Genomic DNA, 57,113 nt, shown 5'->3' on the forward strand with positions numbered 1-57,113 from the left:
TCCTGGAGAACCTCGCCGCCGCCCATGAGGAGATGGCCATCGTCATCGACGAGTACGGCGGTTTCGCCGGCGTCGTGACCGCCGAGGACATTGCCGAGGAACTGGTCGGCGAGATCGACGACGAACACGACCCGGAGACCTCCGCGGCGATCGAGAAGACCGCCGACGGCTGGTGCGTCCGAGGTGACGCCCACGTCGACGAGGTGTCCCGTGCCATCGGATGGGAACTGCCCGAAGGGGATTACGAGACGATCGCCGGGCTGGTGATCGCCGAGTTCGTGGGACTGCCCGAGGTCGGGGAGACCGTCGAGATCACGATCGACCCCGATCCGGCCTCGCTCCTCGACGACGACGAAGCGCCACCCCGCGTGGTGTACGTCGAGGTGCTCGAGGTGGACAAGCATGTGCCGGCTCTGGTGTCGATGTCACTCGGGACCGAAGTGAGCACCGACGCAACGGCTTCGGACGCCGGACGGGAGGCCGACAATGGATAACCCGTGGGTCGTCGGGGTGATCACCGTCTTGTTGATCGCGGCGAGTGCCTTCTTCGTCGCCGTCGAGTTCGCGCTGATCGCGGCCCGACGCCACCGGCTGGAGGACGAGGCCGCGACGAGTAGCAGTGCCCGCGCCGCCCTGCGCAGCGCATCGGAGTTGTCCGTGCTGCTCGCGGGTTCGCAGCTCGGCATCACCGTCTGCACGCTCGCGCTCGGTTCGATCACGAAACCTGCTGTCCACCACTGGCTCACGCCGCTGTTCGAGACCTGGGGCCTGCCGTACTGGTCCGCCGACATCGTCGGCTTCGTGCTGGCGCTCATCATCGTGACGTTCCTGCACCTGGTGGTCGGCGAGATGGCCCCGAAGTCGTGGGCGATCGCGCACCCGGAGCGGTCGGCGATCGTGTTGGCCCTGCCGATGCGAGCCTTCATGTGGCTCACACGGCCGATCATCGTGCAGCTCAACCACCTGGCGAACTGGTGCCTCCGGCGGGTCGGCGTCGAACCGGTGGACCAGGTGGCCACCGGACAGGACAGCGACGCGCTGCGACACCTGGTCGAGCACTCGGCGACGGTCGGGACACTCGACGAGCGCTATCACGCGCATCTGACCAGCGCACTCGAACTCGAATCGCTGACGCTCGGCGACGTCGTCACGCCCAGTGACACGTTGGGCGCGGTGCTGCCGACCGCGAGTGCCGACGAGATCCAGACGGCCGGACGGATTTCGGGACACCTCCGGCTGCTGGTGCGCGACGCCGACCGTGGACCGGTGCACGGCGTCGTGCACGTGCGCGACAGCCTGCGCGCGGAGCCGGGTGCCACAGCCGCCGATCTCATGCGCCCGGTGCTGCGGATCGAATCCGGGCAACCGGTCTACGAGGCGCTCGCCGCCATGCGTGAACGCCGCGCCCACCTCGCGCTGGTCACCGACTCCGGTCGGGCCATCGGGCTGATCACGCTCAACGACCTGCTGCAGAGATTGCTGGCGACGACCGCCTAACCGTCAGGACGACCACTCCGTGGGCCCCAGCAGCCAGGGTTCGCGGGGGAGGGCATCGGGGTCGAAACGGCTTGCGAGCGTGTGGAGATCGACGGTTTCGCCGGGGCCTGCGAAGCCCAGCGAGCGCGCGATGTGCGAGAGGACGGTGCCGGCCGGAACACCGCCTGCTGCGAGGTCGGCGAGGGTCACCGCACCGTCGCGCTTGGAGAGCCGGACGCCGTCGGTGTTGAGCACCATCGGCACATGGGCGTAGGTCGGCGGGGTCTCGCCGAGCAACGTGGCGAGGTAGGCCTGGCGGGGAGCCGACGACAGCAGGTCGTCGCCGCGCACGACCTGATCGACGCCCTGCGCGGCGTCGTCGACGACGACGGCCAGGTTGTAGGCGGGGGTGCCGTCGTTGCGCTGGATGACGAAGTCGTCGACCATCCCGGTGAAGGTCCCGTGGAGCAGGTCGGTCACGGTGAACTCGGTGGTATCGGCCCGGATGCGGATCGCGGGCGGTCGGCCGGCGGCGATCTTCTCGGCGCGCTCGGCGTCGGTGAGGTTCCGGCAGGTGCCGGGGTAGGCGCCCTGCGGTGCGTGGGGAGCCGACGGGGCCTCGAGGATCTCGCGTCGCGTACAGAAGCATTCGAAGGTCCGACCGCCCTCGCGGAGACGATCGATGATCTCGCGGTAGATGTCCCGTCGCCCGGTCTGGTAGACGACGGGGGTCTCCCAGTCCATCCCGAGTGAGGCGAGGTCGGCGAGTTGCCGGGCGTCGGCGCCGGCGACCGCGCGGTCGAGATCCTCCATGCGGATGAGGAACCGGCGCCCCGTCGTGCGGGCGAAGAGCCAGGCCAATATGGCGGTCCGCAGGTTGCCGACGTGGAGGTCGCCCGACGGGGACGGCGCATACCGGCCCGCTGCGTGCTGTGTCGACATCGCGTCGAGGTTACCGCGTCGTGTCGACGACCGACGATGAGAACCGGGCTCGACGGCGGTCTGTCCCAGCGCCAGACCCGACGGTCATCCCGGAGTTCCGGGCGGATCGTTGCCAGCGCCCGGAGAAGTGAGGAACAGTGAAGCCATGGATCTTCCCGTCATGCCGCCCGTAGCCCCGATGCTGGCCAAGGCGGTCACCGCTGTGCCACAGCAGCCCGACGGTGAGACGGCGTGGTCGTACGAACCGAAGTGGGATGGTTTCCGCGCGCTGATCTTCCGTGACGGGGACGAGGTGGTGATCGGTTCCCGAGGCGGGAAAGACCTGGCCAGGTACTTCCCGGAGATCGTGGCCGCGGCGAAGGCCGAGCTGCCGGACAAGGTCGTCCTCGACGGCGAGATCGGGGTGCCCGCACTCATCGGCAACACGCATCGGCTCGACTGGGATTCGCTGGCCCAGCGCATCCACCCCGCCGAGTCGAGGGTCAACATGCTCGCCGAGAAGACACCCGCGATCTTCATCGGCTTCGACGCACTCGCGCTGGAATCGACGTCGGTCAAGGACGAACCGTTCGAGGTCCGTCGAGAGGCGTTGCTGCGTGCGGTCGGACCCGGCGGCCGCGATCGGCGAATGCACGTCAGCCGGGTCACCGGCGACCCCTCGGTCGCCGAGGATTGGTTCTCCGCCTTCGAGGGCGCCGGCCTCGATGGCGTCGTCGCCAAGCGACTCGACGGCCTCTACGTGGAGAACAAGCGCGAGATGCTGAAGATCAAACACAAGCGGACCGCGGACTGCGTGATCTTCGGTTACCGAATCCACAAGTCCGGCAGGGGGATCGGCTCTATGCTGCTCGGGCTCTACGGCGACGACGGCGAGCTGCACATGGTCGGGGGAGCGGGTGCGTTCTCCGACGCCAAACGTGTTGAACTGCAAGAGATGTTCGAGCCGATGCGTCTCGACCCGGACAAGCCGTCGCCGGGTGAACCCACCCGCTGGCGGTCGGAGAAGTCGGGGGAGTGGATTCCTATTCGTCCCGAACTGGTCGCGGAGTTCGCCTACGACCAGATGGAGAACCAGCGTTTCCGCCACACCGTGAAGTTCCTCCGCTGGCGCCCCGACCGGGACCCGGAGAGCTGCGGTTACGACCAGCTAGAGGTTCCGCTCACCTACGACCTGCACGACGTCCTCGAAGGGGAATGACCATGGCATCACGTTCTCCCGCAGAAGAGCTCGACGTCGACGGGGTCGCCGTCCGTCTCAGCAACCCGGACAAGATCTACTTCCCCGAGCTCGGCGAGAACGGCGGCCGTAAGCGGGATCTCGTCGGTTACTACCGGACGCTCGCGCTCGGCGTCGACGACAGCGGTGACGGGCCGCTCATGCGCGCGACGCGCGACCGGCCGACGTTTCTGCAACGCTTCCCCGACGGTGTCGAGGGGGAGGAGATCTACCAGAAGCACATCGCGAAGAAGCGGCCCGAGCACGTGCAGTCCACGCCGATCGTGTTCCCGTCCAAACGAACCGGGGACGCCATCCGCCCGACGATGCCGGCCGATCTGGTGTGGGCGGCGAACCTGGGGACGGTCACGTTCCACACCTGGCCGACCCTGCACCCGGACAACGACCATCCCGACCAGCTCCGCATCGACCTCGACCCGCAACCCGGCACGACCTTCGACGACGTCCGGAACGTGGCGATCGACGGGCTGAAACCACTGCTCGACGAGCTCGGCTTCACCGGCTTCGTGAAGACCTCGGGTGGGCGCGGGATTCACGTCTACGTCCCCATCGAGCCGCTGTGGGATTTCATCGCCACGCGGCGCTGTGTCATCGCGATCGCCCGTGAACTGGAACGCCGCGACCCGGACCGGGTCACCACCTCGTGGTGGAAAGAGGAACGCGGGGAACGGATCTTCATCGACTACAACCAGAATGCCCGCGACCGCACGATGGCCTCGCCCTACTCCGTCCGCCGCAGCGCGATCGGCCGGGTCTCGACCCCGGTGACGTGGGACGAACTGGCCGATGTCGATCCCGACGACTGCACTATGGCCACCGTCCCGAAGTTGCTGGAGGATCGCGGTGATCCGTGGGCCGACATCGCCGATCACCGCCGCGGCATCGAGAACCTGCTCGAGATGGTCCAGGAGGACGACGCGAACGGGCTGGCGGACATGCCCTATCCGCCCAGCTACCCGAAGATGCCCGGCGAGCCGCCACGTGTGCAGCCGAGCAAGAAGGTCGCCGAGCACTGGGACGAGAAGGGTAGCCGGATCGGGGACTGACGCTCCCTGGGATCCGATCCGTATGACGTTGTGCCCGCTTTCCGAGTTCGACGTCATACGGAAGATTCGCGGGTCAGCCGCGCAGCGCCTCGGCGGCCCACTCGGCAAAGGTCTGCCAACCGACACCGGGGAACCGGCGGTGCAGTGCGGGGATGTCGACCTCGTAACCGCGATCGCCCAGGAAGCAGAACATGGCACTCATGTCGGGTGACGGGATACGTTCGGGATCATAGGATTCCGCGCTCACCCTGATCCCGAGGACGTCGCCGGCGATCTGTGCCATCTCCACCGGCGTCGGCTGGTCGGAGGCGAGGTCGATGCGTTCACCGGTATACGCGCCCGGATCCCGGAACAGCGTCGCGACGAACCTGCCGAGATCGCGGCGCGAGAGTTGTTGCAGCGGTTTGTCCGCGGGCATCGCGATCGGCATCACGCCGGCGGCGAGGGCGTCGGACCCGGCGAGCAGGTTGTCGTAGAAGTAGGCCGGTCCGACGATCGTGTGCGGGATGTCGGTGGCGGCGAGCATCCGTTCGACCTCGAACTTGGAGTCGAAGTGCGGGACGCCGGTGTCGCGGTCGGCGGAGGCGACCGACGAGAAGACAAGGTAGGGGAGTGCGGCCGCGGTTGCCGCCTCGATCAGCGCGGTGCCCTGGGCGACCTCGGCGCCGACGCCAGACTCGAACGGCGTCGTCAGCGCGAAGGCGCCCGCCGCCCCGGTGAACGCATCGGTGAGGCCTACGCCACTCACGAGGTCGCCGACGGTGAGTTCGACACCACGGTCGGCGAGCGCCGCAGCCTTCGACGACACGGCGTCGCGGACGACCGCGCGCACCGCGAAACCGGCGTCGAGCAGCGCGTCGAGGACGGCGCCGCCCTGTCCACCGGTTGCTCCGATCACGACGATGGGAGAGGAATCGGACATGACCCCGACCCTAGTGCCGACCGAGCGCCTGGCAAGCGGGTTTGGGTGTGGGAGCGCCCGGCGGCTATCATCTCGACGTTGGAGGATTCGCCTAGTGGCCTATGGCGCTCGCCTGGAACGCGGGTTGGGTTAACAGCCCTCAGGGGTTCGAATCCCCTATCCTCCGCCATCGAAGGTCCGTGGTGCACAACCCCGCAAGGGAGTCGCACCGCGGACCTTCGTCGTATCCCCGGGTGCCGAACACCCGCATCGCCTGCGCAGACCGGGGCCGCCGAGGGGTGGTGACCACCCGGTGTCACCCCTCTGTGAACCCTCGCTACACTGGACGACGGATCCCGCGCGGCGTGCATCCTGTGAACTCCCCCAGGGCCGGAAGGCAGCAAGGGTCAACGGGCTCTCTCGGGTGCGCGGGGTCCCCTATATCCCAGATTCATATTTCAGGTCTGCGGCGTCGGACACCCGCACCGGCGTCGTGCCGCGGAAGGTCCAGACGTTGAATTACCACTCGATGAGTGCCGACCAACTACGTGACACCCAGGCGGATCTGAAGAAGCGTTATGACGAGCTGGCCGCTCTGGGTCTGAAACTCGATCTCACCCGCGGCAAGCCCGCTCCCGAACAGCTCGATCTCTCCAACGCACTGCTGTCGCTCCCCGGCGACGAGTACCGCGACGGCAAGGGCACCGACACCCGCAACTACGGCGGGCTCAACGGCCTGCCCGAGCTGCGTGAGATCTTCGGCGAGCTGCTCGCCGTCGATCCGGCGAACCTGATCGCGTTCGGGAACTCGAGCCTCGAGCTCATGCACGACCTCACCGTCTTCGGCCTGCTGCACGGCACCGCCGACTCCGACGAGCCGTGGGGCCGTCAGAAGATCAAGTTCCTGTGCCCGGCCCCCGGATACGACCGTCACTTCGCGATCACCGAGAGCTTCGGCATCGAGATGATCCCGGTCCCGATGCTTCCCGACGGCCCCGACGTGCGCCTCTGCGCCGAGCTCGTCGCCAACGACCCGAGCATCAAGGGTCTGTGGGCGGTACCCACCTACTCCAACCCGACCGGCGTCACCTTCTCCGAAGAGGTCACCCGCGGTCTGCTCGAGATGCCCGCGGCACCCGACTTCCGCATCTACTGGGACAACGCCTACGCGGTGCACACCCTCGTGGAGGCCCCGCCGACGCCGTTGCGCGTCCTCGAGATGGCCGCCGAAGCCGGTCATCCCAACCGCGTGTACGTCCTCGGCTCGACGTCGAAGATCACCTTCGCCGGCGGCGGCGTGTCGTTCTTCGGGTCGTCGGACGAGAACCTCGCGTGGTTCAGCAAGTACCTCGGCTTCAAGACCATCGGCCCGGACAAGGTCAACCAGCTGCGTCACCTCAAGTTCTTCGGCGACGCCGACGGCGTGCGCGCCCACATGGCCCGCCACCGCGAGATCCTGGCGCCGAAGTTCAAGCTGGTCCTCGACATCCTCGAAGATCGCCTGGCCGAGTCGAAGGTCGCCTCGTGGTCGGAACCCGAGGGCGGCTATTTCATCAGCCTCGACGTCGTCGACGGCGCCGCCCGACGCACCATCGAACTGGCCAAGCAAGCAGGCATCGCGCTGACCGGCGCCGGTTCGGCGTTCCCGTACAAGACCGATCCGCACGACCGGAACATCCGCCTCGCGCCGACCTTCCCGAACACCGACGACCTGCGGGCCGCGATGGACGGGGTCGCGACGTGTGTGCTCCTCGCCTCGGCCGAGACCCTGCTGGCGGAGCGCAGCTGAGCCACTCGTCTCGCCGACACGCCGCTATCAAACGCCGAATAGGCGTTAGATAGCTCTCATTCGGCGGCGAGTGAGCCGGTATGCACCGACTCTTATGCCACTCTTGTAAATCGTGAATCTGCCCAGGCCGGTTCTTCTCGCATCCGGTTTCGCCATCGTGGGGGTCATCGCACTCGCCCTCCAGGACGTTGTCGTGCCCTGGGGAGCCCAGTTCTGGGGTCTGCTGAACAACCAGATCGATCTCGCCGTGTATCGGCAGGGTGCTCAGGCGGTCACCGAGGGCGCCAGCCTGTACGACGTCAAGATGATCGGCGACCTCGACTACACGTATTCGCCGTTCTCGGCGCTGCTGTTCACCCCGCTCGCGTGGATCTCGTTCGACGTGGCGCGATGGTTGTGGACCGCGGGCATCGTGGTCGCCCTCTATCTCGTGGTCATGCTGAGCTTCCGCAGCCTGGGCCGGTCGGTGAGCTGGCCGCTGCGGGTGATCGCGATGTCGCTCGTCGCGGTGGCGATGCTGCTCGAGCCCGTGCGCACCACCATCTGGTACGGCCAGATCAACGTCTTCCTGATGCTGCTCATCCTGGCCGACCTCACCCGTCCCGACACCAGCAGGACCAAGGGTGTGGGTGCCGGCATCGCCGCCGGGATCAAGCTGACGCCGCTGATCTTCGCCGGTTACTACGCGGTGCAACGCAACTGGCGTGCGTTCTTCGGTGTCATCGGCGGCTTCGTCATGACGGTGGCGATCGGGTTCGTCGTCCTCCCGCGTGACTCGTGGGCCTACTGGACCGGCAAGCTGTTCCAGTCCGAACGCGTCGGCTCGGCGCAGCTGCGCGGTAATCAGTCGATCCGCGGGATGCTCGCCAACCATCTCGACACCGACCACCCGTCGACCCTCCTCTGGGGAGCCCTGGCGCTCACCGCCCTCGTCGCGGGATTCGCGATCGCCACCTACGCCCACCGCAGGGGCCAGGAGTTGCTCGCGATCAGCATCGTCGGCATGACCGCATGCGTGGTGTCGCCGATGTCGTGGGGCCACCACTGGGTCTGGTTCACCCCGATCGTGGTGATCGGGGTTCACCTGGCCCTAGACCTGAGACGAAGCCAGGTCGAGCGTGGCCTGGCGGCGGTGGGGGCCGTGGCGCTCGTCCTGCTCGCGTTCGCGTGGCCGACGCACGTCCCGGCGCTCGTGCCCGACGGTTATTACACCGGGCTCTACGTGAAGACGCGGGTCACCTGGCTCAACTGGTTCACCGTCAGTCCCTATCTGTTCGCGTATGTCGGAATCCTGATCGCGACGGTCGTCGCACTTCGGGTCTTCGGCTCCCGTTCGGCCACCACGGCCGACCCGGCTGCCGCCATCGCCCCGGGGGTCGCGGCGGCGGTCATCGCCGACGGCGGATTGCCCACCGAACCGTCGGAGGGTGGGAGTCCGCGGGTCGTCGAACCGTCGGTCCGGGCCGACGACGAGCTGTTGAACCTGTCCGACGACATGGCCGATGACCTGGTCGGAACCGCCGGCGAGTCGATGGGTGAAGCACCCGAGACCGGGGCGTCGCCCGCAGTGTGAGGCAGGCGCATCCGATGTCACGGGTCGCCGGTACTCTCGACGCGTGGCTCTGTATCGCACCTATCGCCCGGCTACCTTCGCCGACGTCGTGGGGCAGGAGCACGTCACCGATCCGTTGAGCCGTGCCCTCGACTCGGGGCGCATCAATCACGCGTACCTCTTCTCCGGTCCGCGCGGGTGTGGCAAGACGTCGTCGGCGCGAATCCTGGCGCGGTCGCTGAACTGTGTCGAGGGCCCCACCTCGCGTCCCTGTGGCACCTGCACGTCGTGCGTGGCTCTCGCCCCCGGCGGTCCCGGCAACCTCGACGTCATCGAACTCGACGCGGCCAGCCACGGCGGCGTCGACGACACCCGCGAGCTGCGCGACCGCGCGTTCTATGCGCCGGCCGAGTCGCGCTACCGCGTGTTCATCGTCGACGAGGCGCACATGGTGACCAACGCCGGCTTCAACGCGCTGCTCAAGATCGTCGAGGAGCCGCCGGAGCACCTCATCTTCGTGTTCGCGACGACCGAACCCGAGAAGGTGCTGCCGACGATCCGTTCGCGTACGCACCACTACCCGTTCCGTCTTCTCGCCCCGCCGGTCATGCGCGGGCTGTTGGAGAAGATCTGCGAGCGGGAGGGCGTCACCGTCGCGCCCGAGGTCTATCCGCTGGTCATCCGTGCCGGCGGTGGTTCGCCGCGTGACTCGCTGTCGATCCTCGATCAGCTCCTCGCCGGCGCCGACGACCAGGGCGTCGCCTACGAGCGCGCCCTCGCACTGCTCGGCGTCACCGACGTCGCACTCATCGACACCGCCGTCGAGGCGCTGGCGTCGGCCGACGGCGCAGCGCTGTTCGGCGCCGTGGAGAAGGTCGTCGACGCGGGTCACGACCCTCGACGCTTCGCGGTCGACCTCCTCGAACGGCTCCGCGACCTGATCCTGCTGCAGGCCGTCCCCGATGCCGCCGACCGCGGCCTGGTCGAGGCGCCGGGTGACCAGCTCGCACGCATGCGGGGCCAGATCGAGACGCTCGGTCCCGCGTCGCTGACACGCTTCGCCGAGATCGTGCATGACGCCCTCGGCGAGATGCGCGGAACCACGTCGCCGCGACTCCTCCTCGAGGTGATGTGCGCGCGCATGCTGCTGCCCGGAGTGTCGAACGACGACGCGGCCCTGTTGCAGCGGCTCGAGCGTCTGGAGTCGGGGATCGGCACCACATCGATCCCGGTGCCCGCGAAACCTGCTGAGCCCGAACCGGAACCGAAGTTCGTGCGTCCGTCGCAGCGCAAGGCGATGGAGGAGGCGAAGGCCGCCGAGGAGGCACGGCGCGCTGCGGCCGAGGCCGCCGAGGCCGACACCCCGGTCGCACCGACTGTATCCGCCCCGGCCGCTGCTCTGCCCCCGATGCCGACCGCACCTGAACCCACCGCACCCGAACCGCCTGCGCCGGTGGCGAAGCCCGTGCCGGCCGAACCCGCCGCCACACCTGCGGTTCCTGAGCCCGAACCGGCCTCGCCCGCCGCTGAGCCGGTTGCTGCCGCACCGCAGGCCGACGCAGCCGCAGCCGTCGAGACCGACGACGCGGACATGCTCGAGGAGCTGATCGTCGAGCAGCCCGCACCCGACGCCATCGCCGATCCGGACGCCCTGCCCGATGCTGACGCGCTTCCGGAACCCGAGGGGCTCGATCTCGGGGATCTCGACACCGGGACGACCGACACCGAGACTCCCGAAGTCGACGCTGCTGCACCGACTCTCGACGTCCCTTGGGACGAACCCGAAGCGGAGCCCGCCACGCCGGCGCAGCCGGTTGCCGAACCCGTGCGCCCGGCGGTGCGGAACGCCGGAACCCCCACGGCGCCGGAACCGCCTTCGCGTGCGCCGGTGGCCGAACCGGCTCCGAAGCCGACCCGGGAACCTGTGGCCGAGCCGGCTCCGTCGGCCTACTCCGACGACATCCCGTTGCCGGATGAGCCGGTCGACGAGTACTCGGTTCCGCCGCCCGATGCGATGCCGGCCCGGGCGAAGCGCCCCGCACCGGAGCCCGAGCCGGAACCGGAACCAGAACCGGCTGCCTCGGGCGGGCTCGACGCCGACGCGATCCGCAAGCGCTACCCGGAGATCCGGGCCGCGGTGCGGGAGCGCTCCAAGAGTCTCGAGCCGATGCTGTCGGCGGCGGTCATCGCCGGCCTCGAGGGCACCACGGTGGTGCTCGGACACCCGGTCGAGGTGCTCGTCGGACGACTCTCGGCGCCGCACGCGGTCACGATCATCCGCGAGGCTCTCGCGGAGGTCTTCGGCACACCGCTGGACGTGCGGACGGTGCACCAGGCCCCGGGCACGGCGGTCGCGCCGTCGGCGGCCGCCGGCGCACAGTCAGCGAAACAGCAGGCCAAGCCCCGGCAGTCGTATGCACGCCCCAGTCGGTCCCGTGACCAGTCGGCGGCCGCGCCGCCGCCGCCCGAGCCGGTGGCCGAGCCGGAGGAGCCCGAACCGCCTCGTGCGGACGAGGACATCCCCGACGAGGAGCGAGCCGAGATGGTCGCCGACGCGCGTACCGGGGCGCCCGAGCAGCGCCTCGACCCAGATCAGGTCGCGCTCGAACTCCTCAAGTCCGAGCTCGGGGCACGGCCGATCGAGTGACCGTCGGGACGAAGGGCTGGTAGAACGCAGAGATGCAGATCCGATCGGTCCTACGCCTGGCCGCGGCGCCGGCAGCGGTGGTGGCGGCGCTGACGCTGTCGATGGCGGGTGCCGAGGCGGCTCCCGCCGACCAGCAGGCCCGCGCGGTCGGACTCGTCGACGTGAAGACCGTCGTCGCGGACGCGGTGCTGGATCTGCGCTATGCGACGACCCACAACTTCGTCGGTGAGCGGTTGTACCCGCCGAATGCGCGCTGTCTCGTGCACGAGTCGATGGCTTCGGGTCTGAGGATCGCGGCCCAGAAACTCCGGGCCCGCGGTGAGACGCTGGTGTTCTGGGATTGTTACCGACCGCATTCGGTGCAGCAGAGGATGTTCCAGAAGGTTCCCGACCCGGCGTGGGTCGCCGCCCCCGGACCGTACTCGACCAGCCACGAAACCGGACGTTCGGTCGACGTGACCCTGGCCGTCCGTGCCCCGGCCTGTCCTGCCCCGCGCAAGGTCGGCAATCTCTGTCGCGTCGACATGGGCACGGACTTCGACTCGTTCACCCCACGCGCGACCGCGTATGCGACGCAGGGGGTCTCGACGTCGGCGCAGGCGGCGCGGGCCCGATTGCGCCAGGCGATGGCCGCCGGGGGATTGACCGTCTACGCCGGTGAGTGGTGGCATTTCGACGGCCCGGGCGCGGACGTGCGCCGGCCGATCGTGGACGTCCCTCTGGTCTGAGACGTCCCGGCGTGAACGATCCGGGGGCCTGAACGACGAGACCCCGCCGGGCATCCGACGGGGTCTCGTTGGTCGAGCGGCAGGCTCAGGCGTTCCACCAGGGCCGCAGCGGGACCTGATGGCCGCCATGGTCGTCGAGCTTGGTGGCCAGCACGTGATGGAGCTGGATGATGTTGCGGTCGAAGCCGATCCGGCAGCCCGCCATGTAGAGGCCCCACAGGCGAGCGGTGCCCTCGCCGACCTCGGCGACGGCCTCGTCCCAGTGATCGACGAGGTTGATGTTCCAGTCGCGCAGCGTCATCGCGTAGTGCTCGCGGAAGTTCTCCTCGTGGATCACCTCCATGCCGCCGATGTCCTGGAGTTTGGAGATGATCTTGCCCGAACCGGTGAGCTCGCCGTCGGGGAACACGTAGCGGTCGATGAACGTGCCGGCCTTGCTGCGGCTCGCGTTGTCGGGTCGGGTGATGCAGTGGTTCAGCAGCATCCCGCCCGGACGCAGTTTGTCGCGCATGAAGCCGAAGTAGGCGGGGTAGTTGCCGACACCGATGTGTTCGGTCAGGCCGATCGACGACACCGCATCGAAACCGGATTCAGTGATGTCGCGGTAGTCGCTGTGACGCACCTCGGCGAACTCGGAGAGCCCTTCGTCGACGATGGCCTTCTGCGCCCACTCGGCCTGCTCGGCCGACAGCGTCGCACCGATGGCGTGCACACCGCGCTTGGCGGCGTAGCGGACCATTCCACCCCAACCGCAACCGATGTCGAGGAGTCGGTCGCCGGGCTTGAGGCGCAGCTTCTCGAAGATGAGGCGGTACTTGTTGTCCTGGGCGGTCTCGAGCGACGCGTCGCGGTCGGGGTAGACCGCACACGTGTAGGTCATCGACGGACCGAGGACCCACTCGTAGAAGGTGTTCGAGACGTCGTAGTGGTAGTGGATGACCTCGGCGTCACGAGACTTGCTGTGGCGCAACCCTTCCGCGAAACGACGCCAGCGCGGCACGGCCTCCTGCGGCGGCGGGGCGATCGGCTTGAAGTGTTCGATGCCGAGCGAGCGCGCGATCTGGGCCAGGGCCAGCGGCGACGGACGATGGAAGTCCAGATCGCTGGCGAGCGCCTTCAGTGCGGGGTACGGGTCGCCGGGGTGCGCGCCGACGAGTTCGAGGTCGCCGGCGATGTAGGCGCGGGCCAGGCCGAGATCGCCGGGCGCCGTGACGAGGTAGGTGGTGCCGCGCGGGGTCTTCAGGTTGAGGCCGTACTGGGCGTCGGCCGGGCCTGCGCTGCTGCCGTCGTACGCCGAGATCCGGATGGACAGGTTGCCGCCCAGGAGGGTCTCGAAGATCTCCGACAGGGACATCTTCCCGGTCTGGGATTCCGCACCGGTCGGTGCGTCTTTGAATGTCGTCATTGGCGTTTCACCGCTTTCGCATAGAGGTCCAGAAGGCGGCCGCGGGGGTCGTACCGCTTCTTCAGGAGCCGATAACTCTCTCCGCCGTAGAGTTCGTCGAACTCTTCCGGCTCGTAGAAACTTTCCGAGTACAGCGACTTGTGGCCGTCGAGTTCGGCGACCTTGCGTTCGATGATCTTGTTGGTGTGCCCGGGATCGCCCGGGGTGACCGGCACGGCCGACCAGAAGCCGACGTTGACGTAGGTGCGCTGCGGTTCGAGCGGATAGAGCGGCCACGGGCGCGCCGGATCCGAAGCCGGCAGGGCCGGTTCGCGAAGGCGTAGCGGGCACAACCAGATCGGTTCGATCGGGATGTTGTCCAGAAACCATTCGACGTAGTCAGTGGTGCGCTCGATCGGCACCTCGATGTCCTGGACGACCCGCTCACCCGGAGGGAGGCCCTTGCGCGCGTTGAGGCGATCGCCGATGTCCCAGCGCTGGTCGAGTCCGATCAGCTTCCAGTAGAAGCTGCTGCGCAGGTAGCGCTTCGGCCACCAGCGGCGGATCTTCGGGTTCTGGGCCCCGAAAGCACGTGAGCACCAGAACCAGTCGGTGTCCCAGCGCCAGAGGTAGTCGTGGATCGTCAGACGGTCGGTGGTCTTGTTCTGGATCGACCGGTAGAAGATGTCCATCCCGGTGTAATCGCTGACCGGGCCCTCCTCGTCGGTCTGGCGTCCGAGCGTGAGGTAGGACTCTTTGGCGGAGAACACGACTCCGTCGAGATAATCGACCTGTTCGCCGTCGTAGGTCTTCTCGGTGACGATGGTCTCCATCGTCGCCTGCAGCTCGGCGATCGAGGTGAACCGCACGTGACGCAGCGCCACGTAGGGCTTCACCGGCTCCAGCTCGATGCGCAGGCGGACCGAATAACCCAGCGTCCCATAAGAGTTGGGGAATCCGAAGAACAGGTCGGCGTGTTCGTTGGTGGGCGTCGCGGTGATGATCTCCCCGTCGCCGGTGAGGATGTCGATCTCCGACACCGACTCGTGCGGCAGCCCGGAACGGAACGACGTGCTCTCGATGCCGAGGCCGGTCACCGCGCCGCCGAGGGTGATCGTCTTGAGTTGCGGGACCACCAGGGGCGCCAGACCATAGGGCAGGGTCGCCGCGACCAGGTTCTCGTAGGTGCACATCCCGGCGACGTCGGCGGTGCGGGCGTCGGGATCGACCGAGATCACCCGGTCGAGTCCGGAGACGTCGAGTCCGGGATGTGGATTGGCTGCGCGCTTGCGGAAGAGGTTCGACGTCTTCTTCGCAAGGCGCACGGTCGCGTTCGGAGGGATGGCACGATAGCTGGCCAGTAGGGTGGACACCCCCTGGTCAAATGCCTGTCCCCCCATCTCCAAGCCAGAGCTCACCCGGTTAGCCTAGGACTTGATCAGTTCGCCCGCCAATCGTTTCGTCCCGAGGAGTGTTCCATCGTGGGTCAGGTTTCCGCATCGCAGTCGATCGACATCACCGCCGCCCCGGACACCGTCATCGGAGCCCTCGCCGACTACAACGACGTGCGCCCGGCGATCCTCCCGGCCCACTACCGCGACTACAAGGTCATCAGTGGCGGTAACGGCGATGGCACGGTCGTGCACTGGATCCTGCAGGCCTCCGAGAAGCGGCAGCGCGACGTCCAGGCGACCGTCAGCGTGACCCCGGACACCGTGACCGAGCGCGACGCCAACTCCACCATGGTGACCACCTACACGGTCGCCCCGTCGGCCGGCGGTTCGCGCGTCACGACCACCACCAGCTGGAAGGGCGCCGGCGGCATCGGCGGCTTCTTCGAGAAGACCTTCGCGCCCAAGGCGATCAACCGCATCCAGGCCGAGGTGCTCGGCAATCTCAAGAAGCGCCTCGAGAACTGACGTCACGGAGGAGGGGCCGGGCCCGGCCCTCGCCGCTCCCGATCCGGGACGGCGTCGACTCGACGCGGGTGGTCTTGCGGGCGGGGCCGGAATCCACCGTCGCCGAGGCACTGCTGGCGTCGCCGAGCCTTGCGGGTCTCGGGATCGAGGAATTGCACGCCCGTGCCGTGGCCGGCGAGATCGTCGATGCCGACGGTCGGCCCGTCGACCTCGACGCGCCGTCGCGATTGAACGTCTCGCTCTACCTGTACCGCGACCTGCCCGACGAGGTCCCGATCCCGTTCGACGTGCCGGTGCTCTACCGCGACGAGAACATCGTCGTCGTGGACAAACCGCACTTCCTGTCCACCATGCCGCGGGGTCGGCACGTGACGCAGACCGCGCTGGTCCGGCTACGCCGCGAACTGGGCAGCGACACGATCTCGCCGGCCCACCGCCTCGACCGGCTCACCGCCGGTGTACTGCTCTTCACGCTGCGTCCCGAGGTCCGGGCGGCGTACCAGGACCTCTTCGCCTTCCGGTCGGCACGCAAGGAGTACCGCGCGCTGGCGCCGGTCGACGAGCGACTCGCCGAGACCGTCACCGTGCGCGACCGGATCGAGAAAACCGCCGGTGACCTGCGGGCTCGCGTCGTCGATGGCCCGGTCAATGCCATCAGCGACATCACCCTCGTCGAACAGACCGAACGCGGCGGCGTCTACCGGCTGGTGCCGCACACCGGACGCACCCATCAGCTGCGGTTGCACATGTCGTCGCTCGGTGTGCCGATCGCGGACGACCCGCTGTATCCCGAGGTCCGGCCCGAACTCGCGGAGCGCCCGGACCACGGAGACTTCTCGGCGCCGCTACGGCTCGTCGCTCATGCCCTGGAGTTCACGGACCCGCTCGACGGGACGGAGCGTCGGTTCGAGAGCCGTCGCTCGGTGGCGTTCTGAAAACCGCCCCCGAAATCCACCCCTGACTTCGACCCTCCAGCGAACCGGCGCCGACATATCGTCCGCGGTGGACTCCTGGAGGGTCGATGTCAGGGGCGTTTCTCAGCGGCGGACCTCGATACGGCCCTCGGCTCGCGCCTCGGACCTACTCGGCCGGCGGGGTGATGGTCCCTCGGCTTGCGGCCTCGGACCTACTCGGCCGGCGGGGTGATGGTCCCTCGGCTTGCGTCTCGGACCTACTCGGCCGGCGGGGTGACGGGCTCTCGGGCTAGCGGAAACGCTGGTTGAGTAGCCGAGGAGCGCAGCGACGAGGCGTATCGAAACCACTACCCTGGCGACCGTGACCATCCGCGCGTCGTACGAACGACACCCCGACCTGGGCTGCGAGGCCGTCGTGTTCATCGACGACGAGTCGCTGGCGTGTTTCCAGATCCAGCGGGACCTCACCGGCGGCCCGCGCGCCGACGAACACTGCGTCACCACCGGGGCGAGTGCGCCCGTCTACGGCGGGATCGTCGAGTGGCGTCGCGTCGGCGACCGTTTCGAGTTCTCGCTCACACGACGGGCCGGTCATCTGTTCGGGGACGAGGTGCTGTCCTTCGAGATCAGCCCGGTCGACGAGGTGAGCGTCGACGACATCGCCGCGCATGTCGATCGATTGCTGCGCTGACCCGGGGGCTACCCTGGACGGCGTGACGCAACCATTCGATCCCAGCGCATTGTTCGGCGGCGGCCAGGGCGGCGAGAACCCGATGGCGGGTCTGCTGGCACAGGCGCAGCAGATGCAGGAGAAGCTCCTGTCCGCACAGAACGAGATCGCGGCGGCGGAGATCGTCGGGAGCGCGGGCAACGGCCTGGTCACCGTGACCGGCAACGGCACCGGCGAGGTGACCGCGGTGTCCATCGACCCCAAGGTCGTCGACCCCGAGGACGTCGAGACCCTGCAGGATCTGCTGCTCGGCGCGCTCTCCGACCTGTCGCAGAAGCGCGAGCAGCTCACGAGCGAGAAGATGGGCCCGCTGGCCGGAGGCCTCGGCGGCGGCATCCCCGGGCTCGGCGGCTGATCGCGCCCGCCGCGCGATCCTTCCCACCACACCAGAGAACCCGGGCACGCGATGTATGAAGGACCGATCCAGGATCTGATCGACGAACTGGCCAAGCAGCCGGGGCTCGGTCCGAAGGGTGCGCAGCGGATTGCATTCCACCTGCTCGCCGGGGAGAAGTCCGACATCGACCGACTGGTCGCGGCGCTCGGACGCGTCCGCGACGACGTCGTGTTCTGCGCCGAATGCGGCAACGTGTCGGCGAATCGGCTCTGCCGCATCTGCTCCGACTCACGACGCGACGCCACCAAGATCTGCGTCGTCGAAGAACCCAAGGACGTGCACGCGATCGAGCGGACCAAGGAGTTCACCGGCCGCTATCACGTGCTCGGCGGGGCCCTCGATCCGTTGTCGGGGATCGGGCCCGACCAGCTCCGCATCCGTGAGCTGCTGCGTCGGCTCGCCAATCAGGAGGACGGGGTCGACGTCGGCGAGGTGATCGTCGCGACCGACCCCAACACCGAGGGCGAGGCCACCGCCACCTACCTGCAGCGCATGCTCAAAGACTTCCCCGGGCTGTCGGTGACGCGCCTGGCGTCGGGTCTGCCGATGGGCGGCGACCTCGAGTTCGCCGACGAACTGACCCTCGGCCGGGCGCTGTCCGGCCGTCGAATCCTGGCCTGAAGGCCAAACGCAGACGGTTCTCGCGTGCCCGGCTAGGGTCGGGGAGTGATATCGCTGAAGCGGGGGCGTCAACGAGTCCGGGTGATCGCGCTGGCCGTGGCCGCGGTGGCCGCAGTCGGTCTGCTGGAGACGGCGCGCGCCGTGCCGCCCGCGGCGGGTGCGGAAGCCGAACTGGACTGGACGTCGTGTCCCGCCGTCCACGGTGTCCCGGCGAACGTCCGTTGCGCTGCGGTCGAGGTCCCGCTCGATCACGCCGAACCGAACGGACCCACGATCGAGCTCCTCGTGAGTCGCATTCCCGCGCGGGCACCGTCGCAGCGGCGCGGTGTGCTGATGGGCAATCCGGGAGGTCCCGGCGGCGACGCGATCGCGATGTTCAGTCAGCTGCGTGTGCCGGACGAGGTACGCGACCAGTGGGATCTCGTTGCGGTGCAGCCCCGGGGCCTGGTGTCGGGCACGCCGCTCAAGTGTTCGCCGATCAGCGGGTCGGAACCCGAGATCTACACCGCCGCAGGCAAACTCAACCGTGATCGATGTGCGCGGCGCACGCCCCGCCTGGGGTCGACACTGACCACGGAGAACACCGCGCGTGACATCGAGGTGGTTCGCCGGAAGCTCGGCGAGACCAAGATCAGTCTGTACGGGATCTCCTACGGGACATTGCTCTTCGGGACCTACGCAACGTTGTTCCCCCAGCGTGTCGACCGGTTGGTCCTCGATTCCGGCTTCGACCCCAGTCTGGTGTGGAACGCTCTCCTCGACGCGCAGACCCCCGGATACAAGGCTCGCGTCCATGCCATGATGGCGTGGATCGCGGGTCACGACCACATCTACCGGCTGGGGACGACGCCGCTTGCCGTGTACCGGAAGTGGAGCGACCGGGTCAGTGCCGAGGCGGGTGTTCCGCCGTCACTGGTCGCGCCGCCGGCACAGGTCGGGGACGTTCCGCCGGGCCTCCGTGCCGTCGCCGACCAGTACATCGCCGGCACCGAGCTCACCGCGGATGCGCGTGCACGGTTCGAGAACTTCGCCGCGACACTGCTGACACCCGGTTCGGTACAGGCGAATTCGGGGCTGCTGATTCTGACGCAGGCGTTCGCGCCCGATCGGAACAGCTGGCCGGTCATCGCGATGATGACGGCCGGTACAACCCGGAAGCTCGCCGAGCCCTCACCCGCGGTGCTCGAAGCCGCGTCGATCTCACAGGACATGCAGGGTGCCGTCCTGTGCAACGAGAACCAGGCCCCGGCTGACCCTTCGTCGAGCCTCGCCGCGTTCATCACCGGCTACGTCACCGCAGATCCGTTCGAGGCGCCCGGCTTGATCTACCGGTCGGGGATGGCCTGTGCGGGAGCTGCTCCGCTCACCCGTCCGATCCCGATCCGGAATCGTGGACTCGCCGTCCGCCCCTTGCAGATCCAGAGTGTCGGAGACCCCCAGACGCCGTATCGCGGCAGCCTCGTCATGCGCCGGCAGATGGACAGCCACCTGATCACCGTGGGCGGCGGCGACCATGGGCAGTTGGGCCGTGCGAACCGGCCGCTCGACGCCGCGATCGCCGAGTACCTGCGGACCGGTCGGACAGACGTGACCCGGGTCCCGGAGGCGCCGATCACCGCGCCGTTGACGAAGCTCCCGGCGGGCCTGTTCACGGGTGTGAGGGTGCGGTGACGGCGTCCGACATCGTCGCCCCGGCGATCGGTGCGCGGGTCGCCGAACTCGCCGCCCAGCTCGACTCGGGGATCGTCGCGATCGACGGCCCGTCCGGGGCCGGGAAGTCGACGGTCGCGGATCTGCTGGTGGCGCAGCTACGTGAACGGGGCGCCGGGGTGACGCTGGTGCGCACCGACGACTTCGCTACCTGGGACGATCCGGTTGCCTGGTGGCCCGAGCTGGAAGCGGATGTGCTGCATTCCTTCGTCCGGCGACGGGACTACCGCTACCGTCCCCGAGTGTGGCGCGACGGCGTCGCGACGCCGGGACCTCAGGTGTGGATCGAGTGGCAGCCGCTGCTGATCATCGAAGGGGTGTCATCGGCGCGGCGCCGTATCGCCGACCGGTTGGCCCACGCACTGTGGCTCGACGGTGGAACCGAGGCGGAACGTCTGGAGCGGGCCGTCGCGCGGGACGGCGAGAAGTCACGGGTGCACCTGCAGCAATGGCAGGAGTTCGAACGCGGCTGGTTCACCGTCGACCGCACCCGCGAACGCTGTGTCGTGCTGGATTGAGCGACCGGCCGCCGCTCGCGGTTACTGTCGGATATGGGCACCCGACGGCGATTTCGTGATCTTGCGGAGCTCGACGCTCAGCTGATCGATTGTCGCGCATGCCCGCGGCTCGTCGAATGGCGCGAACAGGTGGCACGGGAGAAGCGGCGGGCGTTCGCCGATCAGGAGTACTGGGGACGGCCGGTCCCGGGCATCGGTCCGGCGGATGCGCGGTTGCTGATCGTGGGGCTGGCCCCGGCCGCCCATGGCGGCAATCGCACCGGCCGGATGTTCACCGGTGACCAATCCGGTGACTTCCTGTTCTCCGCCATGTATCTCGCCGGTCTGGTGAGCCAGCCGCATTCGGTGTCGATGGACGACGGACTGGAACTGTTCGACACCCGGATCACCGCGCCCGTGCACTGCGCTCCGCCGCAGAACAAGCCGACCGTCGAAGAACGGGACCGGTGCTCGCACTGGCTGCACGGTGAGCTCGAATTACTCGCTCCGACAGTACGTTCGGTGATCACACTGGGGGCCTTCGGTTGGCAGTCGACGCTGCGTACGTTCGGCGCACTCGGCTGGACGGTGCCGCGGCCGGCGCCGAAGTTCGGGCACGGGGCGTCGACGATCCTGACCCGCGACGATGCGACCCTCGAGGTGTTCGGGTGCTATCACGTGAGTCAGCACAACACCTTCACCGGACGGCTGACCGTCGAGATGCTCGTGGACGTGCTGAAAGCCGCAGCGACGTCGGCGGGAATCGAGCTGGGGGAGTGACGACTCCGGTTGGTTTCGACACGGCTCCTCGCTGCGCTTGTCGCCTGCTCAACCAGCGGGGTCTCCCGTCCTCGCTGCGCTTGTCGCCTGCTCAACCAGCGGGGTCTCCCGTCCTCGCTGCGCTCGTCGCCTGCTCAACCAGCGGATTCCTTTGCCGGCCGAGTAGGTTCGAGGGGCTACCCGAGGGCCGTATCGAGGTCAGGTGGCGCCTAGCGCCGACGCCCGGCGGCGAGGCGTTCCTTGCGCAGGCGGCTGACCTCCGGGAGGTCGAGCGGCGCAAGCGATTCGACGCCCATCGCGGTGGCGAGGAGGTGATCGGCGAGTTCCGGGTTCCGGGCCAGGGCCGGACCGTGCATGTAGGTGCCGATCACGCTGCCCTGCACGACGCCCTCGGTGCCGTCGCCGACGCCGTTGCCGATGCCGTGCTTGACCCGCCCGAGCGGTTTGGCGTCGGAGCCCAATGTGGTTCCGCCGCGGTGATTCTCGAAACCGGTGAGCGGTTCGGTGAGTGCCGCGAGGGCGGGTTCGATGACCAACTCGCCGATGCTGCGCTTCTCCTGCGGTGCAGTCGTCAGGTCGAACAGCGAGATGCCGTCGACGCGTTCACCTGCCGAGGTCTCGTACCAGTGGCCGAGTACCTGGATGGCCGCACAGATCGCGAGGACCGGGCGCCCCGCCGCAGCGGCCTGCTGCAGGCCGGGGTAGCGGGTCAGGTGGCGGGTGGCCAGTCGTTGGGCGTAATCCTCGGCGCCGCCGAGGGTGTAGACGTCGAGGGAGTCCGGGACCGGGTCGTCGAGCGTGATGTGCACGACCTCGGCGTCGATGCCGCGCATGAGAGCGCGGCGCTTGAGGACGAGGGCGTTGCCGCCGTCGCCGTAGGTACCCATGACGTCGGGCAGGACCAGCCCGATCCGCAGCGTCGACTCGCTCACTGTTCGGCCTTTCGTGCCCGTGCCGCGCGTTCCATGGCGATCCCGAGATCGCGGAACGCGGTGTAGTTGGCCAGCACCTCGACGCGTCCGGGTGGACACGAGGCGATCGCCGCCATCGGGTCGGGGATCGTGGTGTGCTCGGCACCTGCGTAGAGCAGGCGCACCGACAGGTCGGCGGCCCGCTCGCCGGCGGCGACCACCTGCATGGTTTCGAAGGCCTCGAATCGCACGTCCCACAGCCAGGAGAGGTCCTCGCCGTCGGGAACCTGTCCGTTGACCGCGATGACCAGTCCGTCGGCGTCCTGGTCGATCATCGACAGGGCCTCCTGCCAACCGGCCGGGTTCTTCGCGAGAAGCGTACGGACGGAGTGGTTGCCGATCTGGTGAACGCCGTAGCGGCCCGCGACCTCGCCGACCGTCCCGACCGCGGCGACGGCCTTGCCCGGGTCTGCGCCCATCGCGACGGCTGCCGCCACCGCCTGGGTCGCGTTACCGCGGTTGGCCCGGCCCGGGACGGCCAGGGTCAGCGGGGCCGAGAAGCCGTTGGGGCCGTAGATGTTCTCGTCGTCGAACCACCAGTCGGGAGTGGGCCGACGGAAGTTCTCGTCGCCGGTGGACTGCCAGCCGTCCGCGGACCGCACGATCGGCTCGCCGGTACGGGGACAGCTCACCGAGTCGCCGACCCAACTCGCGCCCGCAGCCACCCAGACCACGTGCGGAGCGTCGAAGGCGGCGGAGGTGACCAGCACGTCGTCGCAGTTCGCGACCACGGTGGTCGACGGGTGACGGGCGATGCCCTCGCGGAGCCTGCGCTCGATCATGTTGATCTCGCCGACCCGGTCGAGCTGATCCCGCGACAGGTTCAGCAGGACCAGCACCTCGGGATCGACCGCGTCGCTGACATGCGGCACGTGGAGTTCGTCGACCTCCAGCGCACACAGCGGCGCGGTGCGGCTGAGGGTGAGGGTCGCGATGATGCCGGCGTCCATGTTGGCGCCGTCGGCCTGTGTGGCGACCTCGCCGAGTTCGGCCATCGCCGCGGCGGTCATCCGGGTGGTCGTCGACTTGCCGTTGGTGCCGGTGACGATCGCGGAGCGTTTGCCGGCGGCGAGACGGCGCATGATGTCGGGATCGATCTTGGCGGCGACGAGGCCGCCGATCATCGAACCCTTGCCGCGGCCCGCGGTGCGCGAGGCCCAGCGAGCCGCTGCGGCCGCGGCCAACGCGACCGAGGTGCGGGCGGGCACACGGGTGCTTTTGCGAGATGCGGATCCGGCGGACGATGGGCGGTCGGGCATGGCCACGAGTGTTCCACAGCGTCGATCCCCGGGTTGCTCGTGCTGACCGCCGACCAGCAAGTAGGCTCGGCGACTGTGAGCCGTGACACCCATCTGAGCCTGTCCCTGCCCGCGCGAATCCAGCGGGGCGTGCTGATCGCCGCGGGAAAGATTCCCGACGCCGCGATGGCCGTCCTCGGCCGGCGGGCGCCGGTGAACTCCGACGGCGAACGCGTTGCGCCCGAACTCGCCGCGATCGGCTGGGCCAACCAGCACGTCCCCGGCCTCAACCCGTTCGCGGGCGAGGTCGCCCGGTCACGCTTCGCGACCGACGAGAGCGGCGCGTCGATGGCGGAGAACCTGCCGCCCATGGCGGTCGAGGAAGACCTGGTCATCGACGGTCCGGACGGTCCGATCCCGGCCACGCGGTACCGCTCGTCGACCGAGTCGGACGGGCTGATCGTCTACTACCACGGCGGTGGCTTCGTCACGGGCAGCCGCATCAGCCACGACACCTTCGTGCGCCGGCTCGCCCACGGCACCGGACTCGACGTCCTGTCGGTCGAGTACCGGCTCGCACCCGAGCACCCGTTCCCCGCCGGCGTCGACGACGCCGTCGCGGCGTGGCACTTCGCCGTCGACATCGCACCGAGGTGGGGTCTCGACCCCGAGCGGATCGTGGTCGCCGGTGACAGCGCGGGCGGCAACCTGGCGACCGTGGTCGCACGACTCGTCCGTGACGAGCCGATCACACCGGTCTTCCAGTTGCTCATCTACCCGGTCACCGACGCCACCGCGGACACCCCCTCGCGGCGTGAGTTCGCGACCGGTTTCTTCCTGACCGCGGACGGCATCGAGTGGTTCAACGACCGCTACGTGCCCGACGTCGCGCAGCGCAAGGACCCGCGTTGTTCGCCGCTGCTCGCCGACGACCTCAGCGGACTGCCGCCGGCTCACGTCGTCGTCGCCGGCTTCGACCCGTTGCGCGACGAAGGCCTTGCCTACGCCAAGCGGCTCGAGGAGGCGGGGGTCCCGGTCACGCTGCGTCGGGAGGGGTCGATGATCCACGGGTTCATCAACATGACGCTCATCAGCTCCGGTGCACGCGCGGCGGTGGACCGGATGTGTGCCGAGGTCCGGAGAGCCCTCGAGGAGGCAGCGTCGGCGGGCCAGGAGGAGATCGCCGGCTAGCGGTCGCGGGCGGCTGTCGCAGCGCACGTGAGGTCGTCGTCGGTTGACGGCACCGTGCTCGTGGTGTCCGCGCCAGGGTCGGTGATGCTCGTGGTAGCCGTGGCCGCTGCTGCAGCCTCGGCCGCAACCCGCCGGCGTCTGCGCGACTGCGGCCGGGCCATCACGCCGACCGCGCAGCCGGAGACGACGATCACGGCACCGACGATCTCGCCGACCGTCGGGACCTCGCCGAGGAAGACGAACGACGCGCTGATGCCCACCACAGGCACGAGCAGCGACATCGGCGACACCCGGCTGGCGTCGTTGCGGCTCAGGAGCACGGTCCACAGACCCGCACCGACGAGGGTCCCCAGTGCGGCCAGGTAGATGAGCCCGCCGAGCGCGCGCAGCCCGGTGTCCGTGCCGATTGTCATCAGCGCGTCGAAGCCCGCGGACGGCCCCTCGATGATCAGGCTCGCCAGATAGAGCGGCGGCGTCGCGACGACGGCCATCCACATGGTCATGCGGAACGAGTCGTCGGGCTGCGCCAACCGGCCGCCGATGTTGCCGATCGCCCAGCTGAGGCCGCCGAGGATGGTGAGTCCGATCGGGAGGAGTGCGGCCACCCCGATGTCGCTGCCGGTGGCACGGTCGAAGGCGATCAGACCCATGCCGCCGACGGCGACCAGCAGGCCCACCACCTGGGCGACCGTCATCCGCTCACGCAGGAACAGCACGCCGAGGATCACCGTGAAGGGCGCCGATGTCTGCAGGACGAGCGATGCGAGTCCGGCCGGCATGCCCAGGCTCATCGCCAGGAACAGGAACATGAACTGCACCGACCCGAACCCCGCCACGTAGACGAAGAACCACTTGAGCCGGACCTTCGGGAAGCGCACGAACAGGATGACCGGGATCGCCATGACGGCGAAGCGCAGCGCAGCCAGGAAGAACGGCGGGAAGTGTTCGAGACCGAGGTGGATCGCCACGAAGTTCAGTCCCCACAAGAACACGACACAGAGGGCGAGCAACCGGTCACGAGTCGACATGGTCACCATCGTCCGAGTCAGTGCCATGAAGAACAATCGAATTTAAACGGAAGGATTGTTCAGATCTACTGAACAATCCTTCCTCGGTGCGCGTCAGCGTGTCACTGCTGCGCGGCGGCGACCTGCGCCCGCACGTCGTCCATGTCGAGTGCCTCGACCGCGCCGATGAGCTCCTCGAGCTGTGCGGCGGGGAGTGCTCCCGGCTGGTTGAAGACGAGGATGCCGTCGCGGAAGGCCATCAGTGTCGGAATCGACTGGATGCCAAGGCTTCCGGCGAGCTGCTGCTCCGCCTCGGTGTCGATCTTGCCGAAGAAGATGTCGGAGTGGGCCTCCGAGGCCTTCTCGAAGACGGGTCCGAACATGCGGCACGGGCCACACCAGCTCGCCCAGAAGTCGAGCAGCACGATGCCATCGGCCTCGATGGTGGGTTGGAAGGTTTCCAGGGTCACGTCTTGTGTTGCCATGACCCGCACAACGGATACGGGGGTGGAGACATTCCTTGCCGGGGCCCTTCGAGGCTCGTCGCTGCGCTCCTCGCACCTCAGGGGGCTGGGCGGGCTCGCCGCTGCGCTCCACGCAACTCGGTACCTTTGGCGCATGGAGGTCCGTCGGCTGCGATTGTTGCGTGAGTTCGCCGATCGTGAGTCGATCGGCGCGGTCGCCGACGCGATGCACACGACACCGTCGGCGGTGTCGCAGCAGCTGAAGGTGCTCGCCGACGAGGCCGGCGTGCCGCTGTTCGAACCGGACGGCCGGCGCATCCGGCTGACCGAGGCGGGCCGCGCGCTGGTCCTGCGCGCCGACGAGGTGATCGCCGCGGTCGAGCGGGCCCAGGAGGAGATGGCGTCGTATCGGTCGGGCCGGGCGCGCGTGCGGCTCGCGATGTTCCCGTCGGGGTCGACGCTGTTGCTGCCGACCGTTCTCGATCGGGCCGCCGACGCCGGAATCGAGGTGCACGCCTTCCATCTCGACGTCGGGTACTCCGACGCCGCCCCTGCTCTCGCGGATTTCGACGTCGTCGTGACCCACCGGGACGAGCGGACACCCGCGGTCAACAAGTCGCGCGTGTGGGTCGCCGAGCTGATGCGCGAACCGGTCGACGTCATCGTCCCCGTCGACAGTCCGCTCGCCGATGCCGACGAGGTGGCGGTGTCCGAGCTCGCCGAACACGATTGGATCAGCGTCGAGGGCGGATTCCCGGTCGACGATGTGCTGCAGTCGATCTCGGCGGTGACCGGGGTCGCGCCCCGGGTCACCCAACGCATGCTGGACTTCACCACCATCGAGGCGCTCGTCGCCGGCGGTCACGGGATCGCACTGATGCCGCGGTTTGCCGTCCGTCATCCGGAGGTGAAACGTCTGGAACTCAAAGGGGTTCGGGCGGCCCGGGTGTACGAGGCGTTGGCGCGGCCACGGTCCCGATCGGCGGTCCAGCAGGTCGTCGAACACCTGACGGCTGCGGGCGCCGAACACGGTCATTGAACGAAAAAGGCCGGTGGGTCACGCATTCCGCGTGAGCCACCGGCCTTGTGGTTCGACTCCTGGATCAGACGCCCAGGCTCTTGCCGACGATGTCCTTCATGATCTCGGTGGTGCCACCGAAGATCGTCTGGATGCGGGCATCGGTGTAGGCGCGGGCCACACGGTACTCGTTCATGTAGCCGTAGCCGCCGTGCAGCTGGAGGCAACTGTCGATGACGCGCTTGGCGAGCTCGGTGCACCACCACTTGTTCTTGGAGGCGTCGATGGCGTCGAGTTCACCGTCGAGCACACCCTGCAGGCAGCGGTCGATGTAGACCTCGGCGATGTCGAGCTCGGTGGCCATCTCGGCGAGCGTGAAGCGGTTCGCCTGGAACGTGCCGATGGGACGGCCGAATGCCTTGCGGTCCCTGGTGTACTGCAGGGTCTCCTCGAAAATCGCGCGTGCACCGGCGATCGCGCCGATGCCGATCGACAGACGCTCGGACGGCAGGTTCTGCATGAGGTGGTAGAAGCCCATGCCCTCCTGGCCGAGCAGGTTCTCGACCGGGACGCGCACGTTGTTGAAGTGCAGCTCGGCCGTGTCCTGCGCCTTGAGGCCCATCTTGTCGAGCTTGCGACCGCGCTCGAAGCCCTCCATGCCACGCTCGACGACCAGCAGCGAGAACGCCTTGTGGCCGGCCGCGGGGTCCGGGTTGGTGCGGCACACGACCACGACGAGGTCGGAGTTGATGCCCGACGAAATGAAGGTCTTGTTGCCGTTGAGGACGTAGTGATCGCCCTCCAGCTTCGCCGAGGTCTTGATGCCGGCAAGGTCCGAACCGGCACCCGGCTCGGTCATCGCGACGGCGAGGATCGTCTCACCGGTGGCGATGCCCGGCATCCAACGCTTCTTCTGCTCGTCGTTGGCCAGATGGACGAAGTACGGTGCGACGACGTCGTTCTGGAGGCTCAGGCCGGGAGCCGCGCCGTCGAACTTGGCGAACTCCTCGACGACGACCGCGTTGAAGCGGAAGTCGTCCATCGCGCCGCCGCCGCCGTACTCCTCCGGGATGTTGAAGCCCAGGAGGCCTGCGTCGCCGGCCTTCTTGAAGATCTCACGGTCGACCTGACCGGCCTTGGTCCACTCCTCGTTGTACGGACCGCACTCGCGGATCAGGAAGTTGCGCGCGGTTTCCCGCAGGGCCTCGTGCTCGTCTTCGAAGATCTTGCGCTTCATGGATTTTCTCCCTTTCGTGGACCGTAACTCGTTGTGTCAGTCGTTGTTGTTCGTGTCCTGCGCACCCACGACCCGCAGGGCGATCGAGGCGTAGGACGCCGCGACCTCTGCGGGTGTGCGAGCACCGGACGGGCGGTACCAGGTGGTGACCGCTTGGCAGGCGCCGAACAGATAGCGCAGGACGTCTTTGACGTCCTGGTCGAATCGGAACTCGCCCGAGTCCAGGCCTGCCTGGATGACGTCGGCGAGCATGTTCTCGGTCTCGGTCCGCATCGCGATGTAGGGCTCGCGGCGCGGGTCCTCCGGGTCGAGATGGCGGAACTCGCTTGCGACACTGGCCAGCTCGAGATCGCTGGTCATGTGCAGAACGATGGACTCGATCGCGTTCGACAGCTTCTCGCTCGGCGTGCGCCCTTCCTCGATCGCTGCTCCGACCCAGGCGAGGACCGACGTCATCGCCGCTTCGAGCAACTCCACGAGGATGCCGAGCTTGTTGTCGTGGTGGTAGTAGAGCGTCGGCAGAGACACCCCGGCGCGCGACGCGATGTCGCGGATCGAGGTTCCGTGGAACCCGCGCTCGTAGAACGCGCGCTTCGCCGCGACGAGAGTCGTCGGCAGCGGCACCGGCTCGCGCCGCCGCCAGTCCAACCCCTCGGTGTCGACCGTGAACCGTTTTCCGGCAGCGGCTTTCGCTGAGTCAGACACGTTCGATGGTCGTGGCTTCGGGCATGGGTTTCCTCCGTGTGGTGTCGCGAACCGGTGCGGACCCAGCATGGCGCCCATCACTTTATCTAACGATCGTTATACAGGTGTAGCACGCATCCGTTCGGCGAATCAACAGGCTCGGAGAGATCCGGCATACGACGACGCCCCCGCCCCGTCGGAAACGGGGCGAGGGCGTCAGCGGATCAGCGGGTCAGATCGCGCCCTTGTTGGCGTCACCTGCGGGAACGGGGGAGAACGTCTTCACGTCCAGCGGGCCGGCCAGCAGCGGCCCGATCTTCTTACCGAGCTCGGTCAACGCCGGTGCGCCGCCGTGGGTGGCCAGCGCCTCGAAGGACTCCCAGCGCTCGATCATGACCAGGTCGGTCGAGTCGCCGGTGGCCTCGTGCAGTGCGTACTTGCCGCAACCGGGCTCGCCGTGCACCTCGGGAATGGCGGCCAGCACCGCGTCGCGGACAGCCTGCTCCTCGCCAGGCTTCGGCGAGATGGTGGCGACGACGATCACTTCGGACATGGGTGGGTACTCCTCGGGATGGGGACGGGATCGCTCGTGACGTTATGGGAGTGTGGTCGTTCGCGTGGCGAAATCGACGATGGTCGAACTCAGCGCCAACCGAGCGCGGGCGCCACGTGGGTGAGGATCGACTCGATGACGTGTGCGTTGTACTCGACCCCGAGCTGGTTGGGCACGGTCAGCAGCAGGGTGTCGGCCGCGGCGATCGCCTCGTCCTCGCGCAGCTGCTCGATGAGCTTGTCCGGCTCGTCGGCGTAACTGCGGCCGAACCGGGCCACGCTGTTGTCGATGACGCCGACCTGATCGGACTCGTCGCCACCGCGGCCGAAGTAGGCCCGGTCGCGGTCGTCGACGAGTGCGAAGATGCTGCGGCTCACCGAGACCCGCGGTTCGTGCGGGTGGCCGGCGTCGGCCCAGGCCTTGCGGAAGCGCTGGATCTGCTCGGCCTGCAACTGGTGGAACGGGACGCCGGTGTCCTCGGTCAGCAGCGTCGACGACATCAGGTTCATGCCCTGCTGCGCAGTCCATTCGGCGGTCGCGCGGGTGCCGGCACCCCACCAGATGCGGTCGCGGAGACCGGGCGACTGCGGCTCGATGGGCAACAGTCCGGGCGGGTTCGGGAACATGGGTCGCGGGTTGGGGCGGGCGAAGCCGCCGCCCTCGATGACGCGGAGGAACACCTCGGTGTGCTGGCGGGCCATGTCGGCGTCGGTGGAACCCTCCGACGGAACGTAGCCGAAGTATTTGTAGCCCTCGATGACCTGCTCGGGGGATCCACGGCTGATACCGAGCTGCAGACGCCCGCCGGCGATGAGGTCGGCTGCGCCGGCGTCCTCGGCCATGTACAGCGGGTTCTCATAGCGCATGTCGATGACACCGGTGCCGATCTCGATGCGGCTGGTCTTGGCGCCGATCGCCGACAGTAGCGGGAACGGCGACGCCAGCTGGCGCGCGAAGTGATGCACCCGGAAGTACGCGCCGTCGGCGCCCAGTTCCTCGGCCGCCACGGCGAGGTCGATCGACTGCAGCAATGTGTCGGCGGCCGTGCGGACCTGCGATCCGGGCGACTCCGACCAGTGACCGAACGACAGGAAACCGATCTTCTTCATGATCGGTAAATGAAACCACGGTCCGGATTGTTCCCACCCCGAGGGCGAGGAGTACCGGTACGGCAGGTCAGTCGCGGACGTCCACCGGCGTCTGGGTTCGTACGTCCGTCGTCACGACCTGGCCCTCACGCCGGTTCCGGGCCGCATCTGCCAGGGACGTGATAAACTGCTCGGCCGCCCACCGGAGGGCCTCACGGTCCTCGGGGAGTGTGGTCTGTTCGTATCCGGTGAGGACGAAGTTGGCCCAGCTCGAGTAGCGATGGGCGGCGACCCGGTCGTCGAGGAGCTCCATGGCGATGTCGAAGACCACGTCGTATCGGGAACGATCGGCGGCCTCCTGCACCTTGCCGACGTCCGGATCCATCGCCGCCCAGGTGCGGATCGCGGCTTCTGCGTCGTGAGGGAGCGACGCCGCGAACTCGATGAGGTCGACCATCCGGCGTAGTGGGTCGGGTTCGGCCCGGGCGGCCGCGACCTCCACCTGGGTGCGTGATGCGAGCCAGTGTTCGATGAGCTGGTTGGTGTAGTCCGACCAGTTCTTGAAGAAGTGATAAAACGAGCCGCTCGTCACCCGGAGCCGGTTGCACACCTCGGACAGCTTCAATGCGCTGTATCCGGAATCGGCGAGGACGGCGAGGCCGGTCTCCAGATACAGCTCTCGGGTTGTCGTGGCTCCCATGCGGCAACGGTATCCAAGAACCCCGCGGGAGGTATGGCGGCGTTGTGCCGTGTTTCGCAGTGGACTGGCACGAAGATGCGCAATGGGCCGGGACCCCGGACGAGGATCGCCCGTCGACGTGGTCCCGGCCCATCAGCCGGAGATGTATTCGATTGTCCGTTGCGCGAGGGCTTTTACGGGGCCCAGGTGCGCGGGGCGGCCTCGGCCTCGGCGGGCGGGGTCGAGGTGACACGGTAGGCGCGGTTGACCGCGGACACCACGGCACGCAGGCTCGCGGTGGTGATCGACGACGCCACGCCGACACCCCACACGGTTTCGCCGTTGACCTCGGTCTCGACGTACGCCGCGGCGCTGGCGTCGCCACCGGCGGTCAGGGCGTGCTCGCTGTAGTCCAGGACGCGGACCTCGTAGCCGACGGTGCTCAGGGCGTCGACGAAGGCGGCCAGCGGGCCGTTGCCCGAGCCGGTGATCTCGCGCTCGTTGCCCTCGATCTTCACCACTGCGGTGATGTGGTCCTCGCCGCCGTCGACCTCGGCTGCGTCGACCTTCTGGCGCATGCGCTCCAGCGGCCAGATCGGCTGCAGGTAGTTCTCCGCGAAGACGTCGTACATCTCCTTCGGATTGACCTCGCCACCCTCGCCGTCGGTGATCTTCTGGATCTCGCGGCTGAACTCGATCTGCAGGCGGCGCGGCAGTACCAGGCCGTGGTCGGCCTTCATGATGTAGGCGACGCCGCCCTTGCCGGACTGGCTGTTCACGCGGATGACGGCCTCGTAGCTGCGGCCGACGTCCTTCGGATCGATCGGCAGATACGGGACGGCCCAGACGATGTCGTCGACGTCGGAGTCGGCGGCGTCGGCGTCGAACTTCATCTGGTCCAGGCCCTTGTTGATGGCGTCCTGGTGGCTGCCGGAGAAGGCGGTGAAGACCAGGTCGCCGCCGTACGGGTGGCGTTCGGGGACGTTCAGCTGGTTGCAGTACTCGACGGTGCGACGGATCTCGTCGATGTCGGAAAAGCTGATCTGCGGGTCGACGCCGCGGCTGAACATGTTCATGCCCAGGGTCACCAGGCAGACGTTGCCGGTGCGCTCACCGTTGCCGAACAGGCAGCCCTCGATGCGGTCGGCGCCGGCCTGGTAGCCCAGTTCGGCTGCGGCAACGCCGGTTCCGCGGTCGTTGTGGGGGTGCAGGCTCAGGATGATCGAATCGCGACGGGCCAGGTTGCGGTGCATCCACTCGATCGAGTCGGCGTAGACGTTCGGCGTGGCCATCTCGACGGTCGCGGGCAGGTTGACGATCATCGGCTTCTCCGGAGTGGGAGCGATGATCTCGGTGACCGCGTCGACGACCTCCTTGGCGAAGCTCAACTCGGTGCCCGTGTAGGACTCCGGCGAGTACTCGTAGCGCCAGTTGGTGTCGGAGTAGTTCTTCTCCACCTCGAGCACCTTGTGGGCGGCGTCGGTGGCGATCTTGATGATGGCCGGTTTGTCGGCACGGAAGACCACGCGGCGCTGCAGCACCGAGGTGGAGTTGTAGAAGTGCACGATGACGTTCGCGGCACCGCGGCAGGCCTCGAAGGTGCGCTCGATCAGTTCCTCGCGGCACTGCGTCAGCACCTGGATGGTGACGTCGTCGGGGATCGCGTTGTCCTCGATGATCTCGCGGACGAAGTCGTAGTCGGTCTGGCTCGCCGAGGGGAAGCCGACCTCGATCTCCTTGTAGCCCATGCGGACCAGCAGGTCGAACATACGACGCTTGCGCGCCGGGCTCATCGGGTCGATCAGTGCCTGGTTGCCGTCACGCAGGTCGACGGCGCACCACAGCGGGGCCTTGGTGATGACCTTGTCGGGCCAGGTGCGGTCGGGCAGCGAGATCTTCTCGACCTCGTCGGCGAACTGACGGTAGCGGTGAACCGGCATCGCGGAGTTGCGCTGCGGATTCCAAACGGGCTGGCCGGCGGGAATCGGGCCGTTCGGCTCGACGATTCGGCTGGCGCCGGAAGTGAAGGTGTCTGCTGGTGCCATGAGTGGTCATTCTCCGTGTCTGGAAGGAAAGTGACCGGCGCGTGATTGGGCCCCGCGACGGAGGGCCGGTCGTGTCAGACCCCGCCGCGGCAACCGAGAAGGAGTGCACGCTGCATGCGCTCGACTGTACTCCTCGGTGCTATCGAGACCAAAGGTGCAGGTGACAGCGTATTCCTGCGGAGTCGCCAGACGGTAGGCGGGGCCCGATCAGTGGTCCTCACCGGGACCGAGGACCTCGTCGTCGAACCGTTGTCGGGCGGCGTCGATCGCCGGCAGATGCGTCGCCGCCCACGCCAGAAGTCCGTCGATCGGTTCGCGAACGGTCTTGCCCAACGGCGTGATTCGGTATTCGACCGAGACCGGTCGGGTGCTGAGCATGCGGCGTTCGATGATGCCGTTGCGTTCGAGACGGCGCAAGGTGCTGGTGAGCGATTTCTGTGACACCGCCGGGATCGCGCGGCGCAGTTCGTTGAACCGCGACGGCGCCTCGCACAGTTCGTTGAGCACGCTCAGGGACCACTTGTCGAGGACCTGCCCCAGCAACTCCCGGGACGCTGCGCCGATCCTCAGTTCGTGGTCGGTCCGCGGTGAGGGCGATGTGGCTGCATGGGTATCGGGCATGAGACCTGGTTTCGTTGAAGTAACCGAACGGCACCAAGTATACAAACGATACCTATCCAGACCAGGAGGAACTATGTCTGTCACGCTCTCCAGCCCCGAAGGCATGCTGCCCGACGCCCCATATCACCACGTCGCCGTGGGAACCGGCACCCGGCACGTGTACCTCGCCGGGCAGGTCGCACACACCGGTGACGGCTCGCCGGTCCCGACCGACCTCGCCGGGCAGGTCGCCCAGGCGCTACGGAACGTCGCCCGTGGATTGCGCGGCGCGGGCGCGGATTTCGGCGACGTCGTGCGTCTGACGGTCTACGTGACCGACTGGGAACCGACGAAGATCGGGGACTTCATGGCCGGGATCGAAGCCGTGGCCGACGAGGTCGGACTACCCACACCGATGCCGCCGGCCACGCTGATCGGGGTGCAGGCGCTGTACGAGCCGGAGGTGTTGGTCGAGATCGAGGCGACGGCCGTCGTGGACTGAGCCCCACCGCACCCCCTCTTCGGGGGGTGCCGGGCACAGGCGGACACGGCAAAGCTATGACATGCGTCTCACCTGGTACCGCGAGTGATCCAATTCATTCCGGACCGGTTGGGGTGTACGGGCTCCGTGCCCGGTCTTCGACAGAGCCGCTCAACCACGACGCGGCCGCCTGCACAGAAGGACGACGCCAGTGACCACGATCCCCGCCGATCCGCCTCGCGCTGACTTACCGCCCGATCCCCAGACGCCTGCCGACGCGAAGCCCACCAGCCTCCGACGCGTCGCGGCCGCCAGCTCGATCGGTACGACCATCGAGTTCTACGACTTCTTCATCTACGGGACCGCGGCCGCGCTGGTCTTCCCGACGGTGTTCTTCCCGGCAGCCGACGATGTGACCGGCACGATCGCATCCTTCGCGACCTTCGCCGTGGCGTTCTTCGCACGGCCGGTCGGCGCGATGCTCTTCGGTCACTTCGGTGACCGGATCGGCCGCAAGCGCACCCTGGTGTGGACCTTGCTGATCATGGGCATCGCGACCGTGGCGATCGGTCTCCTCCCCGGATACGAGACCGGAGTCTTCGGCATCGCCGAATCGGGGATCGGGATCGCGGCGCCCATAGCCCTTGTCGTACTGCGATTCCTGCAGGGCTTCGCCGTGGGCGGTGAGTGGGCCGGCGCGACGCTGCTCACGGCCGAATACGCACCCCCCGGCAAACGGGGGCTGTACGCCATGTTCCCGCAGCTCGGACCGGCGTTCGCATTCTTCCTGTCGAGTCTGACCTTCCTCATCGCCTCGCTGACCCTCGGCGAGACCAGCTCGGCCTTCCTCGACTACGGCTGGCGCATCCCCTTCATCCTGTCGTTCGCGCTTGTCGCCGTCGGCCTCTGGGTGCGGCTCGCCGTCGCGGAGACCCCGGTCTTCCAGGAAGCCCAGCGTCGCAAGGCGCTCGAGGCCGAGAAGTCAGATGGTCCCGCACTGCCCTTCATGGACGCCTTCCGCTACCAGTGGAAGGAGATCCTCATCGCCGGCGGTGCGCTGGCGAGCCTGTTCTCGCTCTTCTACATGGGCACAGCGTTCCTGACGAACTACGGCACCAAGAGCCTCGACCTTTCCCGCACCTTCGTCCTCAGCGCGGGCATGGTCGCCGCGATCGTCTTCGGTCTGTCGACCGCCGCGTCGGCGATGTGGTCCGACCGGGTCGGTCGACGCCGGGTCATCCTGACCTCGTGCATCATCGCCATCCCGTGGGCGCTGATCCTGTTCCCGATCCTCGAGATCGGCGGCGGCTTCGCCTTCGTCGTCGGACTGATCGGCACCCTGCTGATCTTCGGCATCGCCTATGGCCCGGCGGGTGCACTGCTCCCGGAACTGTTCGAGGCGCGCTACCGCTACACCGGTGCCGGCATGGGCTACAACCTCGCCGGGATCTTCGGCGGCGCCATCCCGCCGCTGATCGCCGCCCCGCTGATCGCCGGACCCGGTGCGATCTGGGTGGGTGTCCTGCTGGCGGGCCTGTCCGCGATCAGCGTGGTCTGCACGATCCTGATCGTGGAGACCAAGGACAAGACCATGCGTGCCGAGATCGAGCGGATCGAACAGGAGCCCGAGCTCGTCGGCTGACGTCCTCGTGGCCGAATCGGATACACGGCCGCAGCACCACGACGTCCCCGTCGCGATCACCGATCGCGGCGGGGACGTCTCACGTCTCGGGTGTGGTGAACGCGGGTCGTCCCCACTCTTCGGCGAACGCGACCTCGTCGAGCGGAAGGCGGGTCCGCGGGCGTTCGTCACGCTCGCGGATGTCCTCGGGCAACGACGCGGTGTCCTCGGCGAGCGCGCCGATCCCCAGCAGGACGAGAGGTCGCTTGTCGGCGGGGATGTCGAAGGCCGCGGTAGCGGCGGCGGCGTCGAAGCCGGCCATCGGATGTCCGTTGAAGCCGAGCGCCTCGGCCTGCAGGATCATCTGCGAGACAGCGAGACCCACGTCGACCGCCGCGTAGGTGTGTTCCTTCGGATCGTCGGCCCGATCGGTGGTGCACACCAGGACCAGCGCGGCCGCCCTTGGCGCCCAGCCCGCGTTTCCCCTGGTCAGGACGCCGGTGAGGGCCTCGAAGGTCGCGTCACCGCGTCGGCCGACGAGGAACCGGACGGGCTGCATGCGTCCCCAGGTGGGTGCCCACCGTCCGGCGTCGACGATGGTCGTGAGGTCCGCGGCGGAGATGGTGGCGGCGGGATCGTAACCCCGCGCGCTCCACCGTCCTTCGATCAGTTCATGCACTCGGTCGAGGGTAGCGGCGCGGGTGCCTCGGGTTCGTCGTTGCCGGCCCGGGCCCCCGCGGTCTGGGCATCTGCGGTCCAGGGTTTCAGCGGCTTGCGCATCGCGAAGAACACCCAGATGCCGAGAAGGGTCATCGAGATCCCGATCGCCAGCGACGCCGCGTGCATGCCATCGACGTAGGACTGGCGGGCCGCGGCCGCGAGGCCGTCTCCCTGCGTGCCCATCTCGAGGGCGCGATGCAGCGTCTCACCAAGCGTGTCGCCGAAGGACCAGCCGTCGCGATGTCCGCGGAACACCAGCGTGGCAAGCGAACCGAACAGGGCGAGCCCGAGCGCGTTGCCGAGCTCGAAGCTCGTCTCCGAGATGCCCGACGCCGAGCCCGACCGCTCCGGCGGGACCGCGCCCACCACGACAACCGACACCAGGCTGAACTGGATGCCGTAACCGATACCGGCGATGAACGTGAAGACGAGGTAGACCCAGATCGGCGACGACGTGGTCAGTGCGAGCAGACCGAAGTTGCCCGCTGCCGCCAGCACGATCGAGCCGAGGAACGCCGCGCGGATGCCGACCATCGCCGCGATCCGGGAGGCGCCGATCGAGAACACCGCCACCGCGATGGCCATCGGGAGGCCGGCCACCGCCGCGGCGAGGACGTCATGCCCCATCACCGACTGCAGGTAGACGCCGGTCAGGTACGACATCCCGCCCAGCGCCATCATGCCGACGAGGGCCACGGAGATCGCGCCGACGTAGTGGGCATTCCGGAACAGCTTGAGGTCGAGGAGTGGTGCCGCGGACTGACGTTGCTGCACCACGAAGCCGGCGAGAAGCGCCAGGCCGGCGAGTCCGATGACGACGACGCCTGCGTCTGCGCCGTCGCTTGCGAGGGTCTTGATCGCATAGACGACGGGCAGGATGCCGGCCATCGACAGCACGACGCCGAGCACGTCGAACCGTGCGGTCGAGGGCGCCTTGTACTCGGGGATGAGCCGGGGACCGAGGATGAGGAGCGCAGCCAGCACCGGCACGTTGATGAGAAAAGCCGAGCCCCACCAGAAGTGGTGCAGCAGGATGCCACCGATGACCGGGCCGACCGCGGCGCCGCCGGCGAAGGCAGCCGTCCACACGCCGATCGCCCGACCGCGCTCTCGGTCATCGGAGAACATGTTGGCGATCAGCGACAGGCTCGACGGCATCAGCGTCGCCCCGCCGACACCCATCAAAGCGCGGGCGGCGATCAGGATCCCGGCGGACGGTGCGAAGGCGGCGAGGATCGACGCCCCGCCGAACACCGCGGCCCCGGCGAGCAGGATGCGGCGTCGTCCGATGCGATCGCCGAGGTTGCCCATCGTGATCAGCAGGCCGGCGATCAAGAAGCCGTAGATGTCGAGGATCCACAGCTGCTGGGCCGCCGACGGTGCGAGGGCGTCGGTGATGGAGGGGATCGCGAGGTAGAGGACGGAGACGTCCATCGACACCAGGAACACGGGCAGCGTGAGCACCGCGAGTCCCAGCCAGGTTCGTCGGTCGGCAGTTCTCGGAAGCTGCCGATCAGACGCGCCGAGACGGGTGGACACGATGTGCTCCTCGATGGTTTCTACGGTGGGTTGCGTACGGTGTACGCGGGAAAGCGTACGCCAGGTGAGTACGCTGTACGCAATCCTTTTATTCCCGGTCGTGAGCAGGAAGGACGAGCAGGTGACATCTGGCACGACCAAGTTGTCGCCGGCGGTCATCGTCGACGCCGCGATCCGGATCGCCGACGCCCGGGGACTCACCGGCCTCTCGATGCGGCGGGTGGCCGACGAGCTCGGGGTCGGGGCGATGTCGTTGTACCGTCACGTCGCCGACAAGGAGGCGTTGCTGCTGGCGATGTCCGAAGAGGTCACGCAGCGCTATCCCTATCCCTACGACGACGCGCCGTCATGGCAGGAGCGGGTCCGGATCGCCGTCGACGTCGACTGGGAGCTGTACCAGCGGCACCCGTGGGTGGTGCTGGCCTATTCGTCACCCCGCCTCAGTTACGGCGAGGCGTCGCTGGAATGCCTCGACTGGCTGTCCGCGGGTTTCCTCGAACTCGGGGTCGGCATCGAACGCGCCACCGACATGGCGCTGACCGTCTGGAGTTTCGTTCACGGCGTCGCACTGATGGCGGTCGGCGACCAGCTGATCGACGATCAGGTCCGGGGCGAGTCCGAGGTGTCGTCGGTCCGGCTGTCCGACGTGATCGCCGGCCGCTCGGATGTCGCGGTACCCGAACACCTCGCCCGTCTCGCCGGGCGCCCCGACGCCGCGCACCTGCTGGATCCGCGGGCCCGGCTCGATGCCGGAATCGGTTATCTCTGCGCGGGTTTCGGGGCCGCGGCGCGCTGAGGCGTCGGGTCGGCGGCGCGTCGGGTCACAGCGGTGGTGGTCACATGGCGTGCGGGAACACTGTCAGCATGTGCGCACCGAACCACGAACTGCCGACGACGATCGGCACGATGACGAGGCCGGCTACCGCCGGTCGTGCCCGGGCGAGGGCCATCGCGAGCGGGATGAGAAGAACGAAGGCGGGCAACAGGAGTCGCGGTCTGCTCATCATCAGGCCGCTCGACAGCACGATCTGGGCGACGAGCAGTGAACCGAACAACAACACCGGCCACGGCAGCCGCGCCCACACCGCCACAGCGAGCATCACGAGGGTGCTCAGGACGATCCACGACGTCGCGGTCGGGGCGACCTCTGAGGAGTTCACCAACTGTTGGTTGACGAAGTTGAATGCGGCGACGCCCCAGTCGAACTCGGTATCCCAGCCCTCGGTCTGGATGCGGAACCATCCCGTCGGCGAACCGGTGTGGGCCCACACGACGCCCAGATAGGTGAGGTAGCCCAAGGGACTGAGCACGATCGCCGCGGCGGCACGTGCACGGTCCGTGCCGGTGACCGCCGAGGAGTGGCGGCCGGTCCACAGGAACACGATCGAGGCGAGGACCACCACGCCGATGATGACGGCGGCGGTCGGCCGGCAGAAGCCGCAGAGGCCGGCCATCACCCCGGCCAGCAGCCAGCGTTTCTCCAGTATTCCGATGAGTGCCCACGTCGCGAGGGCGCAGAACATCGCCTCGGTGTAGGCCATGTTGAGCACGATCGACATCGGGGTCGCCGCGAACAGCACCACCAGGAACAGCCCGGTGGCGCGTTCGGGGGCGGGGCCGATGGGGGAGTGCGAGGACATCAGCCGCGCGCAGGCCATGCCGAGGCGCGCCGCGCCGACCGCGGCGATACATCCGAGAACGAGGTTGAGGGTGAGCGCCGCCCCGAACGGCGTCACGCCGGGCAGTTTCGCCAGTAAGCCGACCAGGTAGGGGTAGCCAGGGAAGAAGGCGAATGCGGTGTCGGAGGTGTGGATTCCGCGCGCGTCGGTCAGGCTCGTGGGCACTCCGTCGTATCCGTGGGTGGCGATCGCCAGCATCCACTGCCCGTCCCACACGGTGAGGGCCTTGCCGAGCGTCGTGTCGCGCAGGTCCGCGAACCGTGCGAGCGTGAGGATGCCGATCGCGCGGATGACCAGGTAGACGACCAGGGCGTCGATGCACCAGCGGTGCCGGCGGACCCAGTCGGCGAACGGGGGCCGCGGGTCGGCGGAGCGTCGAGCCGGTGTCGAACCGCCCGGGGAGATCGGCCTACCGTCGTCGACCCCGCCGGTACCCGGATCAGGATCGGGACGGCCCGGATCGTCGACGTCGGTTGGGGTGGCCACCCGTGGAATCCTAGGTCGTCGCCGGCGACTACAGGCGACGTGCCGTGTGCGTCGGATCACAGAATGCCGGTGACCAGGTCAGGTCTGCACCCTCCTGCCCGGTAAGGTTGTCCGAAGCAAGCTGACGTCTATCGAACCGGCGCACGAGCCGGCGGGAGGTAACTCGACGTGGCCCTCGTGGTGCAGAAGTACGGCGGATCCTCGGTCGCAACGGCCGAACGCATCCGTCGCGTTGCCGAGCGCATCGTCGAGACGAAGAAGCAGGGCAACGACGTTGTCGTCGTCGTCTCGGCGATGGGCGACACAACCGACGAACTGCTCGACCTTGCCCAGCAGGTCAACCCGGCGCCTCCGGCGCGCGAGATGGACATGCTCCTGACCTCGGGCGAGCGCATCTCCAACGCACTGGTGGCGATGGCCATCAGTTCGCTTGGTGCACATGCTCAGTCGTTCACCGGATCCCAGGCCGGCGTCATCACGACGAGCTCTCATGGCAAGGCCAAGATCATCGACGTCACGCCGGGCCGCGTCCGCAGCGCACTCGACGACGGCAAGATCGTGCTGGTCGCCGGATTCCAGGGTGTCTCGCAGGACACCAAAGACATCACCACCCTCGGACGCGGTGGCTCCGACACCACCGCCGTCGCGCTGGCGGCGGCTCTCGAGGCCGACGTCTGCGAGATCTACACCGACGTCGACGGCGTGTACTCCGCCGATCCGCGCATCGTCTCCGACGCCAAGAAGCTCGACACCGTTTCCTTCGAGGAGATGCTCGAACTCGCGGCCTGTGGCGCAAAGGTCCTGATGCTGCGGTGCGTGGAATACGCCCGCCGGTACAACGTTCCCGTTCACGTGCGCTCGTCGTACTCGACCAAACCCGGCACCGTGGTGACCGGATCGATGGAGGACATTCCCGTGGAAGAAGCCATTCTCACCGGCGTCGCACACGATCGCAGCGAAGCCAAGATCACCGTCGTGGGTCTCGACGACAAGCCGGGATACGCCGCCAAGGTGTTCCGCGCCGTCGCCGACGCCGAGATCAACATCGACATGGTGCTGCAGAACATCTCGAAGGTCGACACCGGCAAGACCGACATCACCTTCACCCTGCCGCGCGAGCTCGGCCCGCTGGGCGTCGAGAAGCTCACCAAGCTGCAGGAGGAGATCGGCTTCACCGAACTCCTGTACGACGATCACATCGGCAAGGTCTCGCTCGTCGGTGCCGGCATGAAGTCGCACCCGGGCGTCACCGCCACCTTCTGTGAGGCCCTCAGCGAGGCCGGCGTGAACATCGAGCTGATCTCCACCTCGGAGATCCGCATCTCGGTGCTGTGCCGCGACACCGAACTCGACGACGCCGTGCGCGCACTGCACGCCGCCTTCGATCTCGGTGGCGAAGAGGAAGCCGTCGTCTACGCAGGAACGGGTCGATAACCATGGGTGTACGTCTCGGAGTCGTCGGCGCGACCGGTCAGGTCGGCGCCGTCATGCGAACCCTCCTGGCAGAGCGCAACTTCCCGGCCGACGAGGTGCGTTTCTTCGCGTCGCCGCGTTCGGCGGGCAAGAAGCTTCCCTGGGGTGACGGGGAGATCATGGTGGAGGATGCGGCCACCGCCGATCCCGCCGGTCTCGACATCGCCCTCTTCTCCGCGGGCGCCACGATGTCCCGTGAGCAGGCTCCGCGGTTCGCCGCCGCCGGTGTAACCGTCATCGACAACTCGTCGGCGTGGCGCAAGGATCCCGATGTGCCGCTGGTGGTCTCGGAGGTCAACGGTGAGCTGGCGAAGAACCCGCCCAAGGGCATCATCGCCAACCCCAACTGCACCACCATGGCCGCCATGCCGGTGCTCAAGCCGCTGCACGACGCAGCCGGACTGCAGCGCCTGATCATCTCGAGCTACCAGGCGGTCTCCGGCAGCGGTCTGGCCGGTGTGGAGGAACTCGCCGGGCAGGTGCGCGCCGTCGCCGACGACGCCGAGAAGCTCGTCCACGACGGCTCGGCCGTCGACTTCCCGGCCCCGAACAAGTACGTCGCGCCCATCGCGTTCAACGTTGTGGCCCTTGCCGGTTCGCTCGTCGACGACGGCACCGGCGAGACCGACGAAGATCAGAAGCTGCGCAACGAGTCACGCAAGATCCTCGGTCTCCCCGAGCTGCTCGTCAGCGGAACCTGCGTGCGCGTGCCCGTGTTCACCGGCCACTCGCTGTCGATCAACGCGGAGTTCGCCGAGCCGCTGTCGGTGGCTCGTGCCCAGGAGATCCTCGGTGCCGCAGCCGGAGTCGAGCTCGTCGATGTGCCGACGCCGCTCGCCGCCGCCGGCAAGGACAACTCACTCGTGGGTCGCATCCGTCAGGACCCGGGTGTCCCGGACGGTCGCGGTCTTGCGCTGTTCGTCTCGGGTGACAACCTCCGAAAGGGCGCTGCGCTCAACACGATTCAGATCGCGGAGCTGCTGGTCTAAGCCTTCGTGGCTCGCTCCGCTCGCACCTCAGGCAGCGGAGGGGGGTCGCTCCGCTCGCACCTCAGGCAGCGGAGGGGGGTCGCTCCGCTCGCACCTCAGGCAGCGGAGGGGGGTCGCTCCGCTCGCACCTCAGGCAGCGGGGGCTGGTCCGCTCGCACCTCAGGCAGCGGGGCTGGTCCGCTCGCACCTCAGGCAGCGGGGGGCTGGTCCGCTCACACCTCAGGCAGCGAGGGGGAGACGGCAGCCGCCGCCTCGGTGATGATCTCTCGCATCGACGCCTCCGCGGCCTTCGGGTCGCGGAGGCGTATTGCTCTCGCGACGTCGTCGTGAAGGGCAATGGCTGCCGGGTTCGGGGTCGGCGGCATCATCCCGTGATGGGTTCGGCCGGCCAGGACCTCGCCGACGACGTCGGCCAGCGACCGGAACATCTCGTTGCCGCTCGCCTCGAGCAAGGTGCGGTGGAAGACCTTGTCCGCCAGCAGATATGACTGCAGGTCGCCGGTCCGGCCGTGAACCGACATGTCCGACACCGCGGCCGCGAGGATGCGGCAGTGGTGCTCGTTCGCACGTTCGGCCGCGAGCGCGGCCGCCACGGGCTCGAAGCCGCGTCGTAGCTCCGACAGGGTCGCGAGGAACTCCGCACGGTCCGCGCCGTCGAGACGCCACCGGATGAGTCGGGGGTCGAACACGCTCCACCGGGTCCGCGGCTGGATGGTGATGCCGACCCGGCGTCGTGACTCGACGAGTCCCATCGATTCGAGGACCTTGATCACCTCGCGCGCCACGGTCCGAGACACCCCGTGCTCGGTGCAGATGGCGTCGAGCGTCAGGACGCTGCCCGCCGGCTGTGCCCCCGAGACGATGCGCCGGCCGATGGCAGCCAGGGTCTCATCGTGGCGCTCTGTGGTCCCACCTGTGCTCCGACTCACGATTTCATCTTCTCATTAACGGCCTCTGGCGCAAATGTGCGTACTTAACGCGCGAGGGACTTGCATAAGTATGACTATTGAGGCAGTCTCCGTGATCAGCAGCACAGCGATGTGGAGGAGTTGGCATGCGATCACCGGTGGTCGTTATGGGTGTGTCCGGGTCGGGGAAGTCGACCGTGGGGGCCGCGTTGGCGCAGCGTCTACGCGTTCCGTTCGCGGACGCCGACGACTTCCACTCGGCGGAGAACATCGCCAAGATGTCGGCCGGTCAGCCGCTCGACGACGACGACCGTCGTCCGTGGCTGGAATCCATCGGGGTCTGGCTGGCCGAACACGGTGACGGTGGGGTGATGAGCTGTTCCGCGCTCAAGCACGAGTACCGCGACCGTCTCCGGGGGCACGAGCCGTCGGTGCTGTTCGCGCACCTCGCCGGCTCGGTCGAGGTCATCGCCCGGCGCCAGGCATCGCGGCCGGGGCACTTCATGCCGACAGCGTTGCTGCGATCCCAATTCGAGACCCTCGAACCCCTGACATCCGATGAGCGCGGCCTGACCGTCGACGTGGACCAGAGCGTGGACGCCATCGTCGACGAGCTGGTCGCGTCGCTCCCCAACGGCGAGGAGAACTGAACATGTTGTCGACCACCACGATCCTCGCCGCGAGTGCGGATCTGCCCGAGCCGGTCGCGCCGGGTTGGCAGCTCGTCGTCGCGGCTCTGGCCGGTATCGCGGTCATCGTCGTGGCGATCACCGTCGCCAAGGTCCATCCGTTCCTCGCGCTGGTCGGCGGCGGTGCCACGGTCGGCATCGTCGCGGGTGAGTCGATCCCGACGGTCCTGGAGTCCTTTACCACCGGATTCGGGTCCACCGCAGCCGGTGTGGGCATCCTGATCGCGCTCGGGGCGATGTTCGCGAAGCTGCTCGCCGACTCCGGAGGCGCCGACGAGATCGTGGACACGATCGTCGGGCATGCCTCCCCGCGCATGCTGCCGTGGGCGATGGCGCTCGTCGGCGCGATCATCGGACTGCCGATGTTCTTCGAGATCGGCCTCGTCCTTCTGATGCCGGTGATCTATCTGGTTGCCCGACGCTCGGGCCTGGGCCTGATCCCGATCGGCATTCCTGCGCTCGCCGGTCTCTCGGCCATGCACGGCTTCGTGCCCCCGCACCCCGGCCCGCTCGTGGCCATCGACGCCCTCGGTGCCGATCTCGGCCTGACCCTCGCACTCGGCGTGGCCGTGGCCATCCCGACGATCATCGTCTCGGGTCCGCTGTTCGGCACGCTCGCCGGCAAGTGGGTGACGGTCGATGCGCCGACAACTTTCGACGTCGATCCCGACGACGGCCCGACCACCAAGCGGCCGTCCTTCGGCATCACCATGTTCAGCGTCCTGCTGCCGGTCGTCCTGATGCTGGGCAAGGCACTCGCCGAGATCTTCATCGACGACGAGGATCAGCTCCTGCGACGCATCCTCGACATCCTCGGTACACCCCTGATCGCCCTGCTCATCGCGGTCGTCGTCGCCATGTTCACCCTGGGCCGCGGCTCGGGGATGGATCGCGAGACCATCTCGAAGTGCACCGGTGCGGCGCTGCCCGCCATCGCCGGCATCCTCCTGATCGTCTCCGCTGGTGGCGGATTCAAGCAGGTTCTCGTCGACACGGGCATCGGCACGCTCCTGGCCGACTGGGCCACCGGCGCGAACGTCCCGGTCCTCGTCCTCGCCTGGGTCCTCGCCGCGCTGATCCGCCTGGCCACCGGCTCGGCAACCGTCGCGACCATCACCGCGTCGTCGTTGATGCTCGGACTCGTCGACGGACTGAGCTCGGGTGAGGTCTCTCTGGTCGTCCTCGCGATCGGTGCCGGCTCGGTCTTCCTGTCGCACGTGAACGACGCCGGCTTCTGGCTGGTCAAGGAGTACTTCGGCATGACCGTCGGCCAGACCTTCAAGACCTGGTCGATGATGGAGACCCTGCTGTCGGTGAGCGGTCTGGTCGTCGTGCTGGCACTCGGCCTGGTGATCTGACCGGGCTGACGCGCCCGCTGAAAAGCGCCCCTCGGAACCGCCCCTGGGATCGACCCCCGAGTAGCCGCGCCGGCGACATAGTGTCGTCGAGCCCGCTGTGGAGGGCGGATCCCGGGGGCGGTTTTCGGTGGCGGCGCGGGTGGTCACAACGCGGATGAGCACCCAGTCACCTGACTCAACTTACTGTGGGGTAGGTTACTCGCCCATGAAGCTGAAGTCGGGAACGAGCGTGGGGTCGCGCCGCAGGTCACGCCTGCGAAAGACCACGATTGCGGGTGCTGTGGCAGCGGCCTGTGTGGCTGCCGTGATCAGTCCGGCGCCGGACGCGAGTGCGTTCGATTTCTACACCCCGCCGCCATCCTTCGCGACCGATCCCGGCTCGGTGATCCGGAGCCAACAGATCCCGCTGCTCCTGCAGATCCCGGGTGCGCCGAATCAGTGGCCGGGTACGGCCCGCAAGGTCATGTACACCTCGACCTACCAGGACGGAAAGCCTGCCGCGGTCACCGGGACCGTCGTCGAGCCGACCGCGCCGTGGAACGGGAAGGGTCCGCGCCCGACCGTCGTCGTCGGTCCGGGCACCATCGGCCAGGGTGACCAGTGCGCGGCGTCGAAGCTGATGAGCCTGCCGATGTCGATCGACATCACCAGGCCCAGCATCGGTGTCAACTACACCGCGCCGGAGATGTACTACATGCTGCTCAACGGTGTCCGGGTCTTCGTCACCGACTACATCGGCATGGGCACCCCGGGCATCCACACCTACGTCAACCGTTCGGAGACCGGCCACGCCATGCTCGACGGCGCGCGGGCCGCGTTGCGCGCATCCGGCGCCCCGTCCGACGCGCCGGTCGGCTTCATCGGCTACTCGCAGGGCGGTGGCGCCGCGGCCTCCGCGGCCGAACTCGCCGCGACCTACGCACCGGAACTGAACGTCCGGGCCAGTTATGCCGGAGCGCCGCCCGCCGACCTCGAGAAGGTCATCCCGGCCATCGACGGGAGCACCATCGCCGGCGCCATCGGCTTCGCCGTCAACGGCCTCACCCAGCGGTACCCGGTGGTCGCCGACGTCGTGAAGCGGGAGACCAACGCCTCCGGAAAGGCTGCGCTGGTGCAGATCTCGACGAGCTGCATCGGTGACATCATCCCCGCTTTCGGCTTCCAGCAGACCAAGAACTGGACCCGCACCGGCGAGACGCTCTCCGCGGTGATCGCACGGTCGCCGGAGGTGCAGAAGGTCGTCGGCGAACAGCGCATCGGTCGCCTGAAGCCGAACGCCCCGGTCTTCCTCGAAGGTGGCCTCAACGACGACGTGATCCCGCACGGTCAGGTAGCCCAGCTCGCCGCGGACTGGCGGGCGCAGGGGGCCGACGTCCGGTTCGTCACGGACCCGACGCCGCCGATCCTGACCAAGTCGATCGTCAACCACGTGGTCCCGATGCTCGGCACGTTCCTGCCCGGCATGCAGTTCGTCCTCGGCGAGTTCCGGAAGTAGTCGAACAGAACAAGGACAGGGTCCGTCGGCAGAGCTCCGGCGGGCCCTGTCCGTTCCCGAGGTCCGGATGGCAGGATCGAGGAATGAACGATCCGCACGGGCCGGGGGACCCCCACGATCGAGACCCCGAACGCATCCCGACCCAGGCCGAGCTCGACGCCGAGGACCTCGCCGCGCTGGAACGCTCGTCGCGTGACCGCGACCAGGCGGCGCTCTACCCGCCGCGACCGGCCGACCCGGGCAGCCCGCCGGCGGCCCTGGCACTCCACGCCCGCGTCGTCTGGTGGGGTGCGGCGGTCATCGGGCTGATCCTGGCGGTCTACGGCTTCTTCAACCTCGGCACCATCACCGACGACCTGCGGCAGCGCCTCCTCGAGGGAGTCGTAACCGACCCGGCCAACTCCGCACCGGAGGACCAGGTCGAGACGCTGGCCGGGTTCTTCCCGCCGTTCATGCTGGTCATGATCGTCGTCGTCCTGGTGATCGAGTACCTGCTGCTGGTGGCCGCGGTGACCCACCACAGCCGACACTGTCGCAACTTCTTCCTCGCCGCCGTGGTGGTCCATCTCCTTTGCATCCCGGTCGGCGTCGACCTCCTCTTCCGCTATCCCGACATCTCGTCGACGATGGTCGTTCTCAGCTGGGTGCAGTTCGCGTTGCTCGTGATCGCGGCACTTCTCACCGCGCGTCGGTCCGTCAACACCTGGCTGCCGGAATCGACCCGGATGAAGCCGACTCGCATGATGCGCGGCCGCTGACGCGAGAGTGTCGTATCGACGCTGACACTCGGCGGCACGTTTGTAACCCCCGCCACCAGGCGGTTTGATCGGAATGAATCCGGGTACAGGTCGGTTGGACAGAACGTTGGTTCCACAGAGCCGAACATCCACCACCTGAACCCAGGAGGACCCCCGATGGCAATCGAACCCGTCTACACCATTTCGTCCAAGGCATCCGGCGGCGGACGCGACGGTGAGGTGGTCTCGGCCTCGGGCCAGATCGACCTCGACCTCCGACCGCCAAAGGAGATGGGCGGCAGCGGCGACGGCTCCAACCCGGAGGAACTCTTCTCGGCCGGCTACGCGGCGTGCTTCCTCGGGGCTCTCCGAGCCACGTCGAAGGCAGCCGGTAGCCCGGTGCCCGACGACTCGACTGTGAACGTGACCGTCGGCATCGGCAAGGACCCCGCCGACGGCGGCTTCGGATTGACCGTGGCGATCGACGTCTCCATCCCCGGCGTCGACGAGACGAAGGCCCAGGAGCTGGCGAACAAGGCGCACGAGTTCTGCCCCTACTCCAAGGCCACCCGCGGCAACATCGAGCAGAAGGTCACCGTCACCGTCTGACACCGGCCACCCGGACCAGTCGTTCTCTCACCCGACGGGGCGCTGATCTCAGCCCGAGTCGGCGCTCCGGTAGTACCCCCCCAGATATGACAAGGAAGGACATTCTTGATCATGACCACCCCCATCACCAGCACTCTCACCGACGAGCAGCAGTCCGTGGCCGGCAAGGCCCTGCAGGACACCCTCGTCGACATGCTCGACCTGACCCTGATCGCCAAGCAGGCCCACTGGAACGTCGTGGGCAAGCAGTTCCGCTCCGTGCATCTCGACCTCGACGAGCTCGTCACCGTGGCGCGTGAGTTCACCGACGCCGCCGCCGAGCGCGCGACCGCCATCGGCGTCAGCCCGGACGGCCGTGCCGAGACCGTGGCCAAGACCGCGAACACCAAGGGCTTCGGCGAAGGCTGGACCAAGGACACCGAGGTCGTCGACGCCATCGTGGAGAACCTCAAGGCGGTCATCGACGGTCTCCGCGAGCGAATCTCGGTCACCGAGGAAGCCGACCCGGTGACGCAGGACCTGCTCATCTCATTCGCCTCGAAGCTGGAACAGCTGCATTGGATGTGGCAGGCGCAGTCCGCCTGACCAACCGGATGAGCCCTCAATCGGGGCCTCTCACAGCAACGAACCCCGTCGGTCACAACCGGCGGGGTTCGTTGTATTCGAAGGTCTGTCTACGTGTTCGACGCCGGCGTCAGTCGACGGCGGGCTCGCCGACCTTCTTGTCGGCCACATCGGCGTCGGTCGTGATCGTGCCCGGATCGTCGTCGGCGTAGGAATCGCGGAAGGAAACACGCGGGGTCGACGCCGAGTGGTACAGCGCGATGCCGGCGAAGACGAGCGCGGCCAGGAGGAAGATCGCCGAGGCCGCAATCGTGACGATGTGCACGACGGTGGCGTACACGCCGTCGAGCGGCCCGACCGCGATTGCCCCGGCAGCGGCCAGGACCGCACCCAGCAGGGCCCAGGCCGCGGAGCGAATCCACGGCGCCACCACCGATGCGTAGAAGAGACGCTGATAGATGGTGAGCGAGAACTCGTCCACCGCTGCGAGCCGGACCTCGTCATCGCCTGCCAGATCGCGCAGTTCGCGCGCCAGTGCTGTCTGTCGTTGCAGGGTTGCGGACTCCCGCTCGCGGTAGCGCACAAATGCAGCCGCACCGAACGCCGACGCGAGAAGTCCCAACCCGACCATCACACCCCAATAGTCCACGGCACACACGCTACAACGCGGTGCGACACCGATCGTGAACCAGGTCACAAGGGCGTCTGTCGGTGCGGGTCACGACGGCGCAGGCCGGGTGTCGATGCGCGACCGGGGTCGTGGGGACGGGCGACCGCTGATACGTTGGGCGACCGTCTGCGCCAACGCCGGCCGAGACCCGTGGCGACCCCTGGTCGTGCGGAGCCGAGACGGGAGGAATGCACTGGTGACGATCCGGATGATCGGGGCGTCGATCGTCTGCGTGATGGTCGGGCTCTTCATCAGCGCATCGGCGGGGCAGGCGGACACCGACGGGGTCGTGGCACTCGCCGACCCACGGCCGGGTGCCGCCGTTCTGGCCGGCGCGGAACCGGATTCGATCCTGGTCAGCCGCGAGTTCTACTCCCGATCCGACGAGGCGATCCTCCTCGGGCCGGGTGCGCTCGACGAACCGGGGACCCGGCAGCGTGTCGCGGCGGCCGCCGGCGAGAACCACGTCCCCGTGCTCACCGTGCGCCCGGACACCGCGCACAGCGTCGACGAGGAGTTGCGGCGCCTCGGAGTGCAGCGGGTGGTGCGCGTCGGCGAAATCGACGGGTTCGACGACCGCCGGTCCACGATCAGCCTCGAGGATCTGCGCGGCAACCCGCGCCCGAGCACGGACGAGCCGATCGTGATGGTCGCCCGCGGTACCCCGATGGACGCGACGCTGACCGCCCGTTCCGCGGGGCGCGTCGTCGAGGTACCCGTCCCGGACCCCAGGGCCGATGGCGACGCGGTCGCGGCCGTGAGTGGCGCGTCACCGACGACCGCGATCCGCGCGGTCGGTTCCGGCTTCGGCGACGACGCGGTGTTCGCGACACGTGTCGATCAGGCGCGTCGGACGCCCGAGCTCCCCGGTGGCGGACAGATCGTGTTCCCGGGCCGCCGGATGGTCGCGCTCTACGGTTCGCCCGACGCGCCGGCGCTGGGTCCGCTCGGCCGGCAGGGCATCGAGGCGTCTATCGACCGCGTCCGACGCTTGGCGGCCGACTATCAGCGGGTCAGCGCCGAGCCGGTGATCCCGGCTTTCGAGATCATCGCGACCGTCGCGTCGTCGGAACCGGGCGAGGGTTCCCGGTACACGAACATGCTCGACCCGGCCGTGTTGCGGCCGTGGGTCGAGGCGGCCGGACGCGCCGGGGTCTACGTGACCCTCGACCTCCAGCCCGGACGCATGGACTTCCTCGAGCAGGCCCGGCGGTATGCGGACCTTCTCGCGCTCCCACACGTCGGGCTGGCGCTCGACCCGGAGTGGCGTCTCAAGCCGGACCAGGTGCACCTCATGCAGATCGGGTCCGTCGAGGCCGACGAGGTGAACCGCACGTCGGAATGGCTCGCGGGGCTCGTGCGTGATCGGGGACTGCCGCAGAAGTTGTTCGTTCTCCACCAGTTCGACGCCGGCATGCTCGCCCAGCGGAAGAACATCAGAACCGATCGACCCGAACTGCAGGTGGTCCTGCACGCCGACGGGCACGGGACACCGCCGGTCAAGATGGAGACCTGGCGCAGATTGCTCGACGATCTGCCCGCGGGAGTGCGGATGGGCTGGAAGAATTTCTACACGGAGGACAAGCCGACGTTCTCGCCGGCGACGACCATGGCGGTCGCGCCGACACCCTGGTTCGTCTCGTACCAGTAGCGCCGGGAGGCCCACCCCCGGGCTCCGACGGGTGCCCGGGCCACGCTCCACAGGGAGGAGTCCCGGTGCCCACCACGCCCGCCGATCTGGCCGCCTGTCCGACACGCGGCGAACGTGCCGACCCGTTGGTGTTACTCGCCGCGCAGGCGCGCAACCGCGTGCCCGAACTCATCCCCGTCCGGCATGCGCGGATGGCGGCAACACCGTTCACCTTCTATCGCGGCGCCGCCGCGGTCATGGCCGATGATCTGTCCCGGACCCCCGACACCGGCATCATCACCCAGCTGTGCGGGGACGCCCACCTCAGCAACCTCGGCCTGTTCTTCAGCCCGGAGCGTCGAATGGTGTTCGACCTCAACGACTTCGACGAGACCCACATCGGGCCCTTCGAATGGGACGTGAAACGACTGGCCGCGAGTTTCGCGATCGCGGGTCGCAACAACGGGTTCGACGACAAGACCAACCGCAAGATCGCCAAGACGGTGGCGAAGGCCTACCGCCGGACCATCAGACGCAGTGTGTCGATGACGACGCTCGAGTGCTGGTACGCCGGAATCGATGTCGAGTCCATGCTCGCGGATCTGGGCGATCGCCTGGACACCTCGATGACCGCACGGACGCAGAAGGCGTTGCGCAAGGCTCGGCACCGGAACAGCGCGCAGGCGCTGGCCAAACTCTGCGAGATCGACCCAGAGGGCGACGCGCGCATCCGCAGTGACCCTCCGCTGCTGGTCCCGCTGACCGAACGCTTCACCGACGAGGACGCCGCCGTGGTCGAGGAGCGGGTCCGGGAGCGGGTCGACAGTTACCGGGCGACACTGCCGTTGCACGTGCAGACCTTGCTCGCGCAGTTCTCCCTCGTCGACATCGCGTTCAAGGTCGTCGGTGTGGGCAGTGTCGGGACCCGCGCGTGGATCGTGCTGATGATGGGCAGAAGCCTGGAGGACCCGCTCTTCCTCCAGGTCAAGGAAGCGCAGCGGTCGGTGCTCGCCGACCATGTGCCGTCGTCGGGTTTCGACAACCAGGGACAACGCGTCGTCGAGGGGCAGCGGCTGTTGCAGGCGGCCAGCGACCTCTTCCTCGGCTGGTCGACGGGACTCGACGAGAACGGGGATCGCCGTGACTTCTACGTGCGTCAGCTCCGCGACGGCAAGGGGTCGGTCGTCGTCGAGGCGCTCGAACCCGAGGGGATGAAACTCTATGCGCGCCTGTGTGGGGTGGCTCTCGGCCAGGCCCACGCCCGCACGTCGACACGGTTCGACATCGCGCGGTATCTCTCCGAGACAACGGGTTTCGCCGACGCGATGGCGGACTTCTCGATCAACTACGCCGATCTCAACGACGCCGACCATGTCCAGATGACGGCGGCGATCAACCGTGGTGAGCTGAGTGTGTACGACCTCGCCGCAGAGGATGAGAAGGCGAAGGGAAAGGGTTGACCCGGCCCCGGCTGTGGTACACAGGCCGCAGGGCGAACCGACAGTCGAAGCCGACAGGGAGACGTGTGCATGGACGATGCGACATTGCGGGATCGGGTGCGGGAGTTGATGCCTCGCGCGAAATCGGATCTGGCGGAGATGGTTCGGTTCCGGTCGGTCCACGACCCGCAGCAGTTCCCGCCGGAGGAATGCGACGGCATGGTCGACTGGCTGCTCACGACATTCCGGGAGCTGGGCGTCGACGATGTCGCCGCGCACGTGACCAGTGACGGTTCCAAGGCCGTCACCGGGCAGATCCCCGGTCCGGAAGGCGCGCCGACGGTCCTGTTGTATTTCCACTACGACGTGCAGCCGCCGCTGGGCGATGACGAATGGGATTCCCCGGTCTGGGAGCTGACCGAGCGCGACGGCCGCTGGTACGGCCGCGGAGCCGCGGACTGTAAGGGCAACATCGCCGTTCATCTCACCGCGCTGCGTGCGCTCGCCGGCGACCTCGGCGTCACCGTGAAGATCATCGGCGAGGGCTCGGAGGAGCAGGGGACCGGTGGACTCGAGCACTTCGCGGTCGAGAACCCCGACCTCCTGCGCGCCGACGCCATCCTGATCGCCGACTCCGGTAACTTCGCCGTCGGCAAACCGAGCCTCACCACGACGCTGCGTGGCATCGCCAACATCGACGTCTCGGTCGAGACCCTGGAATCGGCAATGCATTCCGGAATGTTCGGCGGAGCTGCGCCCGACGCGCTCGCCGCCCTCATCGCGATGTTGGCCACGCTGCGTGACGAACACGGCAACACCACCATCACCGGTCTCGACGCCGACGCCGAGTGGCCCGGCGTGTCCTATCCGCCCGAACAGTTCCGTTCGGATGCAACGGTTCTCGACGGCGTCGAACTCGTGGGGTCCGGGTCGGTGTCGGACATGGTGTGGGCGCGGCCCGCGGCGACGGTGCTCGGCATCGACTGCCCGCCGGTGGTCGGGTCCTCCGCAGCCGTCCAGCCGCGGGCCCGGGCGCGCATCAATCTGCGGGTGCCACCGGGAATGGACCCGACCTACGCTCAGGACGCGCTCATCGAACATCTCACCGCGGTCACCCCGTGGAATGCGCGGGTGTCCTTCGAACGCGAGGCGGTGGGTTCGCCGTTCGTCGGCTCCACCGCCGGGCCGGCCTACGAGGCGCTCACCGACGCGCTGGCGACCGCCTACGGCAGCGAGGTGCTGATCCAGGGGCAGGGCGGGTCGATCCCGCTCTGCAACGTCCTGCAGAGCACCTTCCCGGACGCCGAGATCATGCTGTTCGGTGTCGAGGAACCGCAGTGTCTGATCCATGCGCCGAACGAGAGCGTCGATCCGACGGAGATCGAGCGGATCGCGCTCGCCGAGGCTCTCTTCCTGCGTGATTACGCGTCCCGCGCGGCGGAGGCGCCGAAGTCGGCCGCCACCACTGGAGAGGTCTAGCGAGAGTCGGGTTCGCCCGCGAACCGTCGTACGAGGAGGTCCTTCAGCTCGGGCCGACTCGCCGCGACGAGGATGAACGAGGCCTCCCGAAACAGTCGCTCCGCGTCGCTGCCGCGCAGCAGTGCCTCGCCGCCGCGTGCTGCGACGAGGGCGGCGACCGCCTCGAGAGCGAGCCGGGCGGCGTCGGCGCGAGCGGCCGACAACGCCGTGGCGTCGTCCATCGCCGAGTCGAGAGCCATCCGTGCCTCGTCGGCCCGCTCACGGAGACGTCGTGCGGCGGGCGCCCGTCCCGCCACGTCGAGGAGTGCCGTGCAGCGCCGGACGAGTCCGAACGGCAGCGTGCCGTTGAGGCGGACGCCGACGTTCTGGTTCGTGAAGAACTCGTCGATCGAGACGCGACTGACGACCCGGGCGTCGGGAACCGGGAGGCCGTCGACCTGCAGTGACACGGTCGACGTCGCCGCCGCGGCGGTCAGCTCGACCGGGGATGCCCGAACGGCGGTGGGCAGCTCGGCGGTGGGCAGCTCGGCGGTGGGGAGGATCGCGGCGATGACGTCGTCGGTCTCGGTATCGCGGGCGGAGATCTGCAGGAGGTCGACGGTTCCCCAGCCGCTGACGAATGGCGCATGCCCGGTGAAGACCCAGCCGTCGTCGGTGCGGGTGGCGGTCATCCGGGGCGGGCTCGGGACGACTCCGGCGTAGGCGACCCCCGCACGTAGCCGGCCGGTGACTGTCGGCTCGAGCAGCTCGTCGCGTAACGATCTGTTCGGCGTTCGGGACAGGGAGATGACGACACCGTGGTGCTGGAGCCAGGTGAACGCGGTCGACAGGCAACCGCTGACCAGAACCTCCAAGATCTCGGTGACCTCGCCGAACTCGAGCCCGGGTCCACCGGCCTCGACCGGCGCGGCGATCCCGTAGAGGCCGGCGTCGGCGAGTGCCCGCCAATGGGATGAGGGTACGACGCCGGTCCGGTCGACCCCGGCGGCAGCGGGGAACAGGACGTCGTCGGCGACCCGAAGGGCCTCTGTGCGCAGGGTGCTCCGGCGCGCGGCCGGGTCCTGGTTGCTCACGGGGTCCACCCTACGTCGCAGCAGACGTGGACGTATGACCCACTCCCTGAGCGAAGTGGATAGGGAAAGTCCGCGTCCCGCAGCACAATCCCGTGACGAAGACCCACCGATTTGGGACCAAAGGCCCAAGACCGGGGGCCGACCCGTCGGTAACCTCTGATGTGGGTCGGAGGAGACTCTCGTGAAAGGAATCAGGTGGGCGCAGGTCCCAATGGTGGTGACGGGCAAGTGATGAGCATTGCGTTGGAACGTGTTTCGCACAGCGAGCAGGTTTCTCGTGGCGGAGTGTCCGACTTGCGTACCAGTGAGCGGTATCTACGCGCCGCGGTCACCGACCTCATCGAGCGTAATTTCCGCGACCCCGATTTCAGTGTCGAGGTCGTGGCACGGCACCTTCACGTGAGTCGCCGGCACCTCTACCGTGTTCTCGCCGGTAGTCCGACGTCGCTGGCCGAGATGATCGCCGACCGCCGTCTCGAGTGGGCCCGGCGCCTGTTGACGGGGCCGGGAAACCTGAAACTCGAAGCGGTGGCCCATGCTTCGGGCTTCGCCTCCACGGCGACGATGCGCAACCGCTTCCGCGCCAAGTACGGGCTCACCCCCGACGAATTCCGGCGCGCTGCAGCGGCAACCGACGCAGAAGCCAGCTAAACGATTTCGGCGCAAGCACTTTGGGTGCTTGCGCCGAAATCGTGTTCCGTTCAGTGCCGCATCGCGGCCGGAGGGCGGACCGTCACAGGGTGCACAGCGGCGAGTAGTCGCTGCGTCCACCGGTCGTCGGTGAGACGAGGAACGTGCACGGGTTGAAACCGACCTTCTCGATCTCCTTGGTCAGGCGACGCAACTCGGCGTCGGAGACCACCTTGTCGCGGGAGAGAAGGAACCCCGAGGCGCGACTTGGATCGCCGACGATCGAGTACTTGTAGGGGCCGTCCGGGTTCTCGCCGTCCTCGATGTGGGCGATGATGTAGTTCGGTGCCCCGTTGGGGTTGATACTCGCCGGTGTCTGCGGGAACCGCACACTGAGCTGGGCGTTCGACTTCGTGTCGACGACGGTGGCGCGGCCGAGCACGCCGCCCTTCATGCCGGTGGGTCCGGTGCACTGGTTGTCGACGCCGATGGTCTTCGCGTCGATCCGGGTGTAGAAGGCGCTGGTGTCCTTGGCGCAGGTCACTCCCCAGAACGAGGGCACGGTGGCGAGCTGCCACCATTTGCCGAGGTAGCGGTCGACGTCGACCTTCTCCACCGGGGCGAGCGGCGCGGCCTGTGCCGAACCGGTTCCGATGACGAAACCGAGTCCGACGACGATTCCGGCCACGAGGGCTGCGAGGGTGCGTGTGACGCGCATGGTTTCCTTTCGTGGCCCGATCATCTCCGTCGAGCCCCAATGGGCTGTCGAGAAGGGTTCGGACCACGGCGGGTCACGGAT

Annotated in this window: 55 protein-coding genes, 1 tRNA gene and 1 other RNA gene (1 of these 57 only partly in view); 35 read left to right on the top strand and 22 right to left on the bottom strand. The window is 68.0% G+C overall.

Annotated features, from left to right (window positions below; all coding sequences use genetic code 11):
• Window positions 1–494, top strand: partial view of a hemolysin family protein gene (locus tag M1L58_RS11220; protein WP_248658957.1) — the 3' portion only. Its footprint begins 931 nt before the window's first position; the window shows 494 of its 1,425 coding nt (coding positions 932–1,425); its start codon lies beyond the left edge, outside the window; the stop codon is at window positions 492–494.
• Window positions 487–1,497, top strand: coding sequence for a hemolysin family protein (locus M1L58_RS11225; protein ID WP_248658958.1), 1,011 nt, complete (start codon window positions 487–489; stop codon window positions 1,495–1,497). Before M1L58_RS11220 ends, M1L58_RS11225 begins: the two co-directional genes overlap by 8 nt.
• A gap of 3 nt (window positions 1,498–1,500) precedes the next feature.
• Here the strand turns inward: M1L58_RS11225 and gluQRS are convergent, their stop codons facing one another.
• Window positions 1,501–2,418: a tRNA glutamyl-Q(34) synthetase GluQRS gene (gene gluQRS / locus M1L58_RS11230; protein WP_248658959.1), complete on the bottom strand. Its 918-nt coding sequence runs from the start codon at window positions 2,416–2,418 to the stop codon at window positions 1,501–1,503.
• A gap of 145 nt (window positions 2,419–2,563) precedes the next feature.
• Here gluQRS and M1L58_RS11235 point away from each other — a divergent pair, with 145 nt between their 5' ends.
• Window positions 2,564–3,616, top strand: a complete 1,053-nt coding sequence (locus M1L58_RS11235) for an ATP-dependent DNA ligase (RefSeq protein ID WP_248658960.1) — start codon at window positions 2,564–2,566, stop codon at window positions 3,614–3,616.
• A gap of 2 nt (window positions 3,617–3,618) precedes the next feature.
• Window positions 3,619–4,701, top strand: coding sequence for a DNA polymerase domain-containing protein (locus M1L58_RS11240; protein ID WP_248658961.1), 1,083 nt, complete (start codon window positions 3,619–3,621; stop codon window positions 4,699–4,701).
• Window positions 4,702–4,774: 73 nt separating this feature from the next.
• Here the strand turns inward: M1L58_RS11240 and M1L58_RS11245 are convergent, their stop codons facing one another.
• Window positions 4,775–5,623 (bottom strand): NmrA family NAD(P)-binding protein, encoded by an 849-nt coding sequence (locus M1L58_RS11245; RefSeq protein ID WP_248658962.1) that lies wholly within the window; start codon window positions 5,621–5,623, stop codon window positions 4,775–4,777.
• Between the two features lie 80 nt (window positions 5,624–5,703).
• Between M1L58_RS11245 and M1L58_RS11250 the strand changes: the two genes are divergently transcribed.
• The 6 genes from M1L58_RS11250 to M1L58_RS11275 all read left to right on the top strand — a co-directional run bounded on the left by M1L58_RS11250 (window position 5,704) and on the right by M1L58_RS11275 (window position 12,318).
• Window positions 5,704–5,792 (top strand) — tRNA-Ser (locus M1L58_RS11250).
• Between the two features lie 158 nt (window positions 5,793–5,950).
• An RNA gene (gene ffs / locus M1L58_RS11255) (signal recognition particle sRNA small type) lies at window positions 5,951–6,045 on the top strand.
• Window positions 6,046–6,116: 71 nt separating this feature from the next.
• Complete coding sequence (locus M1L58_RS11260; protein WP_006866533.1) at window positions 6,117–7,391, top strand: aminotransferase class I/II-fold pyridoxal phosphate-dependent enzyme; 1,275 nt, start codon at window positions 6,117–6,119, stop codon at window positions 7,389–7,391.
• 112 nt (window positions 7,392–7,503) lie between these two features.
• Complete coding sequence (locus M1L58_RS11265; RefSeq protein WP_248658963.1) at window positions 7,504–8,964, top strand: glycosyltransferase 87 family protein; 1,461 nt, start codon at window positions 7,504–7,506, stop codon at window positions 8,962–8,964.
• A 43-nt stretch (window positions 8,965–9,007) separates the two neighbouring features.
• Complete coding sequence (locus M1L58_RS11270; protein WP_248658964.1) at window positions 9,008–11,590, top strand: DNA polymerase III subunit gamma and tau; 2,583 nt, start codon at window positions 9,008–9,010, stop codon at window positions 11,588–11,590.
• 32 nt (window positions 11,591–11,622) lie between these two features.
• A complete protein-coding gene (locus tag M1L58_RS11275) occupies window positions 11,623–12,318 on the top strand; it encodes a M15 family metallopeptidase (protein ID WP_248658965.1) in 696 nt (231 codons plus the stop codon).
• A gap of 85 nt (window positions 12,319–12,403) precedes the next feature.
• Here the strand turns inward: M1L58_RS11275 and M1L58_RS11280 are convergent, their stop codons facing one another.
• Together M1L58_RS11280 and M1L58_RS11285 are read right to left on the bottom strand one after the other, a co-directional pair.
• Window positions 12,404–13,723, bottom strand: a complete 1,320-nt coding sequence (locus M1L58_RS11280) for a class I SAM-dependent methyltransferase (RefSeq protein ID WP_006866537.1) — start codon at window positions 13,721–13,723, stop codon at window positions 12,404–12,406.
• Complete coding sequence (locus M1L58_RS11285; protein ID WP_248659005.1) at window positions 13,720–15,102, bottom strand: FAD-binding oxidoreductase; 1,383 nt, start codon at window positions 15,100–15,102, stop codon at window positions 13,720–13,722. The genes M1L58_RS11280 and M1L58_RS11285 overlap by 4 nt, the downstream gene beginning before the upstream one ends.
• Window positions 15,103–15,183: 81 nt before the next feature.
• Between M1L58_RS11285 and M1L58_RS11290 the strand changes: the two genes are divergently transcribed.
• The 8 genes from M1L58_RS11290 to M1L58_RS11325 all read left to right on the top strand — a co-directional run bounded on the left by M1L58_RS11290 (window position 15,184) and on the right by M1L58_RS11325 (window position 21,270).
• Window positions 15,184–15,621, top strand: a complete 438-nt coding sequence (locus M1L58_RS11290) for an SRPBCC family protein (protein WP_006866539.1) — start codon at window positions 15,184–15,186, stop codon at window positions 15,619–15,621.
• Window positions 15,622–15,689: 68 nt separating this feature from the next.
• Window positions 15,690–16,556, top strand: a complete 867-nt coding sequence (locus M1L58_RS11295; RefSeq protein ID WP_248658966.1) for a pseudouridine synthase — start codon at window positions 15,690–15,692, stop codon at window positions 16,554–16,556.
• A gap of 340 nt (window positions 16,557–16,896) precedes the next feature.
• A complete protein-coding gene (locus tag M1L58_RS11300) occupies window positions 16,897–17,226 on the top strand; it encodes a hypothetical protein (protein WP_006866541.1) in 330 nt (109 codons plus the stop codon).
• Window positions 17,204–17,620: a YbaB/EbfC family nucleoid-associated protein gene (locus M1L58_RS11305; RefSeq protein ID WP_006866542.1), complete on the top strand. Its 417-nt coding sequence runs from the start codon at window positions 17,204–17,206 to the stop codon at window positions 17,618–17,620. Before M1L58_RS11300 ends, M1L58_RS11305 begins: the two co-directional genes overlap by 23 nt.
• A 51-nt stretch (window positions 17,621–17,671) precedes the next feature.
• Window positions 17,672–18,283 (top strand): recombination mediator RecR, encoded by a 612-nt coding sequence (gene recR / locus M1L58_RS11310; RefSeq protein ID WP_248658967.1) that lies wholly within the window; start codon window positions 17,672–17,674, stop codon window positions 18,281–18,283.
• An 81-nt stretch (window positions 18,284–18,364) separates the two neighbouring features.
• Window positions 18,365–19,954: an alpha/beta fold hydrolase gene (locus M1L58_RS11315; RefSeq protein WP_248659006.1), complete on the top strand. Its 1,590-nt coding sequence runs from the start codon at window positions 18,365–18,367 to the stop codon at window positions 19,952–19,954.
• Window positions 19,951–20,511 (top strand): uridine kinase family protein, encoded by a 561-nt coding sequence (locus M1L58_RS11320; RefSeq protein WP_248658968.1) that lies wholly within the window; start codon window positions 19,951–19,953, stop codon window positions 20,509–20,511. The genes M1L58_RS11315 and M1L58_RS11320 overlap by 4 nt, the downstream gene beginning before the upstream one ends.
• Window positions 20,512–20,544: 33 nt before the next feature.
• Window positions 20,545–21,270: a uracil-DNA glycosylase gene (locus M1L58_RS11325; RefSeq protein WP_154881990.1), complete on the top strand. Its 726-nt coding sequence runs from the start codon at window positions 20,545–20,547 to the stop codon at window positions 21,268–21,270.
• Between the two features lie 209 nt (window positions 21,271–21,479).
• Here M1L58_RS11325 and M1L58_RS11330 read toward each other — a convergent pair whose 3' ends face one another.
• On the bottom strand, window positions 21,480–22,202 hold the full coding sequence (locus M1L58_RS11330; RefSeq protein WP_248658969.1) for a type 1 glutamine amidotransferase: 723 nt from the start codon (window positions 22,200–22,202) through the stop codon (window positions 21,480–21,482).
• Window positions 22,199–23,500 (bottom strand): MurT ligase domain-containing protein, encoded by a 1,302-nt coding sequence (locus tag M1L58_RS11335; RefSeq protein WP_248658970.1) that lies wholly within the window; start codon window positions 23,498–23,500, stop codon window positions 22,199–22,201. The genes M1L58_RS11330 and M1L58_RS11335 overlap by 4 nt, the downstream gene beginning before the upstream one ends.
• 75 nt (window positions 23,501–23,575) lie before the next feature.
• On the opposite strand from M1L58_RS11335, the gene M1L58_RS11340 reads away from it, so the two are divergent.
• Window positions 23,576–24,670 carry an alpha/beta hydrolase gene (locus tag M1L58_RS11340; RefSeq protein WP_248658971.1) on the top strand — a complete coding sequence of 365 codons (1,095 nt, stop codon included), beginning with the start codon at window positions 23,576–23,578 and terminating at the stop codon, window positions 24,668–24,670.
• Here the strand turns inward: M1L58_RS11340 and M1L58_RS11345 are convergent.
• Together M1L58_RS11345 and trxA are read right to left on the bottom strand one after the other, a co-directional pair.
• Complete coding sequence (locus M1L58_RS11345; protein ID WP_006866550.1) at window positions 24,667–25,698, bottom strand: EamA family transporter; 1,032 nt, start codon at window positions 25,696–25,698, stop codon at window positions 24,667–24,669. The two genes, M1L58_RS11340 and M1L58_RS11345, sit on opposite strands and share 4 nt — an antisense overlap.
• Before the next feature lie 101 nt (window positions 25,699–25,799).
• Complete coding sequence (trxA, locus tag M1L58_RS11350; protein WP_040535916.1) at window positions 25,800–26,162, bottom strand: thioredoxin; 363 nt, start codon at window positions 26,160–26,162, stop codon at window positions 25,800–25,802.
• Window positions 26,163–26,295: 133 nt separating this feature from the next.
• Between trxA and M1L58_RS11355 the strand changes: the two genes are divergently transcribed.
• On the top strand, window positions 26,296–27,180 hold the full coding sequence (locus M1L58_RS11355; RefSeq protein WP_248658972.1) for a LysR family transcriptional regulator: 885 nt from the start codon (window positions 26,296–26,298) through the stop codon (window positions 27,178–27,180).
• Between the two features lie 64 nt (window positions 27,181–27,244).
• Here the strand turns inward: M1L58_RS11355 and M1L58_RS11360 are convergent, their stop codons facing one another.
• From M1L58_RS11360 to M1L58_RS11390, 7 genes are all read right to left on the bottom strand, one after another.
• Complete coding sequence (locus M1L58_RS11360) at window positions 27,245–28,396, bottom strand: acyl-CoA dehydrogenase family protein (protein ID WP_154881997.1); 1,152 nt, start codon at window positions 28,394–28,396, stop codon at window positions 27,245–27,247.
• A 36-nt stretch (window positions 28,397–28,432) separates the two neighbouring features.
• Entirely contained in the window at window positions 28,433–29,101 is a 669-nt protein-coding gene (locus tag M1L58_RS11365; protein ID WP_006866554.1) for a TetR/AcrR family transcriptional regulator, read from the bottom strand.
• 211 nt (window positions 29,102–29,312) lie between these two features.
• Window positions 29,313–29,633, bottom strand: a complete 321-nt coding sequence (locus M1L58_RS11370; protein WP_248658973.1) for a putative quinol monooxygenase — start codon at window positions 29,631–29,633, stop codon at window positions 29,313–29,315.
• Window positions 29,634–29,722: 89 nt separating this feature from the next.
• Complete coding sequence (locus M1L58_RS11375; protein WP_006866556.1) at window positions 29,723–30,742, bottom strand: LLM class flavin-dependent oxidoreductase; 1,020 nt, start codon at window positions 30,740–30,742, stop codon at window positions 29,723–29,725.
• Window positions 30,743–30,809: 67 nt separating this feature from the next.
• Complete coding sequence (locus M1L58_RS11380) at window positions 30,810–31,421, bottom strand: TetR/AcrR family transcriptional regulator (protein WP_248658974.1); 612 nt, start codon at window positions 31,419–31,421, stop codon at window positions 30,810–30,812.
• A gap of 173 nt (window positions 31,422–31,594) precedes the next feature.
• Window positions 31,595–33,445 (bottom strand): 2-isopropylmalate synthase, encoded by a 1,851-nt coding sequence (gene leuA, locus M1L58_RS11385; RefSeq protein ID WP_248658975.1) that lies wholly within the window; start codon window positions 33,443–33,445, stop codon window positions 31,595–31,597.
• Between the two features lie 207 nt (window positions 33,446–33,652).
• Window positions 33,653–34,066, bottom strand: coding sequence for a winged helix-turn-helix transcriptional regulator (locus tag M1L58_RS11390; RefSeq protein ID WP_248658976.1), 414 nt, complete (start codon window positions 34,064–34,066; stop codon window positions 33,653–33,655).
• A gap of 73 nt (window positions 34,067–34,139) precedes the next feature.
• Here M1L58_RS11390 and M1L58_RS11395 point away from each other — a divergent pair, with 73 nt between their 5' ends.
• Window positions 34,140–34,547: a RidA family protein gene (locus tag M1L58_RS11395; protein ID WP_154882003.1), complete on the top strand. Its 408-nt coding sequence runs from the start codon at window positions 34,140–34,142 to the stop codon at window positions 34,545–34,547.
• Window positions 34,548–34,737: 190 nt separating this feature from the next.
• The gene (locus tag M1L58_RS11400; RefSeq protein ID WP_248658977.1) at window positions 34,738–36,168 is read left to right on the top strand and encodes an MFS transporter; all 1,431 of its coding nucleotides are present in this window, start codon (window positions 34,738–34,740) and stop codon (window positions 36,166–36,168) included.
• A gap of 79 nt (window positions 36,169–36,247) precedes the next feature.
• On the opposite strand, the gene M1L58_RS11405 is transcribed toward M1L58_RS11400, so the two are convergent.
• Together M1L58_RS11405 and M1L58_RS11410 are read right to left on the bottom strand one after the other, a co-directional pair.
• Entirely contained in the window at window positions 36,248–36,826 is a 579-nt protein-coding gene (locus tag M1L58_RS11405; protein ID WP_248658978.1) for a nitroreductase family protein, read from the bottom strand.
• Window positions 36,814–38,406, bottom strand: a complete 1,593-nt coding sequence (locus M1L58_RS11410) for an MFS transporter (RefSeq protein ID WP_248658979.1) — start codon at window positions 38,404–38,406, stop codon at window positions 36,814–36,816. Before M1L58_RS11410 ends, M1L58_RS11405 begins: the two co-directional genes overlap by 13 nt.
• A 121-nt stretch (window positions 38,407–38,527) precedes the next feature.
• On the opposite strand from M1L58_RS11410, the gene M1L58_RS11415 reads away from it, so the two are divergent.
• Window positions 38,528–39,202, top strand: a complete 675-nt coding sequence (locus tag M1L58_RS11415; protein WP_248658980.1) for a TetR/AcrR family transcriptional regulator — start codon at window positions 38,528–38,530, stop codon at window positions 39,200–39,202.
• A gap of 40 nt (window positions 39,203–39,242) precedes the next feature.
• Here M1L58_RS11415 and M1L58_RS11420 read toward each other — a convergent pair whose 3' ends face one another.
• Complete coding sequence (locus M1L58_RS11420; protein ID WP_248658981.1) at window positions 39,243–40,571, bottom strand: hypothetical protein; 1,329 nt, start codon at window positions 40,569–40,571, stop codon at window positions 39,243–39,245.
• Window positions 40,572–40,739: 168 nt separating this feature from the next.
• Here M1L58_RS11420 and M1L58_RS11425 point away from each other — a divergent pair, with 168 nt between their 5' ends.
• Both M1L58_RS11425 and M1L58_RS11430 read left to right on the top strand, forming a co-directional pair.
• Window positions 40,740–42,005, top strand: coding sequence for an aspartate kinase (locus tag M1L58_RS11425; protein ID WP_006866566.1), 1,266 nt, complete (start codon window positions 40,740–40,742; stop codon window positions 42,003–42,005).
• A gap of 2 nt (window positions 42,006–42,007) precedes the next feature.
• Window positions 42,008–43,033, top strand: coding sequence for an aspartate-semialdehyde dehydrogenase (locus M1L58_RS11430; RefSeq protein WP_248658982.1), 1,026 nt, complete (start codon window positions 42,008–42,010; stop codon window positions 43,031–43,033).
• A 212-nt stretch (window positions 43,034–43,245) separates the two neighbouring features.
• Here the strand turns inward: M1L58_RS11430 and M1L58_RS11435 are convergent, their stop codons facing one another.
• Window positions 43,246–43,962 carry a FadR/GntR family transcriptional regulator gene (locus tag M1L58_RS11435; protein WP_248658983.1) on the bottom strand — a complete coding sequence of 239 codons (717 nt, stop codon included), beginning with the start codon at window positions 43,960–43,962 and terminating at the stop codon, window positions 43,246–43,248.
• A gap of 125 nt (window positions 43,963–44,087) precedes the next feature.
• On the opposite strand from M1L58_RS11435, the gene M1L58_RS11440 reads away from it, so the two are divergent.
• The 6 genes from M1L58_RS11440 to M1L58_RS11465 all read left to right on the top strand — a co-directional run bounded on the left by M1L58_RS11440 (window position 44,088) and on the right by M1L58_RS11465 (window position 49,414).
• Window positions 44,088–44,591 (top strand): gluconokinase, encoded by a 504-nt coding sequence (locus M1L58_RS11440; RefSeq protein ID WP_006866570.1) that lies wholly within the window; start codon window positions 44,088–44,090, stop codon window positions 44,589–44,591.
• A gap of 2 nt (window positions 44,592–44,593) precedes the next feature.
• Window positions 44,594–45,988, top strand: a complete 1,395-nt coding sequence (locus M1L58_RS11445; protein ID WP_248658984.1) for a GntP family permease — start codon at window positions 44,594–44,596, stop codon at window positions 45,986–45,988.
• 205 nt (window positions 45,989–46,193) lie between these two features.
• The gene (locus M1L58_RS11450) at window positions 46,194–47,483 is read left to right on the top strand and encodes a lipase family protein (RefSeq protein ID WP_248658985.1); all 1,290 of its coding nucleotides are present in this window, start codon (window positions 46,194–46,196) and stop codon (window positions 47,481–47,483) included.
• A gap of 83 nt (window positions 47,484–47,566) precedes the next feature.
• Window positions 47,567–48,241, top strand: a complete 675-nt coding sequence (locus M1L58_RS11455; RefSeq protein ID WP_248658986.1) for a hypothetical protein — start codon at window positions 47,567–47,569, stop codon at window positions 48,239–48,241.
• Window positions 48,242–48,397: 156 nt separating this feature from the next.
• Window positions 48,398–48,829 carry an organic hydroperoxide resistance protein gene (locus M1L58_RS11460; protein ID WP_154882014.1) on the top strand — a complete coding sequence of 144 codons (432 nt, stop codon included), beginning with the start codon at window positions 48,398–48,400 and terminating at the stop codon, window positions 48,827–48,829.
• Between the two features lie 111 nt (window positions 48,830–48,940).
• Entirely contained in the window at window positions 48,941–49,414 is a 474-nt protein-coding gene (locus tag M1L58_RS11465; protein ID WP_232715664.1) for a Dps family protein, read from the top strand.
• 109 nt (window positions 49,415–49,523) lie between these two features.
• On the opposite strand, the gene M1L58_RS11470 is transcribed toward M1L58_RS11465, so the two are convergent.
• On the bottom strand, window positions 49,524–50,051 hold the full coding sequence (locus tag M1L58_RS11470) for a hypothetical protein (protein WP_006866576.1): 528 nt from the start codon (window positions 50,049–50,051) through the stop codon (window positions 49,524–49,526).
• A gap of 208 nt (window positions 50,052–50,259) precedes the next feature.
• Here M1L58_RS11470 and M1L58_RS11475 point away from each other — a divergent pair, with 208 nt between their 5' ends.
• From M1L58_RS11475 to M1L58_RS11485, 3 genes are all read left to right on the top strand, one after another.
• A complete protein-coding gene (locus M1L58_RS11475) occupies window positions 50,260–51,714 on the top strand; it encodes a hypothetical protein (RefSeq protein WP_248658987.1) in 1,455 nt (484 codons plus the stop codon).
• 65 nt (window positions 51,715–51,779) lie between these two features.
• The gene (locus tag M1L58_RS11480) at window positions 51,780–53,153 is read left to right on the top strand and encodes a DUF2252 domain-containing protein (protein ID WP_248658988.1); all 1,374 of its coding nucleotides are present in this window, start codon (window positions 51,780–51,782) and stop codon (window positions 53,151–53,153) included.
• Between the two features lie 69 nt (window positions 53,154–53,222).
• On the top strand, window positions 53,223–54,611 hold the full coding sequence (locus M1L58_RS11485) for a dipeptidase (protein WP_248658989.1): 1,389 nt from the start codon (window positions 53,223–53,225) through the stop codon (window positions 54,609–54,611).
• Here the strand turns inward: M1L58_RS11485 and M1L58_RS11490 are convergent.
• A complete protein-coding gene (locus tag M1L58_RS11490; RefSeq protein WP_248658990.1) occupies window positions 54,608–55,684 on the bottom strand; it encodes an acyl-CoA dehydrogenase family protein in 1,077 nt (358 codons plus the stop codon). The two genes, M1L58_RS11485 and M1L58_RS11490, sit on opposite strands and share 4 nt — an antisense overlap.
• Window positions 55,685–55,879: 195 nt before the next feature.
• On the opposite strand from M1L58_RS11490, the gene M1L58_RS11495 reads away from it, so the two are divergent.
• Window positions 55,880–56,335, top strand: coding sequence for a helix-turn-helix domain-containing protein (locus tag M1L58_RS11495; protein ID WP_374112700.1), 456 nt, complete (start codon window positions 55,880–55,882; stop codon window positions 56,333–56,335).
• A gap of 82 nt (window positions 56,336–56,417) precedes the next feature.
• On the opposite strand, the gene M1L58_RS11500 is transcribed toward M1L58_RS11495, so the two are convergent.
• Complete coding sequence (locus tag M1L58_RS11500) at window positions 56,418–57,032, bottom strand: lipocalin family protein (RefSeq protein WP_248658991.1); 615 nt, start codon at window positions 57,030–57,032, stop codon at window positions 56,418–56,420.
• Between the last annotated feature and the right edge of the window lie 81 nt (window positions 57,033–57,113).

It is taken from the genome of Gordonia sp. C13 (assembly GCF_023218005.1).
Lineage (GTDB): Bacteria > Actinomycetota > Actinomycetes > Mycobacteriales > Mycobacteriaceae > Gordonia > Gordonia namibiensis.

Excerpts from the sequence above, each read along its gene's own strand:
- M1L58_RS11325 (WP_154881990.1), top strand. The coding sequence starts at position 20,545 with ATGGGCACCCGACGGCGATTTCGTGATCTTGCGGAGCTCGACGCTCAG.
- M1L58_RS11225 (WP_248658958.1), top strand. The coding sequence starts at position 487 with ATGGATAACCCGTGGGTCGTCGGGGTGATCACCGTCTTGTTGATCGCG.
- M1L58_RS11500 (WP_248658991.1), bottom strand. The coding sequence starts at position 57,032 with ATGCGCGTCACACGCACCCTCGCAGCCCTCGTGGCCGGAATCGTCGTC.
- M1L58_RS11430 (WP_248658982.1), top strand. The coding sequence starts at position 42,008 with ATGGGTGTACGTCTCGGAGTCGTCGGCGCGACCGGTCAGGTCGGCGCC.
- M1L58_RS11275 (WP_248658965.1), top strand. The coding sequence starts at position 11,623 with ATGCAGATCCGATCGGTCCTACGCCTGGCCGCGGCGCCGGCAGCGGTG.
- M1L58_RS11355 (WP_248658972.1), top strand. The coding sequence starts at position 26,296 with ATGGAGGTCCGTCGGCTGCGATTGTTGCGTGAGTTCGCCGATCGTGAG.
- M1L58_RS11285 (WP_248659005.1), bottom strand. The coding sequence starts at position 15,102 with ATGGGGGGACAGGCATTTGACCAGGGGGTGTCCACCCTACTGGCCAGC.
- M1L58_RS11305 (WP_006866542.1), top strand. The coding sequence starts at position 17,204 with ATGTCGATCGATTGCTGCGCTGACCCGGGGGCTACCCTGGACGGCGTG.
- M1L58_RS11335 (WP_248658970.1), bottom strand. The coding sequence starts at position 23,500 with ATGCCCGACCGCCCATCGTCCGCCGGATCCGCATCTCGCAAAAGCACC.
- M1L58_RS11395 (WP_154882003.1), top strand. The coding sequence starts at position 34,140 with ATGTCTGTCACGCTCTCCAGCCCCGAAGGCATGCTGCCCGACGCCCCA.
- trxA (WP_040535916.1), bottom strand. The coding sequence starts at position 26,162 with ATGGCAACACAAGACGTGACCCTGGAAACCTTCCAACCCACCATCGAG.
- M1L58_RS11390 (WP_248658976.1), bottom strand. The coding sequence starts at position 34,066 with ATGCCCGATACCCATGCAGCCACATCGCCCTCACCGCGGACCGACCAC.
- M1L58_RS11450 (WP_248658985.1), top strand. The coding sequence starts at position 46,194 with ATGAAGCTGAAGTCGGGAACGAGCGTGGGGTCGCGCCGCAGGTCACGC.
- M1L58_RS11280 (WP_006866537.1), bottom strand. The coding sequence starts at position 13,723 with ATGACGACATTCAAAGACGCACCGACCGGTGCGGAATCCCAGACCGGG.
- recR (WP_248658967.1), top strand. The coding sequence starts at position 17,672 with ATGTATGAAGGACCGATCCAGGATCTGATCGACGAACTGGCCAAGCAG.
- M1L58_RS11460 (WP_154882014.1), top strand. The coding sequence starts at position 48,398 with ATGGCAATCGAACCCGTCTACACCATTTCGTCCAAGGCATCCGGCGGC.
- M1L58_RS11465 (WP_232715664.1), top strand. The coding sequence starts at position 48,941 with ATGACCACCCCCATCACCAGCACTCTCACCGACGAGCAGCAGTCCGTG.
- M1L58_RS11440 (WP_006866570.1), top strand. The coding sequence starts at position 44,088 with ATGCGATCACCGGTGGTCGTTATGGGTGTGTCCGGGTCGGGGAAGTCG.
- M1L58_RS11360 (WP_154881997.1), bottom strand. The coding sequence starts at position 28,396 with ATGAAGCGCAAGATCTTCGAAGACGAGCACGAGGCCCTGCGGGAAACC.
- M1L58_RS11380 (WP_248658974.1), bottom strand. The coding sequence starts at position 31,421 with ATGGGAGCCACGACAACCCGAGAGCTGTATCTGGAGACCGGCCTCGCC.
- M1L58_RS11240 (WP_248658961.1), top strand. The coding sequence starts at position 3,619 with ATGGCATCACGTTCTCCCGCAGAAGAGCTCGACGTCGACGGGGTCGCC.
- M1L58_RS11245 (WP_248658962.1), bottom strand. The coding sequence starts at position 5,623 with ATGTCCGATTCCTCTCCCATCGTCGTGATCGGAGCAACCGGTGGACAG.
- M1L58_RS11485 (WP_248658989.1), top strand. The coding sequence starts at position 53,223 with ATGGACGATGCGACATTGCGGGATCGGGTGCGGGAGTTGATGCCTCGC.
- leuA (WP_248658975.1), bottom strand. The coding sequence starts at position 33,445 with ATGGCACCAGCAGACACCTTCACTTCCGGCGCCAGCCGAATCGTCGAG.
- M1L58_RS11455 (WP_248658986.1), top strand. The coding sequence starts at position 47,567 with ATGAACGATCCGCACGGGCCGGGGGACCCCCACGATCGAGACCCCGAA.
- M1L58_RS11375 (WP_006866556.1), bottom strand. The coding sequence starts at position 30,742 with ATGAAGAAGATCGGTTTCCTGTCGTTCGGTCACTGGTCGGAGTCGCCC.
- gluQRS (WP_248658959.1), bottom strand. The coding sequence starts at position 2,418 with ATGTCGACACAGCACGCAGCGGGCCGGTATGCGCCGTCCCCGTCGGGC.
- M1L58_RS11345 (WP_006866550.1), bottom strand. The coding sequence starts at position 25,698 with ATGTCGACTCGTGACCGGTTGCTCGCCCTCTGTGTCGTGTTCTTGTGG.
- M1L58_RS11445 (WP_248658984.1), top strand. The coding sequence starts at position 44,594 with ATGTTGTCGACCACCACGATCCTCGCCGCGAGTGCGGATCTGCCCGAG.
- M1L58_RS11370 (WP_248658973.1), bottom strand. The coding sequence starts at position 29,633 with ATGTCCGAAGTGATCGTCGTCGCCACCATCTCGCCGAAGCCTGGCGAG.
- M1L58_RS11235 (WP_248658960.1), top strand. The coding sequence starts at position 2,564 with ATGGATCTTCCCGTCATGCCGCCCGTAGCCCCGATGCTGGCCAAGGCG.